The following is a 49862-nucleotide window of genomic DNA, read 5'->3' on the forward strand; positions in this document are numbered from 1 at the left end:
ATTTTCTTTAGCTGTAAGCACGTTTTCCGTGCTTACAGCGTCGCCAACAGATCTCTTGCCTTCAGTAACGCGGAAAATCAGCTTTACAGCTCATCATTCCGCCCATTCTCTCATTTTCCTTAGCTATAAGCACGTTTTCCGTGCTTACAGCGTCGCCGACGGATCTCTCGCCTTCCGTAATGTGGAAAATCAGCTTTACAGCTCATCATTCCGCTCATTCTCTCTTTTTCTTTAGCTGTAAGCACGTTTTCCGTGCACGGGAATTGGAACAGTAGGCGGTGCCGTCGCGGGGATGCTTTTCTATGGAGAATCAAAAGATTGGAAGCGGATTTTGTTTATCATGATGGTGTTAAGCGCAGCCGTTGGATTGAAATTAATCTCTTAAAAATGAATAGGGTTATTTATGCATGCAGCCGCTCATGAATGGGCGGTTTTTTTGTGCGCCTCATAGTCGCACAATCTAAGTGCAAAAGAAAGTATCTATGCGTTCGCTTCACATCTACTTTGATAAACTCCTCGTCCCTTAAGGGCGATGAAGTCGTTTGTCCTTGCATATTTGTAACAGCCGATGGAGAGGCTGAGAGGTAAATATTTGCATCCACCGGAGGCTCGAATGGGAATAAGAAGGAAGCTCGTAATGGCAATCGCCCTTTTATGCGCAGGGATTGTCGGCTGCGCACCAATGAACCTTAACGCAACCGCATCCTCAGTCAGTTTCATCGCGGCTAAGCCGAAGCACGAGATTGCCATTCCCGTGCTTAGTTATCATAGCATTGGGGTGGAACCGGGGAACACGTATGTGCTGCCCCCCGATGTATTCTTACGCCAAATGGACGATTTGGCCGCGCAGCATTATACCCCCTTGACGCTGGAACAATTTATGAGTATCCTCGAACACAAGCAAGCGCCACCTCTGAAGCCCGTGCTCCTCACGTTCGATGACGGTTATGCAAACAATGCGGAGGTGGCGCTGCCAATCCTCAAGCGTCACGGCTTTCCGGCGACGTTGTTTTTGTCGACGGGGGCAGTTGGCCAGCCGGGATACGTAAGCTGGAAGCAAGTGCAAGAGCTGGCAGCCGCAGGTTGGGATATTATGCCGCATGGCATGACGCATCCTCATCTGCCGCAGCTTAGCATAGACAAGCAGCGCGAAGAAATTAAGGAGTCGCGCCACCTTATAGAGCAGCAGCTGGGTCATCGTGCAGATGTATTTGCATATCCATATGGCGAGTACAATGAGGCTACGAAGAAAATTTTGAAAGATGCCGGATTTCGCTACGGCTTCACAACGCAAGAGGGATGGGCGTCATCCGATCAGTCGCCATTGGAGCTGAAGCGGCTTGTTGTTCACGCGGAGGAAGACTTCAAAACGTGGATTCGCAGGCTTGCTAAGCGCTGACTTTTTTATTCGCATTCGGTCTTATTCTACGGTTTTTCTGCGCAAACGGTTAATTCATACTAATGCTTTTGGTTTAGTAGTGGATTTACCGCGATTTTTTAGTATAATCGTAAGTAGAGACTACATACTCTCACTACACTATTTCGTTTAAGGAGCCGTACAATGGGAAAAACACTTATTTTCGGACATAAAAATCCGGACACTGATTCAATCACATCTGCAATCGCTTATGCTGCACTGAAAACAAAATTGGGCCAAGACGTTGAAGCTGTCCGTCTGGGCAGTGTGAACGGGGAAACACAATTCGCTTTGGATACATTCAAAGTAGCTGCGCCTCGTGAAGTTCAAACGGTTGCCAATGAAGCAGCTAACGTGATTTTGGTTGACCACGTGGAGCGCCAACAAAGTGCAAGCGATATCGATCAAGTGCGTGTTGTGGAAGTCATTGACCACCACCGTATTGCCAATTTTGAAACAAGCCACCCTTTATATTATCGCGCTGAGCCAGTTGGCTGCACAGCGACAATCTTAAATAAGCTGTACAAAGAAAATGGCGTATCGATCGATAAAGATATTGCCGGCTTGATGCTTTCCGCCATCATTTCAGATTCTTTATTGTTCAAATCTCCTACTTGCACAGAGCAAGATGTCGCAGCTGCTCACGAATTGGCAGCAATTGCTGGTGTGAATGCTGAGACTTATGGTCTTGATATGTTGAAAGCAGGAGCAGATCTTAGCGACAAAACTGTCGCTCAATTGATCAGTTTGGATGCAAAAGAATTCCAACTTGGCAGCTACAAAGCTGAAATCGCTCAAGTAAATGCGGTTGACGTCAATGATGTGCTGTCTCAGCAAGCTGAAATCGAGTCCGCTCTTCAAGCGATCATCGCTGAGAAAAACTTGGATCTATTTTTGTTTGTTGTAACAGATATTCTAAACAACGATTCTGTAGGTTTAGCGCTTGGCCGCAAAGCAGATGCTGTTGAGAAAGCTTACAACGTTACATTGGTGGACAACAAAGCTTTGCTTAAAGGCGTTGTTTCACGTAAATCCCAAATCGTGCCTGTTCTCACAGATATCTTTAATAGTCTGTAAGCCGCGTATAGATCAAGAACCGTTCATGAAACTGAACGGTTTTTTGGTTTTTGCCAATCTTTTGTTATGATAGAGGAAGAACAAAGAAAGAGGTGAAGGTTGAGATGGTAGAAAAATCAGAACAAAAAAACGTTGAAAAGGCTACTTTTGCTGGAGGATGTTTTTGGTGTATGGTGACGCCTTTCGAGGAGCTGCCGGGCATTATCTCCGTCATATCCGGATATATCGGCGGGCACACAAGCAATCCAACGTACCAAGAAGTATGCTCGGAGACGACTGGTCATGCCGAGGCTGTACAAATTACCTTTGATCCTGAACTTTATCCTTATGATAAGTTACTTGATACATTTTGGCGTCAAATTGACCCTACGGATGCCGGAGGTCAATTCCATGATCGCGGCAGTTCGTACCGGACAGCCATTTTTACGCATAGTGAAGAGCAGACGCTTAAAGCAGAGGCCTCTAAACAGGCGTTGCAAAATAGTGGACGGTTCTCACTTCCCATCGTCACAGAAATCGTACCTATTGATGCGGAAGCTTTTTATGCCGGGGAAGATTACCACCAGGATTATCATCACAAAAATCCGTTGCGTTATAAGGCGTATCGCAAAGGATCAGGTCGTGATTCGTATATTCAAAAGCATTGGAACACGGCCAAAGACAAAGAAGAACGCAGACAAAAACTCACTCCAATTCAGTTTGAGGTAACGCAAAATAATGGGACCGAACGCCCGTTTGAGAATGAATACTGGGACACTCGCGACAAAGGTCTTTATGTAGACATCGTTTCTGGCGAGCCCTTGTTCACCTCTTATGACAAATTTGATTCTCATTGTGGATGGCCGAGCTTTACTAAGCCGTTGTTTGAAGGATCTGTTAAAGAAAAGACCGATTTAAGCCATTTGATGGTGCGTACAGAGGTTCGAAGTCATGAGGCAGACTCTCACCTTGGTCATGTGTTTAATGACGGTCCAGGGCCCAATGGACTTCGTTACTGCATCAATTCGGCTGCTTTGCGGTTTATTCCTCTGGCCGACATGGAGAAGGAAGGCTATGGCTCTTACCTTCGCTTTTTCACAGAATAATAAGTAAACTAAAAAGACGTTAATTAGGACGGAGATCCTGATTAACGTCTTTTTCCTATTACAAGGCAGGTTTGTTCACAATATAAAGAATCAACGCAAGAACGCCAAATCCTATGGCAACAACATAAAATAACGTTAGCCTTGACCAGTTGCCTCTGGTTTTATTGTCATAATCGGGATTACCATCTTTATTTTGTTTGGATTGACCGATGATTATTGTGAATATGACGGCAAGGATAAGAATGATCGAAAAGATCACATAATATACACTTGAAGACAATTTTATCACCTCTTCCTGTTAACTTATTTATTATAGTCGTTATGTTGCGATAAATGAAGAGTTGACATTCATGACTCGTTGTAACTATAATGATTACATCACTAATGATTGTAATCAAGTTGATTACATCAAAAATGCAAATGGAGGTTTTACAAATGAATATAGCTATTATTGGCGCAAGCGGGAAAGCCGGAAACTTGATTATGAAGGAATCCTTAGATCGCGGACATAACGTTACTGCGATTGTTAGAAATGCGAGCAAAATAACAAATGAAAAAGTACACGTCGTGGAAAAGGATATTCTTGCTTTAACAACGACTGATCTGGCACCGTTTGATGTTGTCGTTAACGCTTTTGGATCTGTACCAGGTCAAGAGAAGCAGCATATAGAAGCGGGAAAAGTGTTAATTGAAGCCCTCAAAGGAGCACCTCATACTCGCTTGCTGGTCGTTGGCGGAGCAGGAAGTCTGTTCGTGGATCCTGAAAAAACAATTCGTTTGGTAGATACCACTGAGTTCCCGGCAGCATACGAACCTCTTGCTCGGAGTCAAGGTGAGAACTTGCAAGATCTTCTTGCAGCTGAAGGCATCAGCTGGACATTCCTCAGCCCAGCAGCTTTTTTTAACCCTGAAGGGCGACGTACAGGAGCTTATCAAGCAGGAAAAGATCACGTCATCACCAACTCCGAAGGACAAAGTTATATCAGCTATGCGGATTATGCCATAGCGTTGGTTGATGAAATCGAGAAACCACAGCATGTAAATCAACGCTTTACTGTCGTTGCAGAGGCTTAAAAACGAACAAAAGGACATCCTACAGAGGTAACGTAGGGTGTCCTTTTGTTATAGATCGTCTCTGATGGACGGAGAAGTCGTTTATCCTTGCGATTCTTTGTACCAAGGGTTCAAATGGATTAGAACCTCATCTACATCCTTATGTTGATCCATGATGGATTGTTTAATTTCTCGTGAAATATCATGTCCTTGTTGAACTGTAAGTTCTCCAGGTATCGAAACTCTGGCATCTACGAGAATGTAATGGCCATGCTCGCGTGCCCGAATACGATCAATTCGTTTCACTTGTGGAATGGCTTGGATGAGTGACGAGTACTGTCGAAGCTTTTGTTGATCAACGGTTTTTTCCATCAGGATATCGAAGGATTCTTTGCCCATTTCGATTGCGAGCTTTAAGACCAAATAAGAGACAATGATACCTGCCGCAGCATCTCCGTAAGATAACCAATAAATTTCACCATATTTACCTACAAAAGCGAGTCCAATCCCAACAACAGCTGCCATAGAGGCATAGACATCGGCAAGGTGATCTTTGGCTGTAGCGATCAGACTCTTGCTGTTTGACCTCTGACCAATTCGCAAGGTGTAAACGTAAAGTGCATATTTCCAGACGAGTGATACGATGGCCGCAGTCAGGGCAATAACGCTGGGAACCATGGGATCTTTAAAAAACGCAGTAACAGAATGATAAGCGATATAAAGTGCTGCTAACCCAAGAATGAAAGCGACAAAGCCGGAGCCAAGCACTTCAGCTTTACCATGACCATAAGGGTGATCTTCATCAGCAGGAAGCTTCGAAATTTGCATTGCACTTAGTGCAGCCACTGTTGCGATAATGTCTCCGGCATTATGGACGCCATCCGCTAATAAAACTTCACTGTGAAAGAGAAGTCCAATAATAATTTTCATAATAGTGAGTATGATGTTACTGATAAGTGAAATCCATATGGCCCAGAATGAGGATTTGTTGTCGTTGTTCATGAATGATGACCTCCTTCAGAAGTGTTTCCCCAAGGAAAAAAATCCCTTGACCAATGGTCAAGGGATTTGGGTTGATTTTTCTATGAGAATAATCTAGTAAATAATAATAGGACATGTTCAACACTTCACTTTACACAAATATCTTTGTATAATACCACACATAGCAATAATAAACAAACGACCATACATGGGAGCGAAAACCTTAACCGTATACAGTGCCAGCAAATGAAGGCATTTTGAACAAAAGGAAGGTGTAACGATGCGAGTACACGAATTTGATATACGCACGGATATACAACGGAGTGATTTAGTCGCCATTTCTGCCAAATCATCACATTTCCTTTCTGATATTACGATTGATTTTGAACTTGACGATGCTAACCATAAAGTAGATGTAAAAAGTTTGTTAGGTATGCTGTTAATTCCCATTAAATCGGGAACAACTCTACGTTTATTAACGAGAGGAAAGGATGAGGAAGAAGCGATTCATTTTGTATTTGATTTGTTCGAGCCCTATCGTTAGTGGGAAGTGTAAAGAACGGGAAATTTCCGAACGCTCTTACATCATCATGAGTCAAAAAAACGAGGAGTGAGTTTAAGTTGAGTAAATACCGAGTTGTCATTGTTGGGTGTGGAGGCATGGCAAATGTGTGGGTTGAATACATAATAAACCGAGAGGATGCCGTTATCGTGGCTTGTGTGGATATAAAGTTGGAATTCGCTCAGGCGATGGCAGATCGCCATTCACTTAACTGCGGTATCTACACGAATGTGGAATTGGCGATTCAAGAAAGTGATGCCAATCTCGTACTGGACATTACAATTCCGTCCAGTCATTTTGAGGTTTGTACAACAGCACTTCGGAACGGATGTAACGTCTTCGGGGAGAAGCCGATGGCTGCTACGATGGACGAAGCGATAAAGATTGTCCAGCTCGCGGAGCAGACGAATACATCGTTGTCTGTCATGCAAAACCGCCGTTATGATGCGAATATCCGCGCAATGAAGGACCTTATCCAAGGGGGCACGATAGGTCGGGTAGGTTACGTCGGTGCGGATTTCTTCCTAGGACCGCATTTCGGGGGCTTTCGTGATGCGATGGAAAGCCCGTTGATTCTTGATATGGCGATCCATACCTTTGATCAGGCGCGTTTTCTTACTGGAGCAGATCCGATATCGGTGTATTGCCAGGAATTTAACCCGCCTGGATCGTGGTACGCAGGAAACGCCTCGGCGATATGCATCTATGAGATGTCTGACGGCTCTGTGTTCTGCTATCGCGGCTCTTGGTGCGCCGAAGGGGCATCAACCTCATGGGAGGCGGCTTGGCGTGTGACAGGCGAGCAGGGCACCGCTATATGGGATAGTTCAGGCACGCCGTACGCTGAAGTTGTTTCGCCCGGAGATCAATCCGGCAAGTTTCTTCGCGACTTTACACGAGTGGATGCCGATGTGAATTGGCCTGGACGCAGCGGTCATGCCGGCTGTCTGGACGAGATGTTCGATGCGCTGGAACAAGGACGCTACGCGGAGACCGATTGCCGCGACAACATTAAGAGTATGGCCATGGTACTTGGGGCTTTAGAAAGCGCGAAGCTTGCTCAGAAAATAGACTTACGGCAGTACTGGAACTGAGCAGTTGGCAGTCCTGTCGGAGAATTCGTTCGTAGGTCTAAATCTCAAATCAAAAAAAGTGATTAAACAGATTTCCCTGTTTAATCACTTTTTGTCCTTGGCAGCAGCCTGCCTGTTAGATCGAGATTTGATATATTCGTTCGTTGATGGGTCTAATGAATATCTTTCTTTTTAAATCTTCCGCCTTTTACATCATGAATATTGCCGATGGCGAGAAAGGCTTTGGAATCCAGCTCGTCTACGATGGACTTCAACTTGGCTTCTTCCAGTCTTGTAATGACACTGAAAATAACCTTTTTGTCATCGCCCGTGAATGCGCCCTCTCCCTTGAGATACGTAACTCCGCGCCCTAAGCGAAAAGTAATCGCTTCGCCGATCTTTTCATACTCATCACTAATGATCCAAACGGATTTGGATTGATCCAAACCTTCAATCGTGATATCGATCATTTTGAAAGCAATGTAATAAGCAATAAGAGAATACATAGCATGATCCCAACCAAAGACAAAGCCAGCGCTGCCTAGGATGAAAAAGTTGAAAAACATGACGATTTCACCTACAGAAAAGGGTGACTTTTTACTGAATAAAATGGCAACAATTTCTGTGCCGTCAAGCGAGCCCCCAGAGCGTATAACCAATCCTACACCGATGCCAAGAATGATTCCGCCAAATACAGCGGCTAACAGCGGATCGATGGTAATCGCTTGTACGGGATGAAGTAAAGAACTGCCGATTGACATTAGGATGACAGAAAATAAAGTAGATAGAGCGAAAGTTTTACCGATCTGTTTATACCCGAGCAATAAGAAAGGAAGATTTAACACAACAAGGAAAATACCGAGCGGAATGTGTGTTAAATGGGAAGCAATGATGGAAATCCCGACGACTCCGCCATCAATAATATTGTTAGGGACTAAGAATATCTCAAGACCGACAGAAAATAATGCAGAACCAATAATCATAAATAAGATTCTACGTATAAATTTAAGGCGTGTTAGTTTCCGATGTTGTAACTGGACTTGTTCAGCTCTTGCAGCTTCGTTTGGCATTGAAAGGTTCCTCTTTTCCTCAATTCATTCATTTGGCTACTTGTTTAAGAAAGCTATGAATGAGGCCTGTGTAATCCGAGGTGAATTTAAGGAAAGCTAACAGGATTTCTTTCAGACGCTGACAGACGCGTGATTGAATAAAAGTAATAAAGACCACGAACACCGTTATAAAGTATTCTTTATGAAAATCATCATGCCAATGAATCATATTATGGCAATTTTGCAAAATTTCTCGAGTAGGCGGAGTTTCTTGAACAGTTAATACTTGTGTTGTATTGGACACGACCAGTACTTCGTTATCATAAGAATTATGATATGAAATTGGTGGAGTTAGAGGAAATATGAACAAACCAAGAATGACCCATACCAGTATTGTCCACTTATATTTTTGAGCAAAATGCTGCAGAGTCATCCCTCCCCATAGAATTCAAACCAAATTTGTTTGAATTGTAGCATTTCAAGCCAAACGAGTCAAACCTGCGCCTGTTTAAGGCAATTGTTAACCTTAAATGAATATTGCGTAGTGAAGATCCTGAAATGAAGGAAATTGTCAAACGCGCATTGAATTGTTCTTCAATAAAGTTCATTTCATCATCTTGTATCCGATCATTTCGGTCCAGCATCTTTGGGAGGAGTTTTCTGTCATGAGGATCTCACTATATAAACAAATTTGGTTTCGTTATGTCATAGCAGGGATGGTTTCATTATGCTTATTTATTAGCTTAACTCGTATGATCACCGTTGAAGGAGCCGACAATAATCCACGCTTCATTATGATGCGGTTAGAGGATATCGGACCTGGGGGTTACTACAGTACACTGGAGGGCATAGGTAAATTAAGAGCAACATTAGAGTATTTGCATCAGCAGCATGTTCAATTTAGTCTGGCCGTTATTCCCAGATGGAAGAATGTCATGACAGATGGTACGCTATACGATCGTTCTATCGACCAAATAGATGAACCTTATATCCAGGCCTTTAATAAAGTTTTGCAAAATGCGGCACAGATGAGCGGTACTGTAGGGATGCATGGCTACACCCATCAGGTGGGAGACGAACGTCGCGAAGATGGACAGCAAGCCTCCGGTATTGGCAATGAATTCAATATTGCTGACCGACCGGAAACCACGACAACGACTTTTGCACAAAATCGTTTGGAAGAAGGCTATAAGAAATTCCGGATAGCTGGTTTAACCCCGCATTTTTGGGAGGCTCCGCATTATCATACAAATCCGGAGCAGGACAACGTATTTCGCTCTTATTTTGGACTCCTTTATCAACCCAATACCGCACTCAATCCAAATCCGACAACAGCACAATATGAGAATATAGTGAACAAGGGCTATGGACATTCATCGCTTGGCAACGTTTTTGTCCCAACAACGCTATCTTATATACCGAACGGCAAGGATGAGAAATTTATTCTGAATCAAATAGGCAAAATAGAACGGATTCATTCATTCTTTTATCACCCGTTTCTGGAATTTAATTATTTAAGTCCTGTTGTGGATGAAATGGGCAATGCCTTGATACGAGATGGCATACCTGAATATACGTACCCGGCTGAGAATAAAAGCATCCTGCAAAAGTTGATTGCTCAGATGCGTGTGAAGAACATGCCATTTTACTCGATCCATGATTATGTCCCCTTTACTCCTGCTGAGAGAATCACCGTAGGAACGTCGAAATCTGTTCTTGTCCAAATAGGTAATGTGACAGGAAGAGGGCAAAGTGACATTGTGAAGTGGGACAAAAAGAATGCCACAATGTCGGTCATTCAAGGCCAGTACAGGGAACTGCGTAATGAAGTCCAGCCTGTTCCTAAAGTTTGGGCATCCATTCCTTATGCAGAAGGATCTGCTTTTACACTTAATAGTATGGATGATTCGAATAAACAAGGATTATGGATCGTCAGGCCGAATGGAAAGCTTGAAAGCTATACGTCGAATGGAAGCGATTTTGTAAAAAAACAGAGCTGGAAAATTCCGAACAGCCGCTGGTATGATTTATATGAATTGCGTCAACCTAATGGGGACTGCGTGCTTGCAGGTCAATCTCAGGATCAAAGTCAGCTGCAGGGACTTTATTTGCATAATGGTACCGTTTCACCCATCAAGCCTTATACGTTCAGGTCCACTTCATCGCGTGATTTGATCGTCAGAGATTTGCATAATAATCAAGGTCAGAGCTTGTTTTTGTTCAAAAATGATACTTCGCAAGGTGTCAATTTGAATTGGATAAGGCAAACTTGCAGTGGAAATTAAATAAGGTTACGCTAAATATACCGGATGAGCTCGGTGGTTTGAAATTCGGCGATTTTAATGGTGACGGCAAGGAAGATATTTTGCGATGGGATTCGAAGAACTTGATGTACCGCGTTTATCAGCAAACGTCTGATAATGAATATAAATTACTTTCTGTTTTTGGACCGTGGGGTAGAAGCAATGGCCGCTTAATGGTGGCTGATTTCGATGGAAATGGCAAATCTGACCTCGCTATGTACCAACCAGAGGAAGGGAATATCGATTTTGCATTATCCTATCAGAGTAATAATCCTTAAGAACTTGGAGAGCGTAAACCTATGAATCCCAAAAAAATAGCAGCAGATTTAGCCGTTGAAGGAATCAAGGACGGCATGATTATAGGGTTAGGTACGGGATCGACGGCGTTTTGGGCGATTCAGCGAATTGCTCAGCGCGTAAAAGATGGATTAAGTATTCGAGCCGTAGCCAGTTCCAAAAGCTCGGAGGAATTGGCTGCTGAGCTGGGTATACATTTGGTTTCCTTTGATAGTATCGATCAAATTGATCTTACGATTGATGGGGCTGACGAAGTAGACCGTGAATTGAACCTTACGAAAGGCGGGGGCGGTGCTTTGCTCAGAGAAAAGATACTAGCCTCCAATAGTAAGGAACTCGTCATCATTGTAGACGAATCCAAATTAGTTGAACGTCTCGGAGCTTTTCCGTTACCTGTGGAGATCGTTCAGTTCGCTAATCATCTTACTTTACGGCATTTGCGTGAGTTTGGGTGTGAAGTAAGCATGCGTAAACGTGAGGGGGAACTCTTCGTTACAGACAATGGGAATTTTATCGTGGATTGTCAATTTGGGCAGATCGATGATCCGGAACATCTTACACAGCAAATCAATATGATTCCGGGTGTAGTGGAAAACGGATTATTTACGAAATTAACGAATACCGTCATAGTCGGGTATCAAGACGGTACCACTAAAGTTTTAAAAAGTTTATAATCCACAACATGTTCATGCTCAAAAACGCAAGCGGCGTAAGTCCAGAACCAAGATTTGACCATTTTTCCGGTTTCCTCGTATTCATCCCCGCTTATTGCCGAGAGGTAATTAAAGTAAAATATTAAACAAATTATAATAAGATTTTAAATGTTAATTTAAATAGAGAGTATGTATACTTATATTACTTTCCTACGAAAAGAAAGCGTTTAACTTGTTGTTTTTCAACCTTAAAACAAGGAGGTTTTTCATAAGAAACTAAGCTGAGTCGAGTTGGTGCACGGGGACATATCAAAAAAATTTGCGCGGAATGATACATTTTGTATCAATTAATGAGTCTGCCGTTTTGTCCTGTCAATTCTTCTAATACAATGCGGATGTTGGCGTCAACGATTGCTACAAGCAAGGCTAAGTATCGTTCATACAGCATTTGTGCGTTGCGGTCTGCTGTCTTTACGCCTCAGTTTATCAGTCCATCCACAATTTCTTTTCAGGTCATGTGATGACATCCCGAGTTAGAGGTATAGTCACGGCTGTGTACAAAAATTATTAAAAGGGAGGAACGAAAATGAAAAAAAGCAGGTTCTTGGCTGTTATTTTAGCAATTTCCATGATCTTTACAGTGTTTGCTGTTGGAATGCCGGCTTCTGCTAATGAGGTCATTAATTCCTCGACAACGAAAGCATCTAAGAATTTAAAATTATGGTATGACAAACCTGCGCCCGATAGTGATGCTGGCTGGATCGATAATTCTATTCCAATGGGCAATGGCTATATGGGTGTAAATTTATTTGGAGGAACCGGCAAAGAGCGAATCCAAATCACTGAAAACAGCACGCAAGATTCAAACAGCACGATTGGAGGGCTCAATAATTTTGCAGAAGCTTACATCGATTTCAATCATAATGGGGCCACCAATTATACAAGGGATTTGGTGTTAAATGAGGGGCTTGCCCATGTTCAGTATGACTACGATGGCGTTACATACAAGCGAGAGTTCTTCACCAGCAATCCCGACAAAGTCATGGCCGTCCGCTTAAGCGCATCCCAAGGGGGAAAACTGTCATTTACCCTTCGTCCTACCATTCCTTACCTTACTGCTTATCGCGAACAACCCGGGGACAACCGCGGAAAAAGCGGCACTGTACAAGCCAAGGGTGACACCATTACGCTTTCTGGCGTCATGGAATATTACAATCTCCAATTTGAAGGTCAGTTTAAGGTTATTCCTGATGGCGGAACCATGCAGGCACAAAATGACCAACAAAACAACAATGGAACGATCACGGTATCGGGCGCGAACAGCGCAGTCATCCTGATTGCCGTGGGAACCAACTATGAGTTTAACAGTCAGGTCGTTTCCGCCAGCAACAGATTGGATAAACTCAAGGGTTTCGCCCATCCCCATGCCAAAGTTACAAAGTATCTTGCTGACGCTTCGGCAAAATCCTATGATGAGCTTCTGGCTGCGCACCAAGCGGATTATCATGGGCTTTATGACAGGGTTAATTTTGATCTAGGAGCGGTGGAGCCTTCCATGACAACCGATAAGCTGGTGGATGCTTATCGCAACGGTGATAATAATCCATATCTGGAAGAGTTAATATTCCAATTCGGTCGTTATCTATTGATATGTTCTTCGAGAGATAATACACTGCCTCCCAATCTCCAGGGAATTTGGAATGTGTATCAAGATCCGCCATGGAGATCCGGCTATTGGCATAACGTCAATCTCCAGATGAACTACTGGCTGGCGTTTTCCTCCAACATGCCTGAACTGTTTGAGTCTTATATAGATTACTACAACACATACCTTCCAAAACAACAGCAATATGCAACCCAATATATCAATCAGTACAATAAGTCTCAGCTCGACCCAGGCGGAGATAACGGATGGGCTATGGGCAACTCCACATGGCCGTATAATGGCGCTGGAAAGTCGTCCCATTCCGGGTTTGGCACAGGCGCGTGGACCACAATGCTCTTCTGGGATTACTATGACTTCACCCGGGATGAAAAACTTCTCAAAGATGTCGTTTACCCAGCGATGTACGGCCAGGCCAACTTCCTATCAAGATTCGTACAAGATTATAACGGCAAGCTGTTGGCGAATCCGTCCTCTTCTCCGGAAAACGCGAATAGCTTGCAGACCATTGGAACTACCTTTGATCAGCAGACTATCTATGAAAACCATCGAAATACGCTAAAAGCCGCAGAGATACTGGGTTATTCCAACAGCACTCTTGATAAACTGAAATCTCAGCTTCCTCTTCTTGATCCCATCATTGTCGGCAAATCGGGACAGATCAAGGAGTACCGTGAAGAAGAGTACTATGGCGACTTAGGCGAATATAACCACCGTCATATCTCTCAATTGCTTGGTTTGTTTCCGGGCCAATTAATTAATACCTCAACTCCCGCCTGGCTTGACGCCGCGAAAGTATCGCTGACCGAGCGTGGTCCAGGCGGCACAGGATGGGCCGAAGCACAACGAATAGCCGCTTGGGCAAGAACGTTGGATGCAGAAAAAGCGTATTTCTATTACAATTATTTAATTAAGCGACACTCGATGCATAATCTGTTTAATAATCACAGAGATTCTTACACGACTAAATTGTTCCAGGTGGATGGAAACTTTGGCGCCACAGCGGGCGTTAGCGAAATGCTGTTGCAGAGCAATGAATATGTTATTGCACCGTTGCCTGCCTTGCCCGATAAATGGGCAAATGGCAGTTATCGAGGCTTGCTTGCAAGGGGCAATTTTGAAGTTTCGGCCAGCTGTCCGGAGGCCAGGCTGATCAATTTAAGATCCTTTCGAAATCAGGCGGCAACGCCAAAGTAAGATACGCCGACATTAAAAACGCCGTCGTCAGAACCTCCGGCGGACGGAATGTAAGTTTCACCGTAGAAAATAGAGATCAGATCAGTTTTGAAACCACAAAGGGCGAAACTTATATGATCACCAGCATTCCGACCAGAACAAAAATAGCGCCTGCTACTACACTGAAGATTCAGAATAATTCAGCCGATGCACTTACGCTCAACTGGACTGCCAGCAAAGATGCTTTATCCTACAATGTATACCGCGCAGTTGAAAGTGCGCCGGATTATGAGCTGATTGCTTCGAACGTGCAAGGTACATCCTTTACTTATCAGTCAGCCGATCTTAAGAAGGTGGATCAATGTACGTTCCGGGTCACAGCCGTAGCGGCCAACGGACGCGAAAGCGACGGAATAACAACCCTTATGCTGCAGCCCAATAAACCGGATAATGTCGCGAAGGGTATTACTAGCATTAAACCGCTTGCGCTAAATGAAAAGTCCATTACATTACCTTCCGTTCCGGAGGGATTCACAATACGAATTAAGAGCTCGGATAATACGAGCATTATCCAAACTGACGGAACTATCGTTCCGCCAAATTTTAACACGACTGTGAAACTCGTATTGGAAGTAACAAGAGCTTCCGACGGAACAACAGCGGTTACTGCTGCTATATCGGTAGTTGTTCCGGGAACAAGTCTGTTGTTTACGATCACCACGCCTAACGGCTACACCACAATTTATGGAAACAGAATTTTACAATTGACGGCTGATCATCCATCGAACAATTCCGTAACTTGGTCAGTCTCCAACCAGGACGGCACATCTACAACCGATGCCGTAATCAATGCAAGAGGCCTTATGTACGCAACTAAAGAAGGCACCTATAAAGTATCGGCAACAACCAAATCCAATGAGACGGCGGAAATTGTGGTTACTTTCACAAAAATGTCCTCATTGTCTAATTTAGCAGTAACAGGGAACGGCAGCGCATTTGGTTCGACAAGTGGAGGCTCCTATCCGCCTACGAATGTATTTGACGGTAAAACAACTACTTTCTTTGACCATAGTACAACTGTCCCTTATGTCGGTTGGGATTTTGGTGCAGGCAACGCCAAGGCTGTAAACTTTATCAGATTTTATCCAAGAACCAGTTTCGAAGCCAGGATGACAGGTGGGAAAATCCAAGGCTCGAATTCTGCGACGAGCGGATATGTCGATCTGTATACGTTCACAGCCTCCCCGCCTGCCGGGTGGAACTTTATTGCGCTGGATAACAAGACACCATATCGATATTATCGTTTCTTAGGCATAGACGGGTCACATGGAAACGTAGCCTTGCTTGAACTTTACGTCAATATCGACAGGACAGAGCTTGGCAATAGAATTGCAGAAGCTCAAGGGCTGCACGAAGAAGATTATATCTCATCGACTTGGGATGCGCTGAAAACAGTATTGTCGGATGCTAGTAGCGTGAACGATAATGCTGCCTCAACACAAGCTCAAATCGATAATGCTGCAGCCAATTTGCTGTCGGCAGTTAGAGGATTAAAGCCGGATCAAGAAACGGCTTCCTATGTAGCAGCCGGAATCACGGAAATTGACGCGCCTGCTCAAGGTGAGACGGTCTTAACCTTACCGGATGTGCCTGACGGTTTTACGGTTGCGATCAAGAGCTCGGATCGTACGGATATCATCGGATTTGACGGAACCATTCATCCGCCGGACGCTGAAACCATCGTAAATGTCGTATTGGAAGTAACTAGACTTTCAGACCATTCCAAAGCAAGTACAGCAGCCCTTTCGGTGACGATACCCGCTAAAAAGGAACAAGAACAGCAACCGCTCAAAGCGGTATTGAGCGGAGCCGAACATGTCAATGCCGGCGGTTCGTTCTACGTGACTTATGGATTGTCCAACGTAAAAGGTAGCATCTATGCACAGGATCTGACATTTACTTATGATCCAGCGAAAGTGGAATTTGTTGCTGCTGAATCTTTGAAAGTTGGATTCCAAATTGTGAAACAAAAAGAAATGCCGGGTCATATTCGCATTCTCGCGGCGAGTCTTGGAGCAAGTCAAGCGGTAAATACCGATGGAAATTTACTAAAGTTGACATGGAAAGCCAAAGCGCTCACCGAATCGGCACAAACGGCAATTTCCTTATCCAGTGCGGTTGTTTCGGACGACAATGGTGTGGAAACTCAACTCCAAGGCGTTTCTCACAACGTGTCAATCACATATGTGATTTCAGTTGATAAAACGGTATTGAACAACGCCATAAGCAACGCTCAAAGCATTCACGATTCAGCGGTAGAAGGCAGCGGCGACGGTCAATATCCTGCTGGGTCCAAGGGTGTGTTGCAATCGGCAATCGAAAGAGCGAAAGCGGTAGCCAATAATACGGCGGCTTCGAAGGAGGAAGTTAATACGGCCGTAACTGATTTGAATGCCGCGATATCGGCATTCACCGCTTCTATCATTACCAGGGTTCCGGGAGATCTGAACGGAGATAGTAAAGTCACGATCGGCGACTTGGCGATTGTGGCAAGGTATTATGGCACGTCAAGCGCGGATCCGGATTGGGATCTGTACAAATTTGCGGATCTGAATCACGACGGAAAGATCGACATTGAGGACCTGGCAATTGTAGCAAGAGTTATTCTCGAATCACTACAATAATCGTTAAATAGACTGTAATTAAAGACAACCGCTCGTGCGGTTGTCTTTAATTACGATACATATAAGGTACAGACATGAACATGCTGAAACGGAATTTTTTGACGAATATCAAGGTAAAAGACTGTCAATAGGCAGGAACCTATTTGAATCGCCTTCATATCTTAATCACGATAGTTCTGATTACTATCGCTGGCTAAAAAGGGATGAGTGTGAAGGCGAAATTCGAGGAGGCTTCGATATGCATTGGTTTTCAATTCTGGGTATTGGTTTAGCATCGAATTTGGATAATTTGGGGATTGGGGTTTCATATGGCTCCAGATCCATACGGATACCCTTCATTTCCAATCTAATGATTGCCATTCTCTCGATGTTGTGTTCCTATGTATCGATTGCATGCGGACAGTTTACGGCGCAATTTATTCCTGTTCAATTCGTAAATACACTTGGCGGTATGCTCATTGTAGGGATCGGCTTGTGGGGAATGTTATCCGATCATTTGAAAACAAAAAGGCCGGAGCTCCTTAGAAATCCTAGTAAAGCTGACGTTGATGGTAATAATATCATTTCGGTCCGCGAATCTTTCATGCTTGGTACAGCACTTGCACTAAATTGCATTGCCAGCGGATTTGGCGCAGGTATAAGTGGCATGTCAGCCTGGGCAACCGTATTAGCGATTGGGTTATTTTCGCTGATTACAGTAGCTGTAGGAATAAGAGTAGGAACTCGCATAGCTCGGACATGGTTGGGGAAGTATGCGAATGCAATCGGGGGAACTCTGCTTGTGTTGATAGGTTGTTATGAGATTTTCCTTTAGCATATACGCAGACAAGCTGCGTGATCGCGGCTCTTTTTATGCTCATTTAGGGACCGAAAAGGAGGTTCACGCATACCTTGTAAAGGGTCTTTTTAGAAAGTGAAGGTGTAAGTATGGACTATGTAGTTGGCGTTCTGCTGGATCGAGAAACCTTCCTAGGCATTCCCAAGCACCGAACAGGGTATGAACGAATTGCATTGTACAATAAAGCAGCCCAATCGCTGGGGTTGAAACCTTTTTATATGTGCCTTGCGAACATCAAAGGGAATTCAGCATTAGGATATTGCTATCAAAATAAAGCATACCAGTTGGTACGTTTGCCAATTCCTGAAGTGACACATAATCGCGCTATGACACTTACTACGTATTTACAAAGGAAACTTAAGCATTTAGCACGTTTGAGCTATGTATTTAATGAGCAGAATCGCTATGACAAACTTCTCGTTCATCGTATGCTGAAATCAGATCCTACGACAAGCGAATATCTGCCTGAATCGGCAAAGTATACACGCAAACAGCTTATAGATGCCCTCAAAAATTACTCCTCTATCTACATCAAGCCCACGAACAGCAGCGTTGGTAAAGGCGTTATTCAAATAACTAAATCCAATAATGGGTACTGGCGCTTATTCTGGAGTAACCTTCAACCAAAACTGATGACGGAAAAGCAAGTAATCGACTGGATTGGACATAAAATCGACCAACAATCTTATATGATACAAGAGGCCATCCCATTAGCCACCTATCGTGGAAATCCATATGACTTGCGTATTTCGGTTCAACTTGGTGATGAAGGCAAATGGCAAGTTACTGGAATGGCAGGCAAAGTAGCCGCATCGGGCAGACATGTGACCAATTTGGCAAAAGGCGGCGAAGCCAAGCATTGCGAGGCGTTATTTCGTTCGAGTGGTTTTGATCCTCTCAGAATGAAGCAAGCCGTTGAGCATATCTCATTAACGATTGCGCAAGCATTGAGCAAACGACTTCCGCATCTTGCTGATATCGGTCTGGATCTGGGTATTGATCAAGAAGGACAAATCAAGTTTATAGAGATGAATGGTAGGGATCAACGATATGAATTTAAAAAGTTGAACTTACATGATATTTTTTATCAAACCTATAAAACGCCGTTCCAATACGCCAAATATAGGATGACCCAAGGTAAGAAAGGTGGAGTTTAAGATGAAAGTCCAAGTGTTTGTTTTTAAGCTAAACTTATTACCATGGTATAATGAACTCACAGACAGCCTAACTTTCGATCATCCGGATTTTCCTGGGCAGGTTCGTGAGCGAATTGCTGACATAGGGGAATTTGAAATCGTCTCGATCAGTCGGAGAGAAACACGTTTGAAAAAGAAGCGGAAACCGAAGATTGAAAAAGAAACAACCGAAATAGAGAACACATAAGATAGTCCATATTGACATATGGGTATAGTGTGAATATGATCGAATGGATAGTCCGCATCTCATTTTTCAAAAAAATGACGTTCATACAATCGTACATATTCGTGGAGGGATTAGAATGAGTGTTGGAACCGAATGGGTTGCCTATGAAGGTGGCAAGTATTCAGGATATGCAGCATGGCCGATTGGGACGAAAGATGCGCTGCCGGCGGTTATCGTCATCCAGGAGATTTGGGGCGTAGATAGCCATATTCAAGACGTAGCTCGACGCTTCGCGCAAGCGGGATATATGGCTTTTGCACCAGATTTGTTTGCTCGTAACCAATCGAAAGAACGGGGCCTCGAAGAGGACCGTGTAGCGGCGGCGCAAGCCTTTCTCAATACGATCCCGAGCAGTTCTTGGCGACAGGCTGAGGAAAGGGCTGCTGCCCTCGCTACTTATCCGGAGTCCGAACAAATACAGTTGACCGAAACGTTAGAAAAAGTGTTTGGTCTACAAAGTAAGCTAGGTGAATTTATCGACCAAATCAGGCTTACTTCTCAATTTTTAAGACATGAATTTGCGCCAACGCGTGGACAAGGTGTCGCATCCGTCGGCTTTTGTTTAGGAGGAGCCCTATCAGCCGTGCTTGCTTCTCAGGATCCTGAACTGCGGGGTGCTATTGTATTTTATGGCAATCCACCTTCTTCAGAAGCGCTGGCAAGCATCCAAGCGCCACTGCTTGGTTTCTATGGAGAGCTTGATCCGCGCATTACGGAACAAATTCCTGGCTTTGCTGAACAAGCGGAAGCAGCAAATAAATCATTTGAATATCATATTTACCCAAGTGCCCCGCATGCCTTCTTTAATGATTCTCGTCCAACGTATCATGTCTCTTCTGCAAGAGATGCTTTCGCACGATCACTTGGGTTTCTTAATAAAGTTTTGTAAGTCATATGGTTAATTAAAGGCTGTCTATCCCGGCATTTTGGGGTAGACAAGCCTTTTTTTCGTTTTATTTATAAGTTAAACCGTTCTATTTGATCAGTTTTTCCTTCCAACTGCAAATTTCCTTTTGCCTAGGTCCCATGAGGTCGAAGTGAGGGTAAGACGGACTATGATGAATATATCGCGGATTCAATCCATACTTGCTGCACCAAGCAGATAAGCGATCTAGATCGTTGCAGCCGACTTTGGTGACAGTCCGAATATCCTTAAACCGATCGTCGATCCAATAATGGGTCAAAAAGGCGATCTCACCGCGACTTACAGTTTGTTTCCAAGCTAGCAGTTCTTCTCTACGAATGCCGAATGCCATATGAATTCCATCCTGTTTACATGTATTTATGATCCCTCTCAGTATAACACAAGGGTGGTTTCTCTATTTTGAATAGAAAACTTCAATTAGACAACAGAAATCATACCCTTTATAATACTTATAATTCCTATGAGGATAAACGGAAATTAATCAAAGTTCAGATGAATAAATAACTTCTATTTTATAAAAAAGGTAGGTTTTTCTTATGCCCAATGCTTTAAATGCTCTTTCTTTCGCAAAAAGGATTCCATCGACCCCTTCAATTGGCAGCACTACCGTTACGAGGCTGGATCACGTTCATTTATCTTTTGGGTTTGCGGCTCCTGATTTATTTCCGATAGAAGAGCTCGATAAAGCAGCTTCACAAGCAGTAACGCTCCGCGGTAAAGCAGCTCTACAATATTCGGGAGGCGATGGTCCTCGCAAAATTGTGGATTGGATCATTAACCGCTCTAAACACCATGGCATTGCTGCTGAAAAGGAGAATATTCTTGTCACCTACGGGGCTACACAAGGTATATCGGTAGCAGCGAATGCCATTGTGGATCCCGGTGATCATGTTTGGGTGGAATCTCCATCATTCTTTGGCGCTTTGCAAGCATTTCGTGTCGCGGAAGCGACGATAACTTCCTTTTCTGTGGATGAGCATGGCTTGCGGGTAGATTTACTTGAGGAGGCATTGAAGCTTGCTCGTGAAACGAATCAACCGCTGCCGAAGCTATTTTACACGATGCCAACCTTTCATAATCCGACCGGTGCCACTTTATCGTTGGAACGTAGAAAAAAGCTAGTTGCGTTGGCACGCGAATATCAGTTCTGGATTCTCGAAGACGATGCGTACATGGAGCTTAATTTCAGTGGGGAAGTTCATCAACCGCTATATACCTTAGCCCCGGAACGTGTTATTTATTTTGGCACTTTTTCCAAAATTATTGCTCCTGGAGTCCGACTTGGTTGGATCATAGCGGATAAAGCGGCGATAAACAATTTCAGATTGCTGCTCCTCGGGGGCAGCATCGGCGTTTTGACGCAGGAAATATTAGCACAATTGCTCGATAATATCACCTTTGAAGATCATTTGGACAAATTGATTACACACTACCGCAATCAACGGGATGTGATGGCCAAAGCCATCGAAAGACACTTAGGAGGTTTAGTTACTTATCATTTACCGGAAGGTGGCTTCTTCATTTGGCTTAAGTTTGAGGAGCATATCAACGCTAGTCAGTTTTTGCGATTTGCAGAAGAGCGAGGAGTTAGTTTCGTGGATGGGAGGAGTTTTGAAGTCAAGCCGGTGGGGCTGAATAATGCTCGCCTTTGCTTCAGTTATGTGAATGAAGAAGCAATTGAAAGAGGGGTTAAAACGTTCGCAGACGCTTTTCATGACTATGTGAAAGAACACCATACGTATAAACATTGGCAGTTATGATAAGTATAAAAGAACGATATAATAGCTGTGGGATTAAAAATAGGGCTAGAAATATAAAAGTATGTTATAATTAAATAAAATACGACAAGAAGAGGCAGGAAATGACCTGCTTCTTTTTATTTTCGCAATCGAATTTATGTTTTGTATTGCTTCATACACATGAAAACAAGTAAAATAGAAGAGAAGCATTATTATGTACGTAGCAATGCCTACTTAGAGAATTGGAGCCTTTTCTTTGAAAAGAACCATACGATCAGCCAGTTCACTACTTACAAGAAAATAATCGGTTTTATGGAAAAGGGGATATTTAAAGGTGAGAGTTAATTTGAATTTTACGAACAAGGGTAAAGTGGTTATTGAAAATTTTAATAATGAGGAATTGATTGAAATTTTCAGCCGGTACATCAACACGTTAACGAAGAAGTACGCCGTTGATATTAAGGTTCCTTTAGAGGCTAATCAGAATATTGTTCAAGATGGCTCTTTCAAAGTGATCCTTTCCAATGTGCAATGTGATGTAGAAACCTTTTTCAAAGAACTTGGAAGAGACATCAAAGTACCTTTGAAAAAAAGAACGGACGGAAAATTAGAAAACGTATTTAAAATTCAAGTTATCGAGTAAGAGTGCGGAGGCTATATGCTTAGTTTAGAAGAAAAATTAGCCGTTGTTGCGTCTTTTTCGGAACTGCAGCGCAAAGATGTATCTTTAGGCCGTGTTAATTTCCATTATGAAGATAGTGCTTATGACAAGAAGATTGTTGTGTATCACTTGCATCCGAACGGAAATGGCTTCGTATATGCGGATTACTTAAAAGGTTATGCGACAGATGATAAAGGATTCGTTAACATCCGTGAATTTTCGGCGGATGAGCTTCATGATATTGTGGAGAAATCGATTCGTTCTTTAACCGTGAAAGAGTCGAAGAAAGCTGCGAAGCCTCAAACCGATCAAGAAGAATATTGGTATGGTGAAGATGATCAGAAGCTTTCCGTCACGTTTGTTGATGATTTATGGTATATCTATGCAGGAAGTAATTTGGACTGTGCATTCGAGACCTATGAAGAAGTAGAAGAATATATGGCCGAAGAAGGATTTGAAAGAAATAAATAACGAACTCAACATGTGTATATGAAAGAAGCCCTTCATGATTGCTCATGATGGGCTTCTTTTACGTGGAAAGGCGGACTCAAACGTGTGAAGTGGATGGGACAAAAATGTTAAAACTGGCTGAGGTGTCATATTCACTTTACGGCTATAATGGACGCATAAGCAGTATGAATAAAAGAAATTTCATGGGGGTAACGTATGTATACTTATTTTATCGTTTTTTTTGTGATTATATTACTTGGCGTAGTGGCCACCTTGTTTGTAGGTTTCTCGAAAAATCAAGAAGGAGATCCCAGCTACGATCAAAAAACAGGAACGAAATGGATTCGCCTTACTTCATTATATATTGTTTCAATCGCTGCCGGATTATTAGCTTTATTTGCTTTTATCCGCAGTTTACTCTAAGGTTTCTTGCTGTACATTTGAATCGCTTCGTGCAATCGGGTTAATCCGGGAAGGATTTCGTCCATATGGGGCCGTGCAAAGCTTAATCGCATGCATCCAGGATCAGACCCGTAGACGCTTCCCGGTACGAAAAGCACGGATTGTTTGATCGCTTCGTCCAGCAATTTAAAAACATCGACTTGAGTGTGGAGTTTGCACCATAAATTTAACCCTCCCGTCGGAGGTGTAAAGGTTACAGAGTCACCCATTATTTCTCGTAATCCCTCAATCATGGTATTCCTTTTTTCTAATAAGGCCTCGCGTAATCGTAAGATTTGGCACTCGAAATGTCCATTTTTAATAAAATGGTTGGCGACCCATTGAGGTAAATTGCTTAGTCCGAAATCCATTTGCTGCCGCGCATCCGTTAATCGATAAATGACCGATTGAGGGGCAATCATCCATCCGATGCGCAAACCGGATGCGGCGATTTTGGAAAAAGACCCGATGTAGATCACATTGCCTGTTGTGTCTATCGATTTCAAAGTTGGAGGTGGGTTCCCATCGAACGCTGTCAAGGTAAAGGGGTCATCTTCGATAATGGGAATACCTAATTCGGCAGCGATTTCTAATAATCGAATCCGACGCTCCGTTGACATGACACTGCCTGTAGGATTTTGAAAGTTTGGATTAACGAAAATCATGCGGATTCGGTGCTGTCGATATAACGGAACAATATCCTCTGGTTGAATGCCTTGATCGTCGACTGGCAAACGAAATAAACGTAATCCTGCAGATTGAAACATGGGTAAAGAATAACAATAAGAAGGATCTTCTATAGCAACGGCATCGCCGGGGCTCAGTAAACACTGTGTAATTAAATAAAGCGATTGTTGGGAGCCTGAAGTAATTAAAATAGATGAATCCGTACTATGGATATGAAGATTTTGTTCTAAAAATGTAACTAAGCTTTCGCGAAGAGGCGAATAGCCTTGAGGATCTTCGTAGCCTAATTGTTCTTCGTAGGGTTGCTGCTGCATAAGCTCACGAACGATGTCATTTGGAAATAAGTCATTGGATAGTTGACCACTGGCGAAATCAATGATCGTATTTTGATGCCGTAACTCCTCACGAATACGGCGGATAAAAGGCAAATTTGGGAGAAAGGGACCACCCTCCACATAGGTTTTCCAGTTTGGTGTTTGTTTAGGGGAAAGTCCCCATTTGTGCAAACTGACTCTTGTCCCGCTTCCTTTGGCGCTTTCAACTAAGCCAGACGCTCTTAGCTCTTCGTAAGCTTGTACAACCGTGCTGCGATTTACCCCAATGACACTGGCCAATTTGCGTTCAGAGGGAAGCACACTTCCCGGAGGGAATTCTCCAAATGAGATTCTACGCTCCATGAAGTTCGCGATTTGCTGATAAATGGGTTCCTTGCTCGTTCGATCTGGCGTCCACATGGATGCTCACCACCTTTAGAAGAAGTATGACCAGGAAATATACAAAATAAGCTTCAATTAGTATATCACTAGTTTGAGCGCTCATGGATGGCGAATATTACTGTTTGTTGACAACTCGGCAGATCAAGTATATACACCCGGCTGTTTGATTGTGTATGATAGAAATAATTGTCCAAGGAACACTTCGTTTCAGTCAGAGCGAGATCAGATCATGAATGAACGTGAAGCTGTCAGGTCATTTCTTCATCGTAAACAGATCCCTAAGCTCAGTCCGAGTCTAGGGATTTTTAGTTCTAAAAGTGCTGTTTATTCAACAAGGGGGATTACTACAGAAATGGAAAAGTTGATCGGAAAAAAAATTGTGATTGCAGGATCAAGAAAGACAGAGGAAATGAGCGTCTTAATTGAAAAGCAAGGGGGTACCCCACTAGTCCGACCTTTGCAAGGACTTTTATATTTCGATGAAAGTGTAATTCAAAATGAATTGTTATTCTGTGTTCAGCAGCACGTGGATTGGTTTATCTTCACAACCGGAATTGGAACTGAAACGTTGCTGGAGGGAGCAGATCGATTAGGGATTCGTGCGGATTTGATTGATGTCATTCAAGCTGCTAACGTAGCTGCCAGAGGATATAAAACGTATGCTTTTTTGAAAAAATTAAACATAAAGCCCGATGTTGTTGATGAGGATGGAACCACACATGGATTATTTAATGGGTTTGCCTCTATAGATTTGAAGGGGAAGCAAGTGGTGGTTCAGCTCCATGGAGAGCTGCAACCGGAACTTGTCCACTTTCTGGAAGATAGAGGAGCGCAAGTCATTCAACTGCTTCCTTATCGACATATCGAGCCCGAAACGACTGTACTTGAAACTTTATCCCTCGAATTGATTACAGGAGAAGTAGATGCTGTATGCTTTACAACTGCCGTTCAAGTCCGCTATTTATTTGATTATGCGAGGCGCACAGGTGAAGTTGAACGAATTCTCCAAGCATTTTCCAACCGTGCTCGAGCTGTTGCCATTGGTAAAGTAACCGCCGAAGCTTTGAGAAAAGAGGGAGTAGCTCGTATGGTTGTTCCTGAAACGGAGCGAATGGGCGCTATGATCATAGAACTGGTTAAACACTATGAGGAGCTGTCTTCGTAAGGACTGCCATTCAAATGATGGAGTTTCACTAACTCCTTATTGAAGTAAGGAAGGTGTGAAGCAATGAATTTGCAAAATTTCTTTGCGGGAGTCATGTCCTCGCTGTTAGCCTGCAGCGGCGGCGCTTTATTGATTATCCATGTAGCTGAGACAGCTGGATTTACACGGACAGAACTCGTTACTTGGATGTTTGCGGTTTATGTGCTGGGCGGAATCTTAAATGTCGTCATGACCGTACGATATCAAATTCCATTTGGCGGAGCTCATTCCATAACAGCAGTTGCATTCCTTGCTTCCACGGCGTCGCAGTTCACGATCCATGAACTAGCAGCTGGTTATGTGTTATCCGGTTTGCTTATAGTAGGTCTTGGGATGTCAGGTATGTTTAAAAAAGTATTGGATTTCATTCCCAAGGTATTCATCGATGCGCTGCTTGCAGGCGTAATATTGAATTATGTAATGAAGGTCATTCCTTCTGTTTCCGCTATGCCTCTCGTTGGTGGTCTAACGATAGTCGGCTATGTGATCACCCTCAAAATGATCAAAGCAGTTCCTCCCTTTATTGGCGCGCTTGTTTGGGGAATCTTAGGTTTGTTCATAGCCTATGATTTCCCAAATCTATCGTTTACAACGTTTATTTGGCCCCAACCCCTCATTCCTTCCTTTACAATGCCAGCGCTTATTTCTATTGCTATTCCTATTTCTGTACTTATTCTGACCAATGATATCGCGGTTGCCTTAGTAGCTTTGAAAAGTAACGGGTATAACCCTCCAGTAAATAAAACAATGATTATGTCAGGGGCATTTACCTCAGTTGCTGGTGTATTTGCCGGACATGCAGCCAATATGGGCGGAATGATGAGTGCGCTTTGCAGCGGCGAAGAAGCAGGGTCAAGAGAACAGCGGACCTGGGCAGCCATTGTTTCAGGCTCCATCGTTATTTTATTTGGTCTGTTTCTTGGCTAATCATTGATTTAATTCTTATTTTGCCACCAGCGTTCATTTCACTGATGACCGGCCTCTCGCTGCTCGGTGTATGGTTATCCAGTTTGCAAGCGGCATTTTCAGATTCCTCCTATAAATATGCCGTCATGTTTACGTTTCTCATAGCGATTTCAAATATGTCATTTCTGGGTGTTTCGTCGCCGGTTTGGGCTTTATTGATTGGTATTTTAATTGCAAAGCTATTGGGAGAAGGGAAGAAGAAGGAATATTATTGACAGTGGATTCCAAGTTGCCAGTAAAAAGTCGCAATTTCCAGAGACGAGCTATGATAGTATGGTAGAAGGAGCTCCTATCAGCTCCTTTTCTTTAGTTTAAATGTCTAGAAATTGGCTGTTAACCATATCATGAAATAAATTACAAGAAAGAAAATGAGGCCAGTACTCGTATGAGAGGAGCTTGGATATGCAGACCATCATTATCATTGTTTTGTTAGTTATTATCATTGGACTACCCATTCTTACGTTCGGATATTTGTACATCGCATCCAAAAAGCCACAGCATTCGATCATTCGGGCCCATCCTTACTTGGGTTGGATGCGCTATTTGCTGGAGAAATTGGGACCGGAGTTTCGTCAGTATTGGTTTGACAATGATACAAGTGGCAAACCTTTTTCACGAGATGATTATACAGGACTCATTTTTGCCGCGAAATATCGCACAGATATTATTAGCTTCGGGTCAAAACGGGATTATGAAAAACCCGGCTTCTACATTTCTAACGATATGTTTCCAAAGCTTGTCGATGAGTTAATGGTAGATAATTCGGAGAAGGTTCTAGCCAAGAAATACAAAATTGTTCAAGAAGGTATGTTCACACGGCACGAGCGTGTGGTTGAAGAACAAGTTAATAAATGGCTTTATGATGACAGAGATGTCATCAAGGTTGGTGAAAACTGCAGGCATCCCTGGTTGTTGAAAGGAATGTTCGGCGCTTCAGCAACATCGTACGGTGCGGTTGGCGAGCATTATATTCAATCGACCGGCAATGGTGCTCGTATGGCGGGAGGATCATGGATAAATACAGGTGAGGGAGGCGTTGCCCCTGATCATTTGAATTCCGGTGTGGATGTGATTTCTCAGATCGGACCGGGTTTATTTGGTTTTCGGGATCATGAGGGGCATTTCTCCCTAGATGAATTTCGGGCAAAGGCTGCTGAACCTCATATTAAAGCCTTCGAATTGAAATTTGCACAGGGTGCCAAAATTCGAGGAGGTCACTTGGAAGGCACAAAGGTAAATAAGAAAATCGCTGCGATCCGAAAAGTGCCTGTAGGAAAAACGGTGAATTCGCCCAATCGTTTTCCTTTTTTGAAAAACGCAGAGGATACCTTCCGTTTTGTGAAGCAATTACAGGATGTGGGCGGCAAACCTGTGGGGATCAAAATTGTCATCGGCGATCAGCATCGACTGGAATCGTTTTTTCAAACGATGCTGGATCTCGACATTTATCCGGATTTCATTACGGTCGATGGCAGTGAAGGAGGCTCAGGGGCAACTTTCAAAGCAATGGCTGATGGCATGGGCTTGCCGTTATTCCCAGCTTTAATTACGCTGGATGATACGGCTAGAAGATTCGGTGTGCGCGACCGCTTCAAAATTTTTGCATCCGGTAAGCTGATTACACCTGATAAAGTAGCCATTGCACTGGCGATCGGGGCTGATTGCGTCAATTCAGCGCGAGGATTTATGATGGCAAGTGGCTGTATCATGGCGATGCAGTGTCATACCGGTAAATGTCCAGCTGGCATAACGACAACAGACCCTAAATATATGGCAGCTTTGGTACCCGAGGAGAAGCAGTGGAGAGTGATGAACTTCATCCTCCAGATGCGAGAAGGTTTATTTGCTCTTGGCGCGGCTTGTGGATTGGAAAGTCCACGTCAGTTCACTCGCGAACATGTTGTTTTTAAAAATGAATTCGGGCGAACGGTTCGTCTTAGTGAATTATATCCTTATCCGAAACCTGATCGTATAAAAACAAGCTCATCGCTTGAAAAAATCAATGACGCGGGCTGAGATAGGGACGGGTTTTCTCATGGATTTTTCATTCTTTTTATATATAATGGGAAGAAGCGTTATAAAAAGGAGTCTATGATGAAACAAATACTACTCATTGAGGATGAGAAAAATTTAGTGCGTTTTATTCAGCTTGAATTGGAGCATGAAGGATTTATTGTAAAAGCGGCATTCGATGGTCAAGCTGGACTAGACCTTGCTTTGAAAGAAGACTGGGATCTGATTTTGTTGGATATTATGTTGCCCATGATGAGCGGCATTGAGGTATGTCGAAGAGTTCGTGAAGTCAAAAAGACGCCGATTATTATGCTGACAGCGAGAGATACTGTAAACGATCGGGTATCTGGGTTGGATAGTGGGGCAGATGACTATATGCCTAAGCCTTTTGCGATTGAGGAGCTATTAGCTCGCATGCGGTCTATTTTTCGCAGAGTGGAAGTGGGAGAAGTATTACACACGCCATTCTTAATTTCCGCGACATTCGGATTGATCTAGATGCAAGAATCGTTTACAAAGATAAGCAAATTATTGAGTTGACGAAACGTGAGTTTGATCTTATGGTCATGTTTATGAAACACCCGAATCTGGTTCTGACAAGGGACATGCTCATGGATCAAGTTTGGGGATATGATTCACTAGTTGAAACGAATGTCATTGATGTTTACGTACGATATTTGCGAAATAAACTGGATCGATCCGGTGAGGAAAGCTTCATACAAACAGTTCGAGGCATCGGATATGTGTTGCGATGAAAATTAAAATGAAAATGCCTTTATGGCTTAAACGTCTGCCCATCAAATGGAAGCTTATGCTTGGAGCGGCGCTGCTTATCTTCCTCTTGTTCACCTCGTATAACTTTGCTCAATACTTGGTATTGAAGCAATGGATGCTGAATCAGGAAAAGGATGCTATTCAAGTGACCATGGGACAAGTGCAAGATTATTTGCAGACCAAAGCTCAGTCATCCGAATCGCTGCTAGCTGAAGACACACGTGCTTACATGCAGAAAATCATAGGTAAAAACCAAATGATTCGTATCATTGATCAGCAAGGAACTCCGATCTTAACGGTTTCGCAGCATTTTGAGACAAACTGGGTTGATCCGCAGCCAGTAACTGCGCAGCAGCTTGTAGACTTCACCCGCGTCGAAGACCATTTGCTGATTTATAGAAGTCCGGTTACTCAGTCTAGTTGGATAGGAACAATCGAAATTGCAAATAATTTGGAGACATTTGATCATTTTAATCAAACACTGCTTTGGGTTATGATCATTGGCGGCGTGTTGGCTATATTTGTCAGTGGGGTCAGCGGATTAGCGCTGGCTAGGCAATTCATGCGGCCCATTCGAGCATTGGATTCCGCTATTCGAAGTGTGAAGCAAAAAGGACTTGAGGAACGCGTAGCTAATATTGAAAATGGGGATGAATTATCCCGATTAGCGCAGTTATTCAATGACCTTATGAATCAACTCGCGATCTCTTTTCGTCAACAACAACAATTCGTTGAAGACGCTTCCCATGAATTAAGGACGCCGATTACGATATTGGAAGGACATTTGTCTCTTTTGAATCGTTGGGGTAAAACCGATCCAATCGTTCTTGATGAGTCCTTGGATGCCTCCTTACAAGAGGTAAGACGGTTGAAAGGAATTGTACAGGAACTGCTGACTTTGACGAAACTTGAATCTCAATCATCCATGGAGTCCCAGGAGTCTGTTCTTGTGGAACCCGTTCTTAGACAGACGATTCAAAGAGTCAAAGCGCTTCATCCGGACTTTGAATTCAAGGTGGATGCTGCTGGAATATCGGATGTCCAACTCCACATCCATGCGCTGCATTTGGAACAAATTCTGCTTATCGTTCTGGATAATGCGGTGAAATATTCAGCAGAAAACAAAGTAATCATAATAAGAACATCTTGTCAGAAGGATGAGTTAGCGATTTTCGTCCAAGACCATGGCATTGGTATTCCTGAAGAGGAGTTGCCATATGTATTTGAACGTTTTTATCGTGTAGACAAGGCCAGGAATCGGGAAATTGGAGGTACGGGGCTTGGTCTATCTATCGCCAGACAGTTTGTCCGAAATTATCAAGGTGATATATCTATGACAAGTATTGAAGATAAAGGAACGACAGTTGTAATCAAATTTCCGATTCAAAGGCATACTCTCACTTAGGGTATGCCTTTTCTCATTTGTTTTTCATCTTTGTCATGTAAAGTGTTTGTAAAGCGAACCTAGCAAGATAAAGAGAAAAACAAAGGATGATGAGAATGCATGTACAAGATTTAGATTATCAACTGTTTCAGATGATTAACCAACTAGGCCTTACGATGTCTTTCTTAAACCCGCTAATGCGATTTTTTGCATCGTATGCCGAATGTGTGTTCTATCTTGGTGTTATCGTATATTGGTTTACTAGGCGAGAGGTTAATCGTAAAATGGTAGCAGAAGCGCTTCTATCCGCTTGTATCGGATTAATGATCAGTGGTCTATTAGGACACTTCTTTTATCGCGACCGCCCGTTTGTCGTCCATTCTGTGCTCCAATTAATTGCACACCCTGCAAATTCTTCTTTCCCAAGTGACCATGCCATTGGCGCATTCGTTATCGCAACTGCGTTCTGGGTATATCGTCGAAAAGATGGCGTAGTCTGGCTGGCACTAGCCGCATGCATTGCTTTCTCGCGCGTATGGACAGGTGTTCATTATCCTACGGACGTGCTTGCTGGAGGGATTATTGGAATAGTTAGCGCTTTGTGTGTACATCAACTTTTTATCCGCTCAACGATTGCACAAAAAACGTTAATGATACTCATCGATGTGTATGAAAAATTGGAAAATAAGGTTTGGCCGAAACCACAGGTAAAAACAGATCAGTTTTCAACACGCAGGTGATCGCTAGGGGGGACAGATGTTGCCGAGAAAGCTTTTCCTTTTTTTGTTCTGTTTGATACTAACGGCATGTTCGCAGGTGAACAAATTGGTGCAGGGGCCCGGATCAACATTCGCTATATCGAGCCCAAATCCAATATCAACACCGACTCAACAATCGGCAGATTCAACGTTAAATTTGCCTGCTCACACACCACAGGCTAGTCCGCAACCTACAGTAGCCGTTACTCCCGACAAACTTGCTGCGGATGCCAATCTTGCTGCAGTTAAACCCGACCATATTGTTATTGTTGTTGAAGAAAATCATTCTTATGAAAAAATAATCGGCCACCCGTCAGCCCCATATATGAACGCGTTAGCGGAGCAAGGGGCATTCTTTACGCAGTCTTACGCAGTCACACATCCCAGCCAACCGAATTATTTGCTGCTTTTTTCAGGAGCGAATCAAGGAGTCAAGGATGATTCTTGTGGGCATGTATTTAAGACTGCTAATATGGCCAGTGAATTGTTACATGCTGGGTACACGTTTGGTGGTTTTTCAGAGGATTTGCCTTCTGTAGGTTCTTTCGCTTGCACACATAGTCAATATGGACGGAAACATAGTCCTTGGGTAAACTTCACCAATGTGCCAAAGGAAACGAATATGCCACTTGATCAATTTCCAAGTGATTACAATAATTTGCCAACGGTTTCCTACGTAATTCCCAATATGGATCATGATATGCATGATGGAACCATTAAAACCGCAGACGACTGGCTGAAAAATCACCTTGGTCCTTATATAGAATGGGCGAAAACGCACAATAGTTTATTTATCTTGACTTGGGATGAAGATGATTCATCCAAGGATAATCATATTCCGACGATCTTCATCGGGCAGATGGTTAAGAAAGGTCACTACGATCAGCATATTACTCATTTAAATGTGCTTCGGACATTGGAAGATTTATACAACCTTCCTCCTGTAGGAAATTCGGCTGATGCAGGACCTATTCAACATATTTGGCAGCAATAAATTTGAATACCATCACAACCCTCCGATTATATCAAAGGAATTGGAGGGTTTTATTTGTTAATTTTCTCAACTAAAGAGTTAATAATTATTTAAGAATTGGTTCATAAGGGTTTCATTTTTGGCGTCTATGCTTATCTAGTAAGCAAATACATCATCTTTAGGAGGATACAATGAAGAAGAAATGGTTAATTCTAGGAAGCGCTGTGGGAATTAGCAGCATCGTGATGGTCACAACCGGTTTTAGTGCAATGGCGAGTTCATCTGGGTATGACACCTATAAATCAGCATTGAAAAATACGAAAACCATCCAAAACGTAAGTGTGCAAGCGGCAGCAAGTCTTCAAGATAACGGAAATGAGCTTGCGAATGCAAAAGGCAGCTTCAAAGTAAGCACTGATACGAAAACAGCAAGCGGAAATGCAGACTTGACGAGCAATGGTAAGTCACAATCATTAAGCTTCTATAAACAAGCCGATCAAACGGTCCTGAAATCAGCAGATAGTGATGTTTACTACGTGAAACAAGAAGGTAAAGAAAAACATAAGAAGGATAACAAGACGGCAGATTCACAAATTTCTGCGCAAGTGGAGACGGTAATTGATGCTCTGGTAGGTAATTTGAAAGACTACGTGTCCGTAGATGCCAAGCTGATGGATCGAAAGATATTTCCATTCAGCTGGACAACGCTCAAATACCTACAGTCGTGAATGCCATTGCACCAATCGCAATTAAAGAAGCGACGAAACAAGAGAATGACGGCGAGAAAAAAGATAACAAAACGAATGAGTTTCCTGTCAACGAAGATGTATTTAAAAACAGTGCGCCTCAGTTAACGACGGATATCAAAATCGAGAAAGTTGCTGTCAAAGCGACAGTGAATGCATCCAACTATATCCAACATCAAGAGGCTGATCTAACGATTTCCGGCAAGGATGACAACGGCACAGCTCATCAAGTGGTCATTCATGTACAAGCTGATCTTACAGGAATCAACAGTACAACCCCTGAAACAATTGATCTAACAGGTAAAACCGTACAACAATTGAAGCATGGTCAAGAAGGCAAGCATCACAACGACAACTAGTAGCACTTACTTGCATTGATTTTCAAAGGCAGATAGGATTTCAACAGGAAGGCCTATCTGCCTTATTTTAATGAACAGGAGGAAACATCTTGAATCCCATTCTGGAAACGATCCATCTTAGTAAACTTTATGGCAATGAAAGAGGCTTGCGTGATATCAGCCTGCACATAGAGGAAGGTGATGTCTACGGTCTGCTTGGACCTAACGGGGCAGGTAAGACGACATTTCTGAAGCTAATAACGGGGCTAATTCGGGCAGATCAAGGAGAGGTTCACTTGTTTGGAGCTCATATAGCCGAACAATTTGAACAAGGCATGCAGCATGTAGGATGCATGATAGAATCAGCTGACTTTCACGATTTCCTCACGGCACAGCAATACCTTCAGTTGGTCGCCCGCTTTTATCCCAATGTGCATGGAAAACGGATTGATGAGCTTTTGGAAATCGTAGGCCTACATCACGTACGCAAAGAGAAAATTAGAGGTTATTCGACGGGGATGAAACAGAAGCTGGCTTTGGCTGCCGCGCTTTTGCCGGAACCAAAGTTTGTTATCTTGGATGAGCCTACGAATGGTCTAGATATCGAAGGGACGGTTATGTTCCGTAAGGTAATCAAACAATTAAGCGATGAGAAGGGGACCACATTCCTCATATCGAGTCATATGATCCATGAATTGGAACAGCTGTGCAATCGAGTTGGCATCATCGTGCAAGGACAACTGAAGCGAGAGGGCTACGTTTCAGACTTATTGCAAAACAATCAATCGTTGGAACAATTTTATATGGATGAATTACAACTAGGGAAGGAGGGATACGCACATGCATAACTGGAAAGCAGGGTATATCAATGAGCTATATTTGCTCTTATATCGGAGGAAAATTGTTGCGTTTGGGGTAGTTTCGATCCTATTGCCAATTCTTCTTGCGATATCGTTACATGCATTGCAGCCAATTTTGGGATTAATCGCGGTTAGTCCTTCGTTTCCTATCGAGATGTTAACCATTTATACAGGTATTTGGATTCCGCTATTTATTTTGACGATTACAAGTGATCTATTTCCGAATGAAATAGCTTCTAAAACGTTAAAGCTGGCTTTATTGCGGCCTAATACCCGATTCCAAGTGTTTGGAACGAAAGCAGCTGCGATTGGAACAGGCATTGGGGCGATCCTCATCCTTTTAGGCATAATTACATTTTTTTGCAACTTGTTTGCAGGTACTTCGGTTAGCTTTGCCGAAGCAGTAGGAATACTAAAAGCTTATCTGGCAGCTTTTATATCCATGCTTGCACTTTCTGCCGTTTTTGTTTTTATTGCGCAGTTTTTCAAAAGTGCCAATGGCTTTATGGTGTTTAGCATCGTTTTTTATGTCGCGGCCAAGATTGCTCCTTTCCTGTTCAGTTCTTTTTCTTCCTTTTCACCGACGGCTTACACGGATTGGCATATGCTCTGGCTTAGTCAGACGGTAACCGTGGGCAAACTAGCTTCAACAACCTCATTTTTGCTAGCCAGCTGTCTGTTGTTTTTTACACTCGGTTATTATAAATTTGATCGCAAAGAGGTCTAAAACGGGGTATGCTCGCATGTCTATTCGCTTAAAGTTATTACTCTCCTATGCCGCTATGCTGGTTATTCCGCTATTCATCATGATCATCACCGCGGGACTTCTTATTGTCGTTTTTCGTGGCGATGTCCAAAGTGTTCGAGATCAGTATGTCTCAAGTGGGGGTCTCTTCGAAAACCATAACGTGGAGCGCATGGTGAAAGAGATAAAACGCACAGCTGAGAATAATCCAGCAGCATTAATGGATTCTGCCTATTTGGCCGATATTGATCAAGAGCTTCAAATGAACAAATCAGGCTTAATCGTTCGCAAAGCAGACCAAATTGCTTATGTGTCTCCTTCTTTACAACAGTCGGATATACTTGCGCATTTGCCGATCTTTGATCGTCCTGGGCATATCGAGAAAGAAGACGCTAAGCGTTATGGCAATCAAATGCTCGAGACTATTCATTTAGATGTGATGTTTACGAACCATCAACCAGGGACTATCATTGTTGCGACAACGGTTAATCCGCTTGTGAATTTTGCTCAGAAGTTTTTCCCGATTTTATTTATCACACTCATTGTAATTCTAATTACAACGCATACATTGTTGACTTATTTTGTATCTAGAAGCATTATTCGTCCTTTACAGGAGCTAAAACAGGCTATGAAACGAATGAAAGCAGGCGATTTGGACTTTCAGGTGCAAGTCACGAATAAAGATGAAATAGGTCAGCTTAGTCTTGCTTTTGATCAAATGCGTAAGCAGCTTCAAGAATCTATCCAGACACAGCTGCTCTATGAAGAGAATCGCAAAGAACTCGTTTCTAATATTTCGCACGATTTAAGAACGCCTTTGACGGCCATTCGAGGTTATGTCGATGGAATTGGGGATGGCATTGCCGATACACCAGAGAAAAGGCAAAAGTACATTGATATTATTTCCTCTAAAGCTGAAGAAATGGATCATTTGATTGATGAATTGTTTTTATATTCCAAACTTGATTTGAAGCGGCTTCCTTTTAATTATGAAATTGTCGACCTCTTTGCTTTTATGCAAGATTGGTCCGATGAACTGGATTTTGAGCTAGGGAAACAAGGCGTCCATTTTAGTACACAACTATCCATTGAACCACGAATGAAAATCTCGATTGATCGGGATAAAATGAGACGTGTGTTCACCAATATCATGGACAATTGCTTGAAATATATGAATAAATCAGATAAACGAATTGAATTAGAGGCCCACACGTCTGAAAACAACTTAGTCATTGAAATCAAAGATAACGGGCAAGGAATAGCGGCAGAAGCACTTCCACATATTTTTGAACGTTTCTACCGTGCAGATCCGTCCAGAAACAGTCTGACAGGCGGAAGCGGCCTTGGATTGGCTATCTCCAAACAAATCATTGAAGGTCATGAGGGTACGATTCAGGCAACTAGTGTTAAAGGGGAATGGACCGTAATTCGAATCGTCCTACCACTAAGAATGAATAAAGTTGGTGATGACTTATGAAACGAATCCTGATCGTAGAAGATGAACAGTTAATTGCGGAATTAGAAAGAGACTATCTGGAAGTAAGCGGCTATATGGTTGACATTGCAATGGATGGGGAGCAAGGGTTGAAGCTGGGCATGAGCGGGGACTACGACCTGATTATTTTGGATTTGATGCTCCCCCTTATGAATGGCTTTGAGGTTTGCAAACAGATTCGGGAGAAACATAATATTCCTATTCTGATGGTAACGGCGAAGAAAGAAGATATTGATGTCATTAGAGGCTTAGGTCTAGGAGCCGATGATTACATTACGAAGCCATTCAAGCCCGGGGAGCTGGTGGCGAGAGTAAAAGCCCATCTCACTCGCTACGAACGGCTGATAGGTGACAAAGAGAGCAAAGACGTGGTAAGGATACGTGGACTTCTGATTGATTATGGTTCAAGACGGGTTTTTCTCCATGAGCGAGAGATAGCTTTTACGACCAAAGAATTCGATTTACTTTGTTTTCTTGCTATGAATCCGAATCGCGTATTTAGCAAAGATCATCTTTTTGAACGAATCTGGGGCGTAGATGCTCTCGGGGATTCTCAAACGGTTACTGTTCATATTCGAAAGCTTAGAGAGAAGATTGAAGTTGATACGTCCAAATCGGAATATATCGAAACTGTATGGGGTGCAGGCTATCGTTTCCGCTTATAAAATTATCGATAAGGGAGCTACCTTTTTATGAATCTAAATCCGCGAGTATTGATCCTAACAGCAAGCTACGGTAATGGACATATCAAAGCTTCGCAAGCTTTACACCAACAATTGATCAAGCAAGGTGTGGAGCAGGTGAAAATTGTGGATCTCATGAAGGAAGGGCATCCGTTTATTCATATGGTGACCAATTCTCTCATCAACAGAAGTATTCAAATATCAAGGGTTGGTCTTAACTATTACGGTTGGAGCTATTACTTAACGAGAGAAAACAAAAGATCAGCCCTTCTGCAGCGATCCATGACGATATTGGGAAAGAAAAAACTTAAAGAAATTATTAATCAGGAGCGCCCGGATGCTGTTGTTACGACATTCCCATTTGGTGCTTCACCTGAAATATGCCAAAGTTTAGGGATAAGCAATTTCACCGTGCTCACGGATTTTGCCCTGCATTCTTCTTGGCTGCACCCATCCGTGGACAAATATTATGTAGCTACTGAGGAACTCAAGCAGCAGATCATAAGTAAAGGTTTCACTCGGGATCGCATAGAAGTTACTGGAATACCTATAAGAAACGAGTTTACCCGGAACAAGTCTGCTCTTGGGGGAAGCAAGAAGAAAATTCTCATCATGGCTTCAGATTATGGTGCTTCACGTTATGTTGATGATTTATTAGTATCTTTGGTTGGGCATGCTCACTACCACATCACGGTTGTGTGCGGGCGAAATGAAAAATTAAAGCAGAAATTAGAAACACAATTCATGGCCTATCGGAATCTGACCATACATGGTTATGTCAACAATCTTCATGATTTTATGTCTGATTCTTCCTGTATAGTTACTAAAGCAGGAGGACTTACGTTAACCGAAGCGATTGCTATGCAACTGCCGATTCATATTTACAAGCCTTATGCAGGGCAAGAAAGAGAAAATGCGAAGTATCTAGCTAGCCGGGGAGTCGCTGCCGTATCTGACAGTGTAGAGGATCTCTCGCGCAGCATTAAATGGCTTCTGGAGCATCCTACCCTACGTGAGGAAGTTAGCGATCGCATGATGAGCCTAAGCAAAAATCAAGCAGCAACTCATATTGTTGATGATATCATTCAAACCATTCGTCAACCGCTGTCGCTGTCTATTTAATTAATGAGGAGAGGAGCGGGTCTCATGGATGACTCAATGAAGGATGTAGATGTCTTTCTACAAACCATTCATAAGTTAGAGGAGAAGGTAGTTAAACTCATTCATCAATCCAACTTGAAGGAGGAAGAGAAAACGTTTATCCTACGGCACATCCTTATTGTTCCCGGTAAAGACCAAGAACATGAGGATGGCAGGGCCATTTCATGAATGTATGGTTTATATCGATGAATTAGCGTCGTTTAGATCCCAACACAAGGGGAAAATGACGCTTTTTGGTGCGTAATTAAATAAAAAACCCCCGAAATAACTGGGGGTTGAATAGAATGCATAACAATCTATCATACTAATTATAGGGTCTATTATTTCAGAACCCTACGAGCGGTTTTATAATTATTTTTCCACCAACCGGTATTCATATCAGAAATCGTAACACCAGGACTTCCATATGTGTGCAGAATCTTTCCATTACCCATATAGATCCCAACGTGATGAATCGGCGAGTAGAAGAAGACAAGATCCCCTGGTTTCAATTGATCCTTAGGCACATAAGTTCCTACTTGAGATTGCTGTTTGGATGAACGCGGCAGAGATACGCCATTTTTTCCATACACATATTGGGTAAAAGAAGAACAGTCAAAGGCACTGGTATTACCAGTTGAAGCACCAAATTTGTAGCGTACACCCAGATAGCGTTTGCCTAATGAAATAATGCTATCCGCTTTAGAAGAAGTTGCTGTTGCCGTTGATTTTGTTTGGCTCGCCGCAAAAGCAGCTTGTGGAGTAGTGATTAATGTTCCTGCAGTAAAGAGTGAAAAACAGAGCGTAACCCCGGCTAACGATTTGCTCAGGCGGCTCTTCATCAAGTTGTTAGTAGTGATTTTCATGATTGATTTCCTCCTTAGGAATCGTGATTGTGTGTCTGCCTGTAATAACTGTAACACAGATCGGATTCCCTAATATTTGCTAGTAGTGGAGAAAACCTTATAGGGACAAGGTATATTGTTCTTTATAAGAAATTCATGAGAATTAGCTGAGCACAAAAGCCTTGACAAGGCGAGAATGGAAGTGTAGCCTTTCTCATCTTTCTTTCATGTATGCATTCCTTTCTTATGGTAAAATGATTTACAAAGGCAGGTGGATAAAATATGGGTCATTCATTACTTCTCTTCATTAGCCATTATGGATATGCGGCCGTGTTTTTGCTGCTCTTTGTTGGTATTGTCGGCTTGCCAATACCAGTTGAAATATTATTATTGGGTGCAGGCTCCATAGCACTCAAAACGAACCTTCATATGGGGGGACTTATTAGTTTTGCTTGGCTGGGTGCGTGTTTGGGAATGACCTTAAACTACATGCTAGGTAAGAGCATTGGCCTTAAGCGTATTAGTAGGCTGACAAAGTGGATTCACATTCCGGAAAGCAAGTTAGAGAAGTGGGCTGATCAATTCAGGAAATACGGCTCGCTGCTGCTCTTGGTAGGCTTTTATGTTACGGGTTTAAGACATGCATCCCCCTTTATTGCAGGGGCGATAAACATGCGATTTGGAAAGTTTATGATGGTTACATGTGCAAGTGCTTTAGGCTGGATATTAATCTTGGTTATGCTCGGTCAACAACTTGGAAGAGCCTGGCATCATATGTATGCTCACTTCCATCAGCCTCTATGGATCGTTGTCGCTGTATTAATCATTCTTGGGTTTATCGGATTGAAAAAACTGTTACGACAAATTCAATTATCCTCATAAAAAAACCTCCAATCCACTATGCAGTGGTTTTGGAGGTTTTCTGTTTACGTTGATGATACCGATACTCTTTGTACCATTGGAAAATCCAAACGGTTAGTGCAAACCAGAAGCCACTTGCCAAATAGGCTCCTATGACATCGCTTGGATAATGGACACCTAAATAGATACGACTAAGGCCAATCCATAAAATCATAATCACACAACCAATGATGGTTAAGGTTCTTGCTCTACGAGTTGCAAGATGTCTCCACAATAGGAAGGCAAGTGAGGCGTACAACGCGAAAGCTTCCATTGAATGACCACTGGGAAAGCTGTACCCGGTCTCCTCAATGATGTGATGCAGATTGGGACGGGCTCGATGATAAATCGCTTTAAGGATTTGGTTGAAAATAGCGGTTCCTGCAATCATCGTTATAAAGAATGTAATCTCCAGACGATGATGCAGCACGCGATAAAGAAAATACATAAAGGCTAAAGTTATGACAATAACGACTTTCGTTGAACCGATGAAAGTGAATATTTGCATAACGGCAGTTAGCCACGACGTCTCAAAACTTTGTACGAAAGTTATGATGGACATATCGAATTGTGAAACATCTTGCCCGGCAAAACGTGAAGCCACAAATAAAAAACATAGCAACGAGCACAAGCTAATAAAAAAAACGGATGTTACTTGAAGTCTAGGGGCCATCTGAATGTATCACCTGCATTTACAAAGTTAATTCTAAAGTAACATAGTTTCGATCATATTGCTAATTTCTTGTAAAGAACGATGTCTTGGAGTTTTTATCAGGCTACTTTTTCCTGCGAACTTGGACGAATCTGCCGTTGGCTCGAGCATTGCTTAATATTTTGCGAAACATTCGTTTGTCGTTTAATTGATTGAAGATAAAAGGATCCGGAGCTGTGTTTACCTCAATAATCCATGGTTTTAACTGTTTATCAATACCTACATCGACACCAATTTCTTTAAATCCAGCATGGTTTTTTTGAAATTGTTTTGCTATGTTGTATCCCAGTCTTTTTAATTGGGCAATATATTCTTTCTTCTTCGGATCCTTCATATAGGAAGCCAGCAATAATTCCAAAGGCAAGGGCTTCCCGCTATTGTGGAAGTTTGTCACGATTTTTTTTGGATGAGCTACTCGTCCAATGTAGCCTGTAGCTTCCCATTTTTTCGAAGCATTTTTTTGCACCATGATTCGAGTATCGAAAATTTTTTTTTTGTAGGTTAATAAATGAATGCCTTGTTGGACAATATACGATTTTTTACTTTTATTTTTGTTTAGAGAGGTAAATAAAGGATCAAAAGATCGGAAGGCGTGTATGGTCTTGCCGGATTGATAACGGTACTTACCGACATTATCTTGATCAACCCGAATGACACCCTGACCAAAAGATCCATTTACAGGCTTCACATAAACCATTTTATATTTATTTAGCATAGTACGTAGATTAGTGTGATTATATATTCTAGTCTCAGGTACATAAGTTTTCAATTCCTTATTCATTAGAAGCATTTTCGTTTTGGTCCATTTGCTACCCAACGTATGCATACGAATAGAGCACCTCCGTTAAAATTGAATGAATCTACATATCATATTCATTTTCAAAAAAAGGGAGTTGGAGTAGAGTCTATAACTTCTAAATAAACAAACATAAAAGCCTGATCCATGAAGGCATCAGGCTTTAACTATGCAAGGAATGAATTAGAGATGACGTCCGGTAATATAGCGAGAGCCCCAGAAACCAGAATTTATATCAGATATAACTACGCCAGAACTGGTCGTATTGCTAATGAACTTACCATTGCCAATATAGATACCAACATGGTTAATTTGTCCGGGTTTACTTACGCTAAACAGAACCAAATCACCTTTACTTAAATGAGCTTTATCGGCCACGCGTGTACCTACCTTAGCTTGTGCACGGGATCCCCATGGTATGGAAATGCCATTTTTCTGGAAAACCATTTGTGTAAACGCGGAGCAGTCCATAATGAGATGCTGTGTGTCTCTTACACCAAATCTGTATTTGACCTTACCGATATACGATTGTGCTGTTTGGACAATGCTGTTTGCCTTCGTGGAGCTGACAGCACTGTTAGCAGCTGTTGAAGTTGCGGCATGAGCAGAGACTGGATTAATAACTAGACTTCCTGTTGCAAGCAAGGTAAGACTGAGACTTATCCCCACTAACGATTGGCTTAGGCGGCTTTTTCTCATGAATGGCATGATGGTAATTCCTCCTTTAGGATCGTGTTGTTAGGCTATCACCTACAATCACATTAACACATAGGGGATATCCTAATAATTACCTGAAAGAGAGGAAGGTCAAGCAACGTCTAGCATAATCAGCCATTCTTAGAATTTCATGAGAAATGGATGAGGAACAACACCTTGACAAGAACTAACAAGTGGTTTTAGACTGTCCCTATTTATCTGTTCGACGAAAGATTTAAAAACTCGGCTCTAACACGGCTTGTCGACAACAAGATTTTTACAACAGTCAAGTATAGTATTTAAAACACAGCTCATCCTACGGGGTGGGCTGTTTATTTTATGTTGTTTCCCTACGGTTGATTATTTCTCGAAAAGTAAACCAAGAGTCGCTTGGAAGTTTACTTTGTAAACCGTATAGTAATAAGCGGAGGTGACGTTGATGAAAGAAATCAATCTGGCATCGGTCATTGTGGCCAAACGCAGGGACAAAGGAATCACGCAGGATGAGCTTGCGGCATATATCGGCGTTTCCAAATCGTCTGTTTCTAAGTGGGAAACGGGTCAAAGCTATCCCGACATCACATTTCTCCCACAGCTTGCCGCCTATTTTAACATTAGCATAGACGAACTGATGGGCTATTCCCCGCAAATGGAACGGACGGACATCGCAAAACTATACACCCGGTTGGCCTCCGATTTCGCTTCCCTGCCTTTTGAAGATGTAGTCACGGAGTGCGCTATCATCATTAAAAAATATTACGCCTGTTTCCCACTCCTTTTGCAAATAGTCAAGCTGTACACAAATCACTTCATGCTGGCGGGAACGCAGGAACGAAAAGAGGCGCTCCTGAACGAAACCGTGACGCTATGTGAGCGGATTCAGGCGGAAAGCGACGATGCTCAACTTTCCAAAGAAGCGGTTTTATATCAGGCGATTTGCTGTCTGACGCTTAATAAACCGCAGCGTGTTTTGGATTTACTTGGGGAAGGAATCAGACCCATGATACCGGAGGGTGTGTTAATGTCACAGGAAGCGGAAGAAGCCTTTTTGAGGGCATCAGATATCGCACGAATCTTTAATATGAAGAGGCTAAACCCAAACAATGTCATTCTGCTTTACGCACTGGGAGCTCATATGTATTGCGCGAACAATTTCCTCGAAAAAGCGATTGAACTGCTTGGAAAATATGTGGATACTTGCGTGGAAGGATTCTTCCCCTTCGAGCTTCATGGAGATTCCTTCTTTGATCTGATTGACCCGTGGCTAAATGATTGCGACGCAGCCACGCCCCGCAGTGAGCAGGTAATAAAGGAAAGCATGATGCGGGATGGACTGATGAATCCAGCGTTCATTCGTTGCGAGATGACCCTGGATATCAACGAATCGTTCAAAAAATGGAGAATTTTATAGGAGGGCATTGACTATGAAAAAAATCATCAACTGGAAGCTATTTTTCCTGCTTATTGTTGTGTGCGCCGTGACAGGCGTAATGGTTCTACCGTTTACGTACGCGCTTGCTCCGCTGCCAGATAACGCGCCTATGCAGATCATCATACCAGCGCAGATTGCGCAAACACTGGTGTTAAGTGCGTTGGCGAGCTTTTTCGGATTGAGTTTGGCGCACCGATTCTGGAGGAAATTACAGGCGGTGAAAAGCGAAAGGGTTATTTGAAGTCTATACTCGGTTCATCCGTCCTTTGGGGTATTTTGGGCGGTGTGCTTGTCGTTTTACTGTGCATCCCGTTCTGGAATATGTCCGTTGAACTGATGAAGGCGGAAATGGCGGTGCCGATTTGGAAATCCGCACTTGCGATTTTCTACGGCGGCACAGCGGAAGAAATATTGTTCCGGTTGTTTTTGATGACGCTTTTGGTTTGGATTACTTCCAAAATCAAAAAGGCGAAAGATGGAGGTCCAACTAAAATCGGAGTGTGGCTGGCCATAATTATAACAGGCGTGATTTTTGGCCTCGGTCATCTGGGAATCACGAGCGCGCTGACCGCGATCACCGGCGACGTAATCCTCCGGGCGGTATTGCTAAACGGCTCTCTCAGCATTATTTATGGCTGGCTCTACTGGAAAAAGGGGCTGGAGTCGGCTATGATCGCCCACTTTTCTACCGACATTGTGTTGCATATACTCATTCCGCATGTAATAGCGCCATTATTTATCTAATCGGAGGTTATGGACATGAACGAAAAAATAATCATTGGCAGGGGAACGAAATACCCTTTGAATGGGATATTGTCGTTGCCGGATAATTGTTCTTCAAAGGTTTCGGCTGTGGTACTGGTGCATGGCTCAGGCCCTGCAGATATGGATGAAAGTATCGGCGCTAATAAGCCATTCCGCGATATTGCAGAAGCACTGTCTGCCAAAGGAATCGCTGTGCTTCGCTATGACAAGCGCACAAAGATTTACGGGAAGCAGATGCTGAAAGAAAGCCCCGGCGATGTGACTGTAGAAAGCGAAACAATAGAGGACGCCCTCCTTGCCGTCAAACTGCTTAAAAATGACGGCAGAATTGACCCCGACAAGGTGTATATTTTAGGTCACAGCCTCGGCGGTATGCTCGCGCGCGTATTGACGCGGAGGGCGGCGAATTCGCGGGTATAATCATATGTGCAGGCTCGCCGCGTATTTTGAGCGATATTTTGCTGAGCCAAAATGATGATATGCTCAGTCAATTGCCTAAATTCCTACAGAAAATAGCGAATAGGCAAATCGCGGGGCTCAAAGCCAAATTCGGAGCCATCTCCGGTATGAGTGAGGAAGAAGCAAAACAGACAAAGATTTTTGGTAAAACCTACGCATGGTATTTCAAGGAGATGGCCGAACATCCCGTTACCAATTATCTGAGCAGAAAAGAAAAACCCGTGCTGGTATTGCAGGGAGACAAAGATTTTCAGGTCTCTACGGAAAAGGATTTCGCACTCTATCAGCAAATCTGCATCGGTAAGCCCAATGTCCGTTTCAAGCTCTACCCCGGATTGAACCACCTGTTTATGAAGTCGGTTTATGGCAGGGTCAAGGACTTCAAAAAAGAGTACAAAATCCCACAAAAGGTGTCTGCAGAAGTTTTGGAGGATATTGCGGAGTGGATATTGACCAAATAATAAATAGATACCCGTTTATCTCATCGTCTGTCGGTTCCGGTCGATGAACGACGAGGCTTTTACTTCTCGCGCGCATACGTAATCATGGATCACCTTACGGGCGGGCTGTTTTTGTCTGCCGTAGAGAGGGGAGTACATCGTAAAATTTGCACACCCTATTGAGTACCGAAAGAGTTCATCAAATTTTAATCTATCTAAGGTATACTTAGGTAGAATTAATAATCGATTATAGCAAGGGGAACATCATTTGGATATTACAAAGAAAGCTCGTAACCGACCGATGAAAGGGATGGTCATTTTACTAGCAGCTGCTCTAATTATTGGTTATTATATCTATCTGCTTCATACAGGACAAGCCCAAGAACTGCTGAAATCGATTCAAAACCTTGGGTTTCTGGGGATTATTGTTGGCATCTTGGTCCAAACCTTTGCCAATATCGTACCTGTGCCCGGGGAATTCATTTCTGTCATCCTGATGGAAATCTATGGACCTATCTGGGGCGGGATATATACTTGGATAGGTGGTTTGGCTGGTGCAATAGGGGCCTTGTATCTTACGAAATGGTTTGCAAAACCATTTTTCGGAAAGTTAGCACAACCTTTCCTTGTGAAAGTGGAGTCATTTATTCAAAAGCACCAGACAATTGGCCTTTTATTCATCCGTTTGGTACCGCTTGTCCCTTACCATTTTGTGAATTATGCGATTGGATTTTTGAATGTGAGCATCTGGAGGTTCATTTGGACCACAGGTATTGGCATTCTCCCTTTTACCATAGCCATGAGCGGCATCTATGCGGGAGTCCGACAGGGGTCACTTATATGGGGAGTAGTTGGTGGAGGCTTGTTTGTACTGTTATTGATTTTGGGTTTGATATTAAGAAAACGGCATGCACTCCGAACTATCACCATGCAATGATGGCAGTACCCATACCCATTCGTTTCCTGCATACTTATCCTCCTATAACAACCATACTAACCACAACATGAAAGTTGTAGGAGGAAACCAATGTGGAGCGCATATTATTAAAACTTTTATTTATGTCCAGTCTCGCTGCCGCACCTTTAATATTTAAACGTAAACATATATTTATCTTGTTAACGACATTTTTTGCTAAGGCTGTATTATCGACGGCGATCGATTCCTACTTTGTTAAAAGCAAAAAAATCTCCTATCCAGTGAGGCCTTTTGCGAAAGTTTTTGACACGAATATCTTATATGATCTACTGTTTTATCCGCTTCTCAGTGTGATCTGGATAAGATGGACTTATAATGCCAAACCACGTCATATTTTGTCGCGAAGCTTATGCTTCAGTGTCCCAATGTCTATTGCTCAATGGGTAATGGAAAAGAAAACGAATTTATTTAATTGGAAAGAATGGTCTATCTGGCATACGTTTGCGTGGATTAATGTAACCTTGTTTACAATTAGAGGATTTGTTGGTCTAGTCCGCAGATATGTGGAGAATACGGTTCCTCTTACTTCTAAGAAGAGCGGTACAGGAGTGCTGTCCACCATGAAACGGGTGATCCCGTTCGATCATTTGTTTTCATATCAGAAAGTAAGTCAACATGGAGAGCAGATACACGAGCTGCGTGTTGATCACTATGAACAACAAATCCAATAAAATCGAAAAATTATTGTGGAGCATTGCTCTTCCGGGCTTTGGGCAATTTTTAAATCGAAAATATATAAAGGCTATCACCTTAATTATCTTAGAATTTATAATTAATACGAATAGCCATTTAAATATGATTATCATTTATAGCTTCTTAGGGGATATCACGGCAGCAATAGACACTACGGATTACCATTGGCTGATGTTCTATCCTTGCTTGTATATGTTCGGAATGTGGGATGCCTACAAAGATGGGGGAGAGACCGCGGCATATGCGTATCTTCCTTACGCTTTGGGTGCTTTCCTTGGTACAGTCGGACTTATTTATTCAACTGACCTCAAATTGTTTGGTGTGTTATGGGGTCCAGTGTGGTTGGCCATGTTATTTGCCTTTATAGGCATAGGAATAGGTATTTTACTATTTCTCATGCTGAATAATCGTAGGAAGCAATGAAGCAAGCAAAAATAGATAGCTATGTGTATGACTTTCGGATAACATGAAATAAGCTAGATGATTATTTCAAATCACGGGGGTCTACAATGGCAAAAAAGGGTTTATCTATAGGTAAAAAAGCAGTTCCTTTTAAATTAAATTCTACACAAGGAATTCGGACATTGGACGAGTATATCGGTAAGCCCTTAGTCATTATTTTTCTGCGAGGAACCTGGTGCCACAATTGCCGGAAACAGATACCCGAATTAAATCAATTTCATGAGAAATTTCTGCAAAAAGGTGTTAATCTGATTGCAATAGCCGGACAAAATCTAGAGAACATTCAAAATTACGTCCATGCAAATGGCATCACGTTTCCTATTTTATCCGACGAAACCAGAGAAGTTATCAAAAGCTACGAAATATTTTCTCCCATTAAATGGGACTCATTTCGGATTGCCATTCCTAGTACATATATCATCGATGAGAAACAGACGATTCGTTATTCCTACATCGGTGAAAACCAAGGTGATCGACCGTCTGCGAAGCAAATTTTGGAAGTGATCGATTCACTTTCCGTAGTTCCGGATTCATCGAATCTATTTGAAGAAGAATTGCCTGTTTTTTTGAGTAATATGAAGTCTACATTGGATCATGTTAGTCAGTCAGCTTCATTTGTAACGCGAAGTGTTGAAAACAATTTAAATCATATCGACGATATCAAAAAAGACTCGCAGGCTAATTTCGAAGTATTAAATGAATTCGTTAGCGCTTACCATACGAAATACGAGGAGCTTAACCAATATAGTGATAAGCTTAATCATAGCTCACTTGAAATGAATGAGATTCAGCAGATGAACGATATGCTTAGCGATAACATTCGAATGACCCGTGAACGCATGACAGAATTAGTCGCGATGACGAATGAGGTCAATGAAATGAGTGGTGTGATTGCAAGGATATCCAATCAAACTAAAATACTGGCTTTGAATGCTTCCATTGAAGCTGCACGAGCAGGGGAACATGGAAAAGGTTTTGCTGTTGTTGCCAAGGAAGTCACTCTTTTAGCAAACGGAACAGAAGAATCTGCCAGAAATATTACAGCCCAGCTGGCCGCGATAGAAGAGAAAATTAGTGAAAGTTTCGCCTCTTTTACTTCTTTTGAACAAACAATGACTACTGTAAGAGAAAAGATTTCGGCTAATTCTACGGATGTTCTTGACATATCTAGTGGCGTTAGACGAATTGCAGACGACTCTCAGCTTCTTGGAAATGAACTGGACCAAATCAAAGAAAGTCAGCAAAAAGCTCAAAACAGTCTTAATGAGATACAAGAAGTTGAGACAACGATAAATAAAGAAGTCAACGAAATCTTTCAAGATATGCAGTTTAATGTCCAACAGTTGAATGTGATAGATGAACGAAGTAAGAGAAAATAACCAATGTCGTCATAGTCACTCTCTGAAGAGGGTGGCTTTATTTATGCGTGGATAGGTTGTAAATGGAGAAAGGAAGGTAAACATCAGATGGATGATTCATTATTAGAAGCTAAACAGCTGTTTATCACTTCTTATGGCAATATGATTCAGATGCATCGGGAAGGTCGACTTGACGTGTATTTATGCGTGGATAGGTTGTAAATGGAGAAAGGAAGGTAAACATCAGATGGATGATTCATTATTAGAAGCTAAACAGCTGTTTATCACTTCTTATGG

General features: G+C 42.6%; 54 protein-coding genes and 3 pseudogenes. 47 read left to right on the plus strand and 10 right to left on the minus strand.

Annotated features, from left to right (window positions below):
* From FU659_RS36470 to msrB, 5 genes and pseudogenes are all read left to right on the plus strand, one after another.
* Positions 1–235, plus strand: a 235-nt coding sequence (locus tag FU659_RS36470) for a hypothetical protein (RefSeq protein ID WP_222708617.1), incomplete at its 5' end; no start/stop codon positions are given.
* A 21-nt stretch (positions 236–256) separates the two neighbouring features.
* Positions 257–385, plus strand: a pseudogene (locus FU659_RS23960) (SMR family transporter); the annotation flags it as partial.
* A 183-nt stretch (positions 386–568) separates the two neighbouring features.
* Positions 569–1399 carry a polysaccharide deacetylase family protein gene (locus tag FU659_RS23965; RefSeq protein ID WP_261808011.1) on the plus strand — a complete coding sequence of 277 codons (831 nt, stop codon included), beginning with the start codon at positions 569–571 and terminating at the stop codon, positions 1397–1399.
* 162 nt (positions 1400–1561) lie between these two features.
* Positions 1562–2494 (plus strand): manganese-dependent inorganic pyrophosphatase, encoded by a 933-nt coding sequence (locus FU659_RS23970; protein WP_147949865.1) that lies wholly within the window; start codon positions 1562–1564, stop codon positions 2492–2494.
* Between the two features lie 104 nt (positions 2495–2598).
* Positions 2599–3579 carry a peptide-methionine (R)-S-oxide reductase MsrB gene (gene msrB, locus FU659_RS23975; protein ID WP_147949866.1) on the plus strand — a complete coding sequence of 327 codons (981 nt, stop codon included), beginning with the start codon at positions 2599–2601 and terminating at the stop codon, positions 3577–3579.
* A 58-nt stretch (positions 3580–3637) separates the two neighbouring features.
* On the opposite strand, the gene FU659_RS23980 is transcribed toward msrB, so the two are convergent.
* Positions 3638–3859 (minus strand): hypothetical protein, encoded by a 222-nt coding sequence (locus FU659_RS23980; protein ID WP_261808012.1) that lies wholly within the window; start codon positions 3857–3859, stop codon positions 3638–3640.
* Between the two features lie 155 nt (positions 3860–4014).
* Between FU659_RS23980 and FU659_RS23985 the strand changes: the two genes are divergently transcribed.
* A complete protein-coding gene (locus tag FU659_RS23985; protein ID WP_147949867.1) occupies positions 4015–4653 on the plus strand; it encodes an NAD(P)-dependent oxidoreductase in 639 nt (212 codons plus the stop codon).
* An 81-nt stretch (positions 4654–4734) separates the two neighbouring features.
* Here FU659_RS23985 and FU659_RS23990 read toward each other — a convergent pair whose 3' ends face one another.
* The gene (locus FU659_RS23990) at positions 4735–5634 is read right to left on the minus strand and encodes a cation diffusion facilitator family transporter (protein ID WP_147949868.1); all 900 of its coding nucleotides are present in this window, start codon (positions 5632–5634) and stop codon (positions 4735–4737) included.
* Positions 5635–5893: 259 nt separating this feature from the next.
* Between FU659_RS23990 and FU659_RS23995 the strand changes: the two genes are divergently transcribed.
* Both FU659_RS23995 and FU659_RS24000 read left to right on the plus strand, forming a co-directional pair.
* Positions 5894–6157, plus strand: a complete 264-nt coding sequence (locus tag FU659_RS23995) for an HPr family phosphocarrier protein (protein ID WP_147949869.1) — start codon at positions 5894–5896, stop codon at positions 6155–6157.
* A 77-nt stretch (positions 6158–6234) separates the two neighbouring features.
* Complete coding sequence (locus FU659_RS24000) at positions 6235–7269, plus strand: Gfo/Idh/MocA family protein (protein ID WP_147949870.1); 1035 nt, start codon at positions 6235–6237, stop codon at positions 7267–7269.
* Between the two features lie 152 nt (positions 7270–7421).
* On the opposite strand, the gene FU659_RS24005 is transcribed toward FU659_RS24000, so the two are convergent.
* A complete protein-coding gene (locus FU659_RS24005) occupies positions 7422–8231 on the minus strand; it encodes a YitT family protein (protein WP_397356424.1) in 810 nt (269 codons plus the stop codon).
* Between the two features lie 115 nt (positions 8232–8346).
* On the minus strand, positions 8347–8730 hold the full coding sequence (locus FU659_RS24010; RefSeq protein ID WP_147949872.1) for a hypothetical protein: 384 nt from the start codon (positions 8728–8730) through the stop codon (positions 8347–8349).
* A 232-nt stretch (positions 8731–8962) separates the two neighbouring features.
* On the opposite strand from FU659_RS24010, the gene FU659_RS24015 reads away from it, so the two are divergent.
* From FU659_RS24015 to FU659_RS24055, 9 genes are all read left to right on the plus strand, one after another.
* Entirely contained in the window at positions 8963–10582 is a 1620-nt protein-coding gene (locus FU659_RS24015) for a DUF2334 domain-containing protein (protein WP_147949873.1), read from the plus strand.
* Entirely contained in the window at positions 10552–10878 is a 327-nt protein-coding gene (locus FU659_RS24020) for an FG-GAP repeat domain-containing protein (protein ID WP_147949874.1), read from the plus strand. The genes FU659_RS24015 and FU659_RS24020 overlap by 31 nt, the downstream gene beginning before the upstream one ends.
* Positions 10879–10899: 21 nt before the next feature.
* Positions 10900–11571 carry a ribose-5-phosphate isomerase RpiA gene (gene rpiA, locus FU659_RS24025; protein WP_147949875.1) on the plus strand — a complete coding sequence of 224 codons (672 nt, stop codon included), beginning with the start codon at positions 10900–10902 and terminating at the stop codon, positions 11569–11571.
* A gap of 565 nt (positions 11572–12136) precedes the next feature.
* Positions 12137–14410, plus strand: a complete 2274-nt coding sequence (locus FU659_RS24030; RefSeq protein WP_222708618.1) for a glycoside hydrolase family 95 protein — start codon at positions 12137–12139, stop codon at positions 14408–14410.
* 113 nt (positions 14411–14523) lie between these two features.
* Complete coding sequence (locus tag FU659_RS36475) at positions 14524–17073, plus strand: cohesin domain-containing protein (protein ID WP_222708619.1); 2550 nt, start codon at positions 14524–14526, stop codon at positions 17071–17073.
* 238 nt (positions 17074–17311) lie between these two features.
* Positions 17312–17887, plus strand: a complete 576-nt coding sequence (locus tag FU659_RS24040; RefSeq protein ID WP_147949876.1) for a manganese efflux pump — start codon at positions 17312–17314, stop codon at positions 17885–17887.
* A gap of 113 nt (positions 17888–18000) precedes the next feature.
* On the plus strand, positions 18001–19068 hold the full coding sequence (locus FU659_RS24045; protein WP_147949877.1) for a YheC/YheD family endospore coat-associated protein: 1068 nt from the start codon (positions 18001–18003) through the stop codon (positions 19066–19068).
* Position 19069: 1 nt separating this feature from the next.
* Positions 19070–19294 (plus strand): hypothetical protein, encoded by a 225-nt coding sequence (locus FU659_RS24050; RefSeq protein WP_147949878.1) that lies wholly within the window; start codon positions 19070–19072, stop codon positions 19292–19294.
* Positions 19295–19409: 115 nt separating this feature from the next.
* Positions 19410–20222 (plus strand): dienelactone hydrolase family protein, encoded by an 813-nt coding sequence (locus tag FU659_RS24055; RefSeq protein ID WP_147949879.1) that lies wholly within the window; start codon positions 19410–19412, stop codon positions 20220–20222.
* A 68-nt stretch (positions 20223–20290) separates the two neighbouring features.
* On the opposite strand, the pseudogene FU659_RS24060 reads toward FU659_RS24055, so the two are convergent.
* Positions 20291–20589, minus strand: a pseudogene (locus tag FU659_RS24060) (hypothetical protein).
* 205 nt (positions 20590–20794) lie between these two features.
* On the opposite strand from FU659_RS24060, the gene FU659_RS24065 reads away from it, so the two are divergent.
* From FU659_RS24065 to FU659_RS24080, 4 genes are all read left to right on the plus strand, one after another.
* Positions 20795–22018 (plus strand): aminotransferase-like domain-containing protein, encoded by a 1224-nt coding sequence (locus FU659_RS24065; RefSeq protein WP_147949880.1) that lies wholly within the window; start codon positions 20795–20797, stop codon positions 22016–22018.
* A 313-nt stretch (positions 22019–22331) separates the two neighbouring features.
* Complete coding sequence (locus FU659_RS24070; RefSeq protein ID WP_147949881.1) at positions 22332–22640, plus strand: hypothetical protein; 309 nt, start codon at positions 22332–22334, stop codon at positions 22638–22640.
* 15 nt (positions 22641–22655) lie between these two features.
* Positions 22656–23129 (plus strand): hypothetical protein, encoded by a 474-nt coding sequence (locus FU659_RS24075; RefSeq protein WP_147949882.1) that lies wholly within the window; start codon positions 22656–22658, stop codon positions 23127–23129.
* Between the two features lie 195 nt (positions 23130–23324).
* Positions 23325–23531, plus strand: a complete 207-nt coding sequence (locus tag FU659_RS24080; RefSeq protein ID WP_147949883.1) for a hypothetical protein — start codon at positions 23325–23327, stop codon at positions 23529–23531.
* Here the strand turns inward: FU659_RS24080 and pdxR are convergent.
* Complete coding sequence (gene pdxR / locus FU659_RS24085; RefSeq protein ID WP_147949884.1) at positions 23528–24970, minus strand: MocR-like pyridoxine biosynthesis transcription factor PdxR; 1443 nt, start codon at positions 24968–24970, stop codon at positions 23528–23530. The two genes, FU659_RS24080 and pdxR, sit on opposite strands and share 4 nt — an antisense overlap.
* 334 nt (positions 24971–25304) lie before the next feature.
* On the opposite strand from pdxR, the gene FU659_RS24090 reads away from it, so the two are divergent.
* The 16 genes and pseudogenes from FU659_RS24090 to FU659_RS24160 all read left to right on the plus strand — a co-directional run bounded on the left by FU659_RS24090 (position 25305) and on the right by FU659_RS24160 (position 39220).
* A complete protein-coding gene (locus FU659_RS24090; protein WP_147949885.1) occupies positions 25305–26117 on the plus strand; it encodes a uroporphyrinogen-III synthase in 813 nt (270 codons plus the stop codon).
* 63 nt (positions 26118–26180) lie between these two features.
* Entirely contained in the window at positions 26181–27083 is a 903-nt protein-coding gene (locus FU659_RS24095; protein WP_147949886.1) for a benzoate/H(+) symporter BenE family transporter, read from the plus strand.
* A 20-nt stretch (positions 27084–27103) separates the two neighbouring features.
* Positions 27104–27337, plus strand: a complete 234-nt coding sequence (locus FU659_RS24100) for a benzoate/H(+) symporter BenE family transporter (RefSeq protein WP_187274360.1) — start codon at positions 27104–27106, stop codon at positions 27335–27337.
* 187 nt (positions 27338–27524) lie between these two features.
* Positions 27525–29138 (plus strand): FMN-binding glutamate synthase family protein, encoded by a 1614-nt coding sequence (locus FU659_RS24105; RefSeq protein ID WP_147949888.1) that lies wholly within the window; start codon positions 27525–27527, stop codon positions 29136–29138.
* Positions 29139–29216: 78 nt separating this feature from the next.
* Positions 29217–29890, plus strand: a pseudogene (locus FU659_RS24110) (response regulator transcription factor).
* Entirely contained in the window at positions 29887–31314 is a 1428-nt protein-coding gene (locus tag FU659_RS24115; RefSeq protein WP_147949889.1) for a HAMP domain-containing sensor histidine kinase, read from the plus strand. The pseudogene FU659_RS24110 and the gene FU659_RS24115 overlap by 4 nt, the downstream one beginning before the upstream one ends.
* 95 nt (positions 31315–31409) lie before the next feature.
* Positions 31410–32033 carry an undecaprenyl-diphosphatase gene (locus tag FU659_RS24120; RefSeq protein WP_147949890.1) on the plus strand — a complete coding sequence of 208 codons (624 nt, stop codon included), beginning with the start codon at positions 31410–31412 and terminating at the stop codon, positions 32031–32033.
* A 52-nt stretch (positions 32034–32085) separates the two neighbouring features.
* Positions 32086–33045, plus strand: a complete 960-nt coding sequence (locus FU659_RS24125; protein ID WP_261808014.1) for an alkaline phosphatase family protein — start codon at positions 32086–32088, stop codon at positions 33043–33045.
* Between the two features lie 170 nt (positions 33046–33215).
* Positions 33216–33752, plus strand: a complete 537-nt coding sequence (locus FU659_RS37550; protein WP_261808015.1) for a hypothetical protein — start codon at positions 33216–33218, stop codon at positions 33750–33752.
* Positions 33749–34129 carry a hypothetical protein gene (locus FU659_RS37555; RefSeq protein ID WP_261808016.1) on the plus strand — a complete coding sequence of 127 codons (381 nt, stop codon included), beginning with the start codon at positions 33749–33751 and terminating at the stop codon, positions 34127–34129. The genes FU659_RS37550 and FU659_RS37555 overlap by 4 nt, the downstream gene beginning before the upstream one ends.
* An 89-nt stretch (positions 34130–34218) precedes the next feature.
* Positions 34219–34956, plus strand: coding sequence for an ABC transporter ATP-binding protein (locus tag FU659_RS24135; RefSeq protein ID WP_147949892.1), 738 nt, complete (start codon positions 34219–34221; stop codon positions 34954–34956).
* Positions 34949–35695, plus strand: a complete 747-nt coding sequence (locus tag FU659_RS24140; protein WP_147949893.1) for an ABC transporter permease — start codon at positions 34949–34951, stop codon at positions 35693–35695. Before FU659_RS24135 ends, FU659_RS24140 begins: the two co-directional genes overlap by 8 nt.
* Before the next feature lie 16 nt (positions 35696–35711).
* Positions 35712–37190, plus strand: coding sequence for a sensor histidine kinase (locus FU659_RS24145; RefSeq protein ID WP_147949894.1), 1479 nt, complete (start codon positions 35712–35714; stop codon positions 37188–37190).
* The gene (locus tag FU659_RS24150) at positions 37187–37873 is read left to right on the plus strand and encodes a response regulator transcription factor (protein ID WP_147949895.1); all 687 of its coding nucleotides are present in this window, start codon (positions 37187–37189) and stop codon (positions 37871–37873) included. The genes FU659_RS24145 and FU659_RS24150 overlap by 4 nt, the downstream gene beginning before the upstream one ends.
* A 27-nt stretch (positions 37874–37900) precedes the next feature.
* Positions 37901–39013, plus strand: a complete 1113-nt coding sequence (locus FU659_RS24155) for an MGDG synthase family glycosyltransferase (RefSeq protein WP_147949896.1) — start codon at positions 37901–37903, stop codon at positions 39011–39013.
* Between the two features lie 24 nt (positions 39014–39037).
* Entirely contained in the window at positions 39038–39220 is a 183-nt protein-coding gene (locus tag FU659_RS24160) for a hypothetical protein (RefSeq protein WP_147949897.1), read from the plus strand.
* Positions 39221–39372: 152 nt separating this feature from the next.
* Here FU659_RS24160 and FU659_RS24165 read toward each other — a convergent pair whose 3' ends face one another.
* Positions 39373–39873, minus strand: a complete 501-nt coding sequence (locus FU659_RS24165; RefSeq protein ID WP_147949907.1) for a C40 family peptidase — start codon at positions 39871–39873, stop codon at positions 39373–39375.
* Between the two features lie 285 nt (positions 39874–40158).
* On the opposite strand from FU659_RS24165, the gene FU659_RS24170 reads away from it, so the two are divergent.
* Positions 40159–40758: a DedA family protein gene (locus FU659_RS24170; protein WP_147949898.1), complete on the plus strand. Its 600-nt coding sequence runs from the start codon at positions 40159–40161 to the stop codon at positions 40756–40758.
* Positions 40759–40774: 16 nt separating this feature from the next.
* Here FU659_RS24170 and FU659_RS24175 read toward each other — a convergent pair whose 3' ends face one another.
* The 3 genes from FU659_RS24175 to FU659_RS24185 all read right to left on the minus strand — a co-directional run bounded on the left by FU659_RS24175 (position 40775) and on the right by FU659_RS24185 (position 42992).
* The gene (locus FU659_RS24175; protein WP_147949908.1) at positions 40775–41338 is read right to left on the minus strand and encodes a phosphatase PAP2 family protein; all 564 of its coding nucleotides are present in this window, start codon (positions 41336–41338) and stop codon (positions 40775–40777) included.
* A gap of 214 nt (positions 41339–41552) precedes the next feature.
* Entirely contained in the window at positions 41553–42314 is a 762-nt protein-coding gene (locus FU659_RS24180) for a YheC/YheD family protein (RefSeq protein ID WP_147949899.1), read from the minus strand.
* A 153-nt stretch (positions 42315–42467) separates the two neighbouring features.
* A complete protein-coding gene (locus FU659_RS24185; RefSeq protein WP_147949900.1) occupies positions 42468–42992 on the minus strand; it encodes a C40 family peptidase in 525 nt (174 codons plus the stop codon).
* 427 nt (positions 42993–43419) lie between these two features.
* Here FU659_RS24185 and FU659_RS24190 point away from each other — a divergent pair, with 427 nt between their 5' ends.
* From FU659_RS24190 to FU659_RS24220, 9 genes are all read left to right on the plus strand, one after another.
* Positions 43420–44391 (plus strand): helix-turn-helix domain-containing protein, encoded by a 972-nt coding sequence (locus FU659_RS24190; protein ID WP_222708620.1) that lies wholly within the window; start codon positions 43420–43422, stop codon positions 44389–44391.
* A 13-nt stretch (positions 44392–44404) separates the two neighbouring features.
* Entirely contained in the window at positions 44405–44653 is a 249-nt protein-coding gene (locus FU659_RS36480; protein ID WP_222708621.1) for a hypothetical protein, read from the plus strand.
* Positions 44650–45156: a CPBP family intramembrane glutamic endopeptidase gene (locus tag FU659_RS24195; RefSeq protein WP_222708622.1), complete on the plus strand. Its 507-nt coding sequence runs from the start codon at positions 44650–44652 to the stop codon at positions 45154–45156. Before FU659_RS36480 ends, FU659_RS24195 begins: the two co-directional genes overlap by 4 nt.
* 15 nt (positions 45157–45171) lie before the next feature.
* On the plus strand, positions 45172–45597 hold the full coding sequence (locus FU659_RS37560; protein ID WP_261808018.1) for an alpha/beta hydrolase family protein: 426 nt from the start codon (positions 45172–45174) through the stop codon (positions 45595–45597).
* 26 nt (positions 45598–45623) lie between these two features.
* A complete protein-coding gene (locus FU659_RS37565; RefSeq protein WP_261808019.1) occupies positions 45624–46097 on the plus strand; it encodes an alpha/beta hydrolase family protein in 474 nt (157 codons plus the stop codon).
* Between the two features lie 247 nt (positions 46098–46344).
* Positions 46345–47013 (plus strand): TVP38/TMEM64 family protein, encoded by a 669-nt coding sequence (locus tag FU659_RS24205; protein WP_147949901.1) that lies wholly within the window; start codon positions 46345–46347, stop codon positions 47011–47013.
* 92 nt (positions 47014–47105) lie between these two features.
* Entirely contained in the window at positions 47106–47723 is a 618-nt protein-coding gene (locus FU659_RS24210) for a CBO0543 family protein (protein WP_187274361.1), read from the plus strand.
* On the plus strand, positions 47704–48168 hold the full coding sequence (locus tag FU659_RS24215; protein ID WP_147949902.1) for a hypothetical protein: 465 nt from the start codon (positions 47704–47706) through the stop codon (positions 48166–48168). The genes FU659_RS24210 and FU659_RS24215 overlap by 20 nt, the downstream gene beginning before the upstream one ends.
* 86 nt (positions 48169–48254) lie before the next feature.
* Positions 48255–49586: a redoxin domain-containing protein gene (locus tag FU659_RS24220; protein WP_147949903.1), complete on the plus strand. Its 1332-nt coding sequence runs from the start codon at positions 48255–48257 to the stop codon at positions 49584–49586.
* The last annotated feature ends 276 nt before the right edge of the window (positions 49587–49862 follow it).

The organism is Paenibacillus sp. N3.4, from assembly GCF_008017805.1.
In the GTDB taxonomy this organism is placed as follows: Bacteria; Bacillota; Bacilli; order Paenibacillales; family NBRC-103111; genus Paenibacillus_E.

What these genes read in the sequence shown, in the direction of transcription:
- FU659_RS24215 (WP_147949902.1), top strand. Translation starts at nt 47,704, where the DNA reads ATGAACAACAAATCCAATAAAATCGAAAAATTATTGTGGAGCATTGCT.
- FU659_RS37560 (WP_261808018.1), top strand. Translation starts at nt 45,172, where the DNA reads ATGAACGAAAAAATAATCATTGGCAGGGGAACGAAATACCCTTTGAAT.
- FU659_RS24015 (WP_147949873.1), top strand. Translation starts at nt 8,963, where the DNA reads ATGAGGATCTCACTATATAAACAAATTTGGTTTCGTTATGTCATAGCA.
- FU659_RS24105 (WP_147949888.1), top strand. Translation starts at nt 27,525, where the DNA reads ATGCAGACCATCATTATCATTGTTTTGTTAGTTATTATCATTGGACTA.
- FU659_RS23995 (WP_147949869.1), top strand. Translation starts at nt 5,894, where the DNA reads ATGCGAGTACACGAATTTGATATACGCACGGATATACAACGGAGTGAT.
- FU659_RS24040 (WP_147949876.1), top strand. Translation starts at nt 17,312, where the DNA reads ATGCATTGGTTTTCAATTCTGGGTATTGGTTTAGCATCGAATTTGGAT.
- FU659_RS24175 (WP_147949908.1), bottom strand. Translation starts at nt 41,338, where the DNA reads ATGTCCATCATAACTTTCGTACAAAGTTTTGAGACGTCGTGGCTAACT.
- FU659_RS24115 (WP_147949889.1), top strand. Translation starts at nt 29,887, where the DNA reads ATGAAAATTAAAATGAAAATGCCTTTATGGCTTAAACGTCTGCCCATC.
- FU659_RS24220 (WP_147949903.1), top strand. Translation starts at nt 48,255, where the DNA reads ATGGCAAAAAAGGGTTTATCTATAGGTAAAAAAGCAGTTCCTTTTAAA.
- FU659_RS37550 (WP_261808015.1), top strand. Translation starts at nt 33,216, where the DNA reads ATGAAGAAGAAATGGTTAATTCTAGGAAGCGCTGTGGGAATTAGCAGC.
- FU659_RS24010 (WP_147949872.1), bottom strand. Translation starts at nt 8,730, where the DNA reads ATGACTCTGCAGCATTTTGCTCAAAAATATAAGTGGACAATACTGGTA.
- rpiA (WP_147949875.1), top strand. Translation starts at nt 10,900, where the DNA reads ATGAATCCCAAAAAAATAGCAGCAGATTTAGCCGTTGAAGGAATCAAG.
- FU659_RS24075 (WP_147949882.1), top strand. Translation starts at nt 22,656, where the DNA reads ATGCTTAGTTTAGAAGAAAAATTAGCCGTTGTTGCGTCTTTTTCGGAA.
- FU659_RS36475 (WP_222708619.1), top strand. Translation starts at nt 14,524, where the DNA reads ATGATCACCAGCATTCCGACCAGAACAAAAATAGCGCCTGCTACTACA.
- FU659_RS24145 (WP_147949894.1), top strand. Translation starts at nt 35,712, where the DNA reads ATGTCTATTCGCTTAAAGTTATTACTCTCCTATGCCGCTATGCTGGTT.
- FU659_RS24160 (WP_147949897.1), top strand. Translation starts at nt 39,038, where the DNA reads ATGGATGACTCAATGAAGGATGTAGATGTCTTTCTACAAACCATTCAT.
- msrB (WP_147949866.1), top strand. Translation starts at nt 2,599, where the DNA reads ATGGTAGAAAAATCAGAACAAAAAAACGTTGAAAAGGCTACTTTTGCT.
- FU659_RS24030 (WP_222708618.1), top strand. Translation starts at nt 12,137, where the DNA reads ATGAAAAAAAGCAGGTTCTTGGCTGTTATTTTAGCAATTTCCATGATC.
- FU659_RS24055 (WP_147949879.1), top strand. Translation starts at nt 19,410, where the DNA reads ATGAGTGTTGGAACCGAATGGGTTGCCTATGAAGGTGGCAAGTATTCA.
- FU659_RS24005 (WP_397356424.1), bottom strand. Translation starts at nt 8,231, where the DNA reads ATGATTATTGGTTCTGCATTATTTTCTGTCGGTCTTGAGATATTCTTA.
- FU659_RS24120 (WP_147949890.1), top strand. Translation starts at nt 31,410, where the DNA reads ATGCATGTACAAGATTTAGATTATCAACTGTTTCAGATGATTAACCAA.
- FU659_RS24090 (WP_147949885.1), top strand. Translation starts at nt 25,305, where the DNA reads ATGGAAAAGTTGATCGGAAAAAAAATTGTGATTGCAGGATCAAGAAAG.
- FU659_RS24050 (WP_147949878.1), top strand. Translation starts at nt 19,070, where the DNA reads ATGAAAGTCCAAGTGTTTGTTTTTAAGCTAAACTTATTACCATGGTAT.
- FU659_RS24185 (WP_147949900.1), bottom strand. Translation starts at nt 42,992, where the DNA reads ATGCCATTCATGAGAAAAAGCCGCCTAAGCCAATCGTTAGTGGGGATA.
- FU659_RS24065 (WP_147949880.1), top strand. Translation starts at nt 20,795, where the DNA reads ATGCCCAATGCTTTAAATGCTCTTTCTTTCGCAAAAAGGATTCCATCG.
- FU659_RS24190 (WP_222708620.1), top strand. Translation starts at nt 43,420, where the DNA reads ATGAAAGAAATCAATCTGGCATCGGTCATTGTGGCCAAACGCAGGGAC.
- FU659_RS23965 (WP_261808011.1), top strand. Translation starts at nt 569, where the DNA reads ATGGAGAGGCTGAGAGGTAAATATTTGCATCCACCGGAGGCTCGAATG.
- FU659_RS24140 (WP_147949893.1), top strand. Translation starts at nt 34,949, where the DNA reads ATGCATAACTGGAAAGCAGGGTATATCAATGAGCTATATTTGCTCTTA.
- FU659_RS36480 (WP_222708621.1), top strand. Translation starts at nt 44,405, where the DNA reads ATGAAAAAAATCATCAACTGGAAGCTATTTTTCCTGCTTATTGTTGTG.
- FU659_RS23985 (WP_147949867.1), top strand. Translation starts at nt 4,015, where the DNA reads ATGAATATAGCTATTATTGGCGCAAGCGGGAAAGCCGGAAACTTGATT.
- FU659_RS24080 (WP_147949883.1), top strand. Translation starts at nt 23,325, where the DNA reads ATGTATACTTATTTTATCGTTTTTTTTGTGATTATATTACTTGGCGTA.
- FU659_RS24150 (WP_147949895.1), top strand. Translation starts at nt 37,187, where the DNA reads ATGAAACGAATCCTGATCGTAGAAGATGAACAGTTAATTGCGGAATTA.
- FU659_RS23990 (WP_147949868.1), bottom strand. Translation starts at nt 5,634, where the DNA reads ATGAACAACGACAACAAATCCTCATTCTGGGCCATATGGATTTCACTT.
- FU659_RS24180 (WP_147949899.1), bottom strand. Translation starts at nt 42,314, where the DNA reads ATGCATACGTTGGGTAGCAAATGGACCAAAACGAAAATGCTTCTAATG.
- pdxR (WP_147949884.1), bottom strand. Translation starts at nt 24,970, where the DNA reads ATGTGGACGCCAGATCGAACGAGCAAGGAACCCATTTATCAGCAAATC.
- FU659_RS23970 (WP_147949865.1), top strand. Translation starts at nt 1,562, where the DNA reads ATGGGAAAAACACTTATTTTCGGACATAAAAATCCGGACACTGATTCA.
- FU659_RS24170 (WP_147949898.1), top strand. Translation starts at nt 40,159, where the DNA reads ATGGGTCATTCATTACTTCTCTTCATTAGCCATTATGGATATGCGGCC.
- FU659_RS24165 (WP_147949907.1), bottom strand. Translation starts at nt 39,873, where the DNA reads ATGAAGAGCCGCCTGAGCAAATCGTTAGCCGGGGTTACGCTCTGTTTT.
- FU659_RS24045 (WP_147949877.1), top strand. Translation starts at nt 18,001, where the DNA reads ATGGACTATGTAGTTGGCGTTCTGCTGGATCGAGAAACCTTCCTAGGC.
- FU659_RS24155 (WP_147949896.1), top strand. Translation starts at nt 37,901, where the DNA reads ATGAATCTAAATCCGCGAGTATTGATCCTAACAGCAAGCTACGGTAAT.
- FU659_RS24095 (WP_147949886.1), top strand. Translation starts at nt 26,181, where the DNA reads ATGAATTTGCAAAATTTCTTTGCGGGAGTCATGTCCTCGCTGTTAGCC.